Annotated in this window: 53 protein-coding genes and 2 tRNA genes (2 of these 55 running past the window's edge); 10 read left to right on the top strand and 45 right to left on the bottom strand. The window is 68.5% G+C overall.

The features are described 5' to 3' along the window. The 7 genes from ispC to rpsB form a co-directional block, all read right to left on the bottom strand. Nucleotides 1-877: the 5' portion of a 1-deoxy-D-xylulose-5-phosphate reductoisomerase gene (gene ispC, locus DFR41_RS20515; protein WP_043112677.1), read on the bottom strand. 302 nt of this gene lie to the left of the window's left edge; the window shows 877 of its 1,179 coding nt (coding positions 1-877); it begins with the start codon at nt 875-877; the stop codon falls past the left edge of the window. A gap of 19 nt (nt 878-896) precedes the next feature. Continuing rightward, a complete protein-coding gene (locus DFR41_RS20510; protein ID WP_017757627.1) occupies nt 897-1,745 on the bottom strand; it encodes a phosphatidate cytidylyltransferase in 849 nt (282 codons plus the stop codon). Between the two features lie 12 nt (nt 1,746-1,757). Further along, nucleotides 1,758-2,498: a polyprenyl diphosphate synthase gene (gene uppS, locus DFR41_RS20505; RefSeq protein WP_043112674.1), complete on the bottom strand. Its 741-nt coding sequence runs from the start codon at nt 2,496-2,498 to the stop codon at nt 1,758-1,760. Between the two features lie 70 nt (nt 2,499-2,568). After that, entirely contained in the window at nt 2,569-3,129 is a 561-nt protein-coding gene (gene frr / locus DFR41_RS20500; RefSeq protein WP_114804087.1) for a ribosome recycling factor, read from the bottom strand. 15 nt (nt 3,130-3,144) lie between these two features. Then, nucleotides 3,145-3,867 (bottom strand): UMP kinase, encoded by a 723-nt coding sequence (gene pyrH, locus DFR41_RS20495; protein WP_043112667.1) that lies wholly within the window; start codon nt 3,865-3,867, stop codon nt 3,145-3,147. A 107-nt stretch (nt 3,868-3,974) separates the two neighbouring features. After that, nucleotides 3,975-4,898, bottom strand: coding sequence for a translation elongation factor Ts (gene tsf / locus DFR41_RS20490; protein ID WP_043112665.1), 924 nt, complete (start codon nt 4,896-4,898; stop codon nt 3,975-3,977). Between the two features lie 82 nt (nt 4,899-4,980). After that, a complete protein-coding gene (gene rpsB / locus DFR41_RS20485) occupies nt 4,981-5,742 on the bottom strand; it encodes a 30S ribosomal protein S2 (protein ID WP_017759734.1) in 762 nt (253 codons plus the stop codon). Nucleotides 5,743-6,141: 399 nt separating this feature from the next. On the opposite strand from rpsB, the gene DFR41_RS20480 reads away from it, so the two are divergent. Together DFR41_RS20480 and DFR41_RS20475 are read left to right on the top strand one after the other, a co-directional pair. Continuing rightward, nucleotides 6,142-7,398 (top strand): D-amino acid dehydrogenase, encoded by a 1,257-nt coding sequence (locus DFR41_RS20480; protein ID WP_017759733.1) that lies wholly within the window; start codon nt 6,142-6,144, stop codon nt 7,396-7,398. Between the two features lie 28 nt (nt 7,399-7,426). Then, on the top strand, nt 7,427-8,896 hold the full coding sequence (locus DFR41_RS20475; RefSeq protein ID WP_114804086.1) for an NAD(P)H-hydrate dehydratase: 1,470 nt from the start codon (nt 7,427-7,429) through the stop codon (nt 8,894-8,896). Nucleotides 8,897-8,908: 12 nt separating this feature from the next. On the opposite strand, the gene DFR41_RS20470 is transcribed toward DFR41_RS20475, so the two are convergent. Both DFR41_RS20470 and rnr read right to left on the bottom strand, forming a co-directional pair. After that, nucleotides 8,909-9,688, bottom strand: coding sequence for an SDR family oxidoreductase (locus tag DFR41_RS20470; RefSeq protein ID WP_114804148.1), 780 nt, complete (start codon nt 9,686-9,688; stop codon nt 8,909-8,911). An 88-nt stretch (nt 9,689-9,776) separates the two neighbouring features. Next, a complete protein-coding gene (rnr, locus tag DFR41_RS20465; protein ID WP_114804085.1) occupies nt 9,777-12,092 on the bottom strand; it encodes a ribonuclease R in 2,316 nt (771 codons plus the stop codon). A gap of 42 nt (nt 12,093-12,134) precedes the next feature. Between rnr and DFR41_RS20460 the strand changes: the two genes are divergently transcribed. Beyond that, a tRNA-Leu gene (locus tag DFR41_RS20460) sits at nt 12,135-12,219 on the top strand. Nucleotides 12,220-12,424: 205 nt separating this feature from the next. Beyond that, nucleotides 12,425-12,509, top strand: a tRNA-Leu gene (locus DFR41_RS20455). 91 nt (nt 12,510-12,600) lie between these two features. Here the strand turns inward: DFR41_RS20455 and rimO are convergent. Next, complete coding sequence (gene rimO / locus DFR41_RS20450) at nt 12,601-13,989, bottom strand: 30S ribosomal protein S12 methylthiotransferase RimO (protein WP_425326715.1); 1,389 nt, start codon at nt 13,987-13,989, stop codon at nt 12,601-12,603. A gap of 426 nt (nt 13,990-14,415) precedes the next feature. Between rimO and DFR41_RS20445 the strand changes: the two genes are divergently transcribed. Then, nucleotides 14,416-15,060, top strand: a complete 645-nt coding sequence (locus DFR41_RS20445) for an ABC transporter ATP-binding protein (protein WP_231394193.1) — start codon at nt 14,416-14,418, stop codon at nt 15,058-15,060. Next, nucleotides 15,057-15,887 carry an ABC transporter permease gene (locus DFR41_RS20440; RefSeq protein ID WP_017762034.1) on the top strand — a complete coding sequence of 277 codons (831 nt, stop codon included), beginning with the start codon at nt 15,057-15,059 and terminating at the stop codon, nt 15,885-15,887. Before DFR41_RS20445 ends, DFR41_RS20440 begins: the two co-directional genes overlap by 4 nt. 59 nt (nt 15,888-15,946) lie before the next feature. On the opposite strand, the gene DFR41_RS20435 is transcribed toward DFR41_RS20440, so the two are convergent. The 11 genes from DFR41_RS20435 to DFR41_RS20385 form a co-directional block, all read right to left on the bottom strand. Next, nucleotides 15,947-17,275 (bottom strand): ATP-binding protein, encoded by a 1,329-nt coding sequence (locus tag DFR41_RS20435; protein WP_114804084.1) that lies wholly within the window; start codon nt 17,273-17,275, stop codon nt 15,947-15,949. Next, nucleotides 17,272-17,931, bottom strand: coding sequence for a response regulator (locus DFR41_RS20430; RefSeq protein WP_017762036.1), 660 nt, complete (start codon nt 17,929-17,931; stop codon nt 17,272-17,274). Before DFR41_RS20430 ends, DFR41_RS20435 begins: the two co-directional genes overlap by 4 nt. A 9-nt stretch (nt 17,932-17,940) precedes the next feature. Further along, nucleotides 17,941-18,438, bottom strand: coding sequence for a CHRD domain-containing protein (locus DFR41_RS20425; protein WP_081682239.1), 498 nt, complete (start codon nt 18,436-18,438; stop codon nt 17,941-17,943). Nucleotides 18,439-18,500: 62 nt separating this feature from the next. Beyond that, a complete protein-coding gene (locus tag DFR41_RS20420) occupies nt 18,501-19,712 on the bottom strand; it encodes a patatin-like phospholipase family protein (RefSeq protein ID WP_114804147.1) in 1,212 nt (403 codons plus the stop codon). 148 nt (nt 19,713-19,860) lie between these two features. After that, nucleotides 19,861-20,868: a Bug family tripartite tricarboxylate transporter substrate binding protein gene (locus DFR41_RS20415; protein WP_114804083.1), complete on the bottom strand. Its 1,008-nt coding sequence runs from the start codon at nt 20,866-20,868 to the stop codon at nt 19,861-19,863. 47 nt (nt 20,869-20,915) lie between these two features. Then, nucleotides 20,916-22,847, bottom strand: a complete 1,932-nt coding sequence (locus tag DFR41_RS20410) for an acyl-CoA synthetase (RefSeq protein ID WP_114804082.1) — start codon at nt 22,845-22,847, stop codon at nt 20,916-20,918. After that, the gene (locus DFR41_RS20405; RefSeq protein ID WP_114804081.1) at nt 22,847-23,839 is read right to left on the bottom strand and encodes a tripartite tricarboxylate transporter substrate binding protein; all 993 of its coding nucleotides are present in this window, start codon (nt 23,837-23,839) and stop codon (nt 22,847-22,849) included. Before DFR41_RS20405 ends, DFR41_RS20410 begins: the two co-directional genes overlap by 1 nt. Nucleotides 23,840-24,072: 233 nt before the next feature. Continuing rightward, the gene (locus DFR41_RS20400; protein ID WP_017757984.1) at nt 24,073-25,278 is read right to left on the bottom strand and encodes a CaiB/BaiF CoA transferase family protein; all 1,206 of its coding nucleotides are present in this window, start codon (nt 25,276-25,278) and stop codon (nt 24,073-24,075) included. Then, nucleotides 25,275-26,417, bottom strand: coding sequence for an acyl-CoA dehydrogenase family protein (locus DFR41_RS20395; RefSeq protein WP_114804080.1), 1,143 nt, complete (start codon nt 26,415-26,417; stop codon nt 25,275-25,277). The genes DFR41_RS20400 and DFR41_RS20395 overlap by 4 nt, the downstream gene beginning before the upstream one ends. Continuing rightward, entirely contained in the window at nt 26,414-27,610 is a 1,197-nt protein-coding gene (locus DFR41_RS20390) for an acyl-CoA dehydrogenase family protein (RefSeq protein WP_114804079.1), read from the bottom strand. The genes DFR41_RS20395 and DFR41_RS20390 overlap by 4 nt, the downstream gene beginning before the upstream one ends. A gap of 81 nt (nt 27,611-27,691) precedes the next feature. After that, nucleotides 27,692-29,818, bottom strand: a complete 2,127-nt coding sequence (locus DFR41_RS20385; protein WP_114804078.1) for a 3-hydroxyacyl-CoA dehydrogenase NAD-binding domain-containing protein — start codon at nt 29,816-29,818, stop codon at nt 27,692-27,694. Nucleotides 29,819-29,940: 122 nt separating this feature from the next. On the opposite strand from DFR41_RS20385, the gene DFR41_RS20380 reads away from it, so the two are divergent. Further along, nucleotides 29,941-30,843, top strand: a complete 903-nt coding sequence (locus DFR41_RS20380; RefSeq protein WP_114804077.1) for a LysR family transcriptional regulator — start codon at nt 29,941-29,943, stop codon at nt 30,841-30,843. Between the two features lie 22 nt (nt 30,844-30,865). Here the strand turns inward: DFR41_RS20380 and DFR41_RS20375 are convergent, their stop codons facing one another. The 3 genes from DFR41_RS20375 to DFR41_RS20365 all read right to left on the bottom strand — a co-directional run bounded on the left by DFR41_RS20375 (nt 30,866) and on the right by DFR41_RS20365 (nt 33,796). Further along, nucleotides 30,866-31,207: a hypothetical protein gene (locus DFR41_RS20375; RefSeq protein ID WP_043114793.1), complete on the bottom strand. Its 342-nt coding sequence runs from the start codon at nt 31,205-31,207 to the stop codon at nt 30,866-30,868. 20 nt (nt 31,208-31,227) lie between these two features. Further along, nucleotides 31,228-31,989, bottom strand: coding sequence for a 23S rRNA (guanosine(2251)-2'-O)-methyltransferase RlmB (gene rlmB / locus DFR41_RS20370; RefSeq protein ID WP_043114789.1), 762 nt, complete (start codon nt 31,987-31,989; stop codon nt 31,228-31,230). A gap of 160 nt (nt 31,990-32,149) precedes the next feature. Continuing rightward, nucleotides 32,150-33,796 (bottom strand): FAD-dependent monooxygenase, encoded by a 1,647-nt coding sequence (locus tag DFR41_RS20365; protein WP_017760935.1) that lies wholly within the window; start codon nt 33,794-33,796, stop codon nt 32,150-32,152. Between the two features lie 99 nt (nt 33,797-33,895). Between DFR41_RS20365 and DFR41_RS20360 the strand changes: the two genes are divergently transcribed. Next, nucleotides 33,896-34,795, top strand: a complete 900-nt coding sequence (locus DFR41_RS20360) for a LysR family transcriptional regulator (protein WP_114804076.1) — start codon at nt 33,896-33,898, stop codon at nt 34,793-34,795. Between the two features lie 168 nt (nt 34,796-34,963). Further along, a complete protein-coding gene (locus DFR41_RS20355; RefSeq protein ID WP_114804075.1) occupies nt 34,964-35,935 on the top strand; it encodes a tripartite tricarboxylate transporter substrate binding protein in 972 nt (323 codons plus the stop codon). 107 nt (nt 35,936-36,042) lie between these two features. Here DFR41_RS20355 and fghA read toward each other — a convergent pair whose 3' ends face one another. From fghA to DFR41_RS20335, 4 genes are all read right to left on the bottom strand, one after another. After that, nucleotides 36,043-36,879 (bottom strand): S-formylglutathione hydrolase, encoded by an 837-nt coding sequence (gene fghA / locus DFR41_RS20350; RefSeq protein WP_114804074.1) that lies wholly within the window; start codon nt 36,877-36,879, stop codon nt 36,043-36,045. A gap of 13 nt (nt 36,880-36,892) precedes the next feature. Then, a complete protein-coding gene (locus DFR41_RS20345; protein WP_114804073.1) occupies nt 36,893-38,005 on the bottom strand; it encodes an S-(hydroxymethyl)glutathione dehydrogenase/class III alcohol dehydrogenase in 1,113 nt (370 codons plus the stop codon). Nucleotides 38,006-38,051: 46 nt separating this feature from the next. Continuing rightward, nucleotides 38,052-38,327 carry a metal/formaldehyde-sensitive transcriptional repressor gene (locus DFR41_RS20340; RefSeq protein WP_017760930.1) on the bottom strand — a complete coding sequence of 92 codons (276 nt, stop codon included), beginning with the start codon at nt 38,325-38,327 and terminating at the stop codon, nt 38,052-38,054. An 88-nt stretch (nt 38,328-38,415) separates the two neighbouring features. Then, entirely contained in the window at nt 38,416-39,126 is a 711-nt protein-coding gene (locus tag DFR41_RS20335; RefSeq protein ID WP_017760929.1) for an ABC transporter ATP-binding protein, read from the bottom strand. Between the two features lie 21 nt (nt 39,127-39,147). Between DFR41_RS20335 and DFR41_RS20330 the strand changes: the two genes are divergently transcribed. Continuing rightward, nucleotides 39,148-39,801 (top strand): arylesterase, encoded by a 654-nt coding sequence (locus DFR41_RS20330; protein ID WP_043114795.1) that lies wholly within the window; start codon nt 39,148-39,150, stop codon nt 39,799-39,801. 28 nt (nt 39,802-39,829) lie between these two features. Here the strand turns inward: DFR41_RS20330 and DFR41_RS20325 are convergent, their stop codons facing one another. The 17 genes from DFR41_RS20325 to pilW form a co-directional block, all read right to left on the bottom strand. Beyond that, on the bottom strand, nt 39,830-40,033 hold the full coding sequence (locus DFR41_RS20325; protein WP_043114791.1) for a hypothetical protein: 204 nt from the start codon (nt 40,031-40,033) through the stop codon (nt 39,830-39,832). Nucleotides 40,034-40,164: 131 nt separating this feature from the next. Continuing rightward, nucleotides 40,165-41,358: a PLP-dependent transferase gene (locus DFR41_RS20320; RefSeq protein ID WP_114804072.1), complete on the bottom strand. Its 1,194-nt coding sequence runs from the start codon at nt 41,356-41,358 to the stop codon at nt 40,165-40,167. Nucleotides 41,359-41,379: 21 nt separating this feature from the next. Next, nucleotides 41,380-41,904, bottom strand: coding sequence for a phosphoribosyltransferase (locus DFR41_RS20315; RefSeq protein WP_017760720.1), 525 nt, complete (start codon nt 41,902-41,904; stop codon nt 41,380-41,382). A 22-nt stretch (nt 41,905-41,926) separates the two neighbouring features. Further along, on the bottom strand, nt 41,927-43,258 hold the full coding sequence (locus tag DFR41_RS20310) for an adenylosuccinate synthase (RefSeq protein WP_043114796.1): 1,332 nt from the start codon (nt 43,256-43,258) through the stop codon (nt 41,927-41,929). Between the two features lie 15 nt (nt 43,259-43,273). Beyond that, nucleotides 43,274-44,434, bottom strand: a complete 1,161-nt coding sequence (locus DFR41_RS20305) for an ATP phosphoribosyltransferase regulatory subunit (RefSeq protein WP_017760718.1) — start codon at nt 44,432-44,434, stop codon at nt 43,274-43,276. A 119-nt stretch (nt 44,435-44,553) separates the two neighbouring features. Then, nucleotides 44,554-44,742 (bottom strand): DUF2065 domain-containing protein, encoded by a 189-nt coding sequence (locus DFR41_RS20300; RefSeq protein WP_017760717.1) that lies wholly within the window; start codon nt 44,740-44,742, stop codon nt 44,554-44,556. After that, on the bottom strand, nt 44,742-45,641 hold the full coding sequence (hflC, locus tag DFR41_RS20295; protein WP_017760716.1) for a protease modulator HflC: 900 nt from the start codon (nt 45,639-45,641) through the stop codon (nt 44,742-44,744). Before hflC ends, DFR41_RS20300 begins: the two co-directional genes overlap by 1 nt. 19 nt (nt 45,642-45,660) lie before the next feature. Beyond that, a complete protein-coding gene (hflK, locus tag DFR41_RS20290) occupies nt 45,661-46,992 on the bottom strand; it encodes an FtsH protease activity modulator HflK (RefSeq protein WP_017760715.1) in 1,332 nt (443 codons plus the stop codon). Between the two features lie 76 nt (nt 46,993-47,068). Next, complete coding sequence (hflX, locus tag DFR41_RS20285; protein ID WP_052383652.1) at nt 47,069-48,253, bottom strand: GTPase HflX; 1,185 nt, start codon at nt 48,251-48,253, stop codon at nt 47,069-47,071. Nucleotides 48,254-48,293: 40 nt separating this feature from the next. Beyond that, the gene (gene hfq, locus DFR41_RS20280) at nt 48,294-48,536 is read right to left on the bottom strand and encodes an RNA chaperone Hfq (RefSeq protein WP_017760713.1); all 243 of its coding nucleotides are present in this window, start codon (nt 48,534-48,536) and stop codon (nt 48,294-48,296) included. A gap of 134 nt (nt 48,537-48,670) precedes the next feature. Further along, on the bottom strand, nt 48,671-50,020 hold the full coding sequence (der, locus tag DFR41_RS20275) for a ribosome biogenesis GTPase Der (RefSeq protein WP_017760712.1): 1,350 nt from the start codon (nt 50,018-50,020) through the stop codon (nt 48,671-48,673). A 62-nt stretch (nt 50,021-50,082) separates the two neighbouring features. Then, nucleotides 50,083-51,231: an outer membrane protein assembly factor BamB gene (gene bamB, locus DFR41_RS20270; protein WP_114804071.1), complete on the bottom strand. Its 1,149-nt coding sequence runs from the start codon at nt 51,229-51,231 to the stop codon at nt 50,083-50,085. A gap of 13 nt (nt 51,232-51,244) precedes the next feature. After that, nucleotides 51,245-51,913, bottom strand: coding sequence for a YfgM family protein (locus DFR41_RS20265; protein WP_017761747.1), 669 nt, complete (start codon nt 51,911-51,913; stop codon nt 51,245-51,247). A gap of 8 nt (nt 51,914-51,921) precedes the next feature. Next, the gene (hisS, locus tag DFR41_RS20260) at nt 51,922-53,220 is read right to left on the bottom strand and encodes a histidine--tRNA ligase (RefSeq protein ID WP_017761748.1); all 1,299 of its coding nucleotides are present in this window, start codon (nt 53,218-53,220) and stop codon (nt 51,922-51,924) included. Nucleotides 53,221-53,235: 15 nt separating this feature from the next. Next, nucleotides 53,236-54,531, bottom strand: coding sequence for a flavodoxin-dependent (E)-4-hydroxy-3-methylbut-2-enyl-diphosphate synthase (ispG, locus tag DFR41_RS20255; RefSeq protein ID WP_114804070.1), 1,296 nt, complete (start codon nt 54,529-54,531; stop codon nt 53,236-53,238). 61 nt (nt 54,532-54,592) lie between these two features. Next, nucleotides 54,593-55,543, bottom strand: coding sequence for a helix-turn-helix domain-containing protein (locus DFR41_RS20250; RefSeq protein ID WP_170159431.1), 951 nt, complete (start codon nt 55,541-55,543; stop codon nt 54,593-54,595). After that, on the bottom strand, nt 55,518-55,893 hold the final stretch of the coding sequence (gene pilW, locus DFR41_RS20245; protein WP_114804069.1) for a type IV pilus biogenesis/stability protein PilW. Its footprint extends 476 nt past the window's final position; 376 of the gene's 852 nt are visible here — the last part of the coding sequence; its start codon lies off the right edge, out of view — the gene reads right to left on this strand; the stop codon is at nt 55,518-55,520. The genes DFR41_RS20250 and pilW overlap by 26 nt, the downstream gene beginning before the upstream one ends.

The raw sequence follows: 55,893 nt of genomic DNA, 5'->3' as shown, positions 1-55,893 counted from the left end.
AGTCGAGCCGCTGCGAACCGCTCTCCACCCGTTCGGGCCAGGCCAGACCGCAGGCGATCGGCACGCGCATGTCGGGCGTCCCCAGTTGCGCGAGCACGGAGCCGTCGATGAACTCCACCATGGAGTGGATGACGCTCTGCGGATGGAGCGTCACCTCGATGCGCGACGGGGGCAGCCCGAACAGATGCCGGGCCTCGATCACCTCCAGCGCCTTGTTCATCATGGTGGCGGAATCCACCGAGATCTTGCGACCCATCACCCAGTTGGGATGCGCGCAAGCCTGGTCCGGCGTCACGTCCGAGAGAGTGGACGGGTCGCGCCCACGGAAGGGACCGCCCGACGCGGTGAGGATCAGCCGCTCGACCCGTTGAGGCCAACTGGCCGGGTCTTCGGGCAGGCACTGGAAGATGGCGGAATGTTCGCTGTCGATCGGCAGCAGGGTCGCACCACCGCGGCGGACCGTCTCCATGAACAGCGCGCCACCCACCACCAGCGCCTCCTTGTTGGCCAGAAGCAGCCGCTTGCCGGCCGCCGCGGCGGCAAGGCACGACGCCAGGCCGGCCGCGCCCACGATGGCTGCCATCACGGCATCGACGTCGGGATGGGCCGCCACCTCGTCCAGCGCCTGCGGGCCGCTCAGGACGCGGGTGGACAGTTGGGCGGCCTCCAGGCGCGAGGCCAGGCCGCGCGCCGCCCGCTCGTCGGCCATGACGGCGAACCGGGGCTGGAAACGCAGGCACTGTGCGGCTAGTTCATCGACGCGGGTGGCGGCCGTCAGGGCGAAGACCTCGTAGCGGTCCGGATGGCGGGCGATCACGTCCAGGGTGCTGGTGCCCACGGAGCCCGTCGCCCCGAGGATGGTCACGCGTTGTCTCACCGGAATCCCTTGAAGAAGATCAGGCCAGTGACGACAGCATCATCGCCAGTGGCAGTGTCGGAAGCAGCGCATCGATGCGGTCGAGCACGCCACCGTGGCCCGGCAACAGTCCGCTGCTGTCCTTGGCGCCGGCGCTGCGCTTGATGAGCGACTCGACCAGGTCGCCCACCACGCTCATCGCGGCAAGGAACACAACGCCCAGCAGCAGCAGCCACCAGCCGCGTGCAGCCAGGTGCGTGTACAGGCTGGGGACCACGGCAGCGGCCGCCCGGTCCGCCCAGACCCAGCACACTGCCAGCACGATCACGCCAACCACGCCGCCCCACACGCCTTCCCAGCTCTTGCCAGGGCTGATGGCTGGCGCCAGCTTGCGATGGGTGAAGCGAAGGCCGAAGGCGCGGCCCGCGAAGTACGCGAACACGTCGGCCACCCAGACCAGGACGAGAATCGACAGCAGGAAATTGATGCCGATGGTGCGCGCCTGCACCGCCGCCAGCCAGGCCGCCCACAGCGCCAGCAGCCCGCCAACGACACGGACGGCCTTTGGAATGTGCGGCCAGCCCGGCACCGCCAGTTTCAGCAGTGCGGCGCCACCCAGCACCCAGGCTGCGCCGGCCACCGTCCACAGCAAAGGCAACGGCTTCGACAGCAGCCCCAGCCACCACGACAACGCGCACAGCAGCACCATCTCGCCACCCAGCAGCAAGGCGATGCCCTGGCGGTAACCGTTGAGACGGCCCCATTCCCAACCTGCTGCGGCCACCAGCACCAGCATGACGCCGGCGAAAGGCTCGGGCGATGGGTAGAAGAGCGCCGGCAGCAGAACGGCCAGCAGGACGAGGGCGGTGATGATGCGCTGCTTCAGCATGGAGACCGTCGCTCAGGCCACCTGGCTTTGCAGCGGCTGCGGTTGGTGGCCCGCCACCAACTGCTCAGAGGTCTTGCCGAAGCGACGCTCGCGGCCACGGAAGGCCTCGATCGCCAGATCGAGCGCGGCCTCGTCGAACTCCGGCCACAGGCAGTCTGTGAAGTACAGCTCGGAATAGGCGCTCTGCCAGAGCAGAAAGTTGGAGAAGCGCTGCTCGCCCCCGGTGCGGATCACAAGGTCCGGATCAGGGCTGTGCGCCAGCGCCATGGCCCGGCCGAGGCTTTCCTCGGTGATGGGATGACCATGCCGGGCCAACTGGGCCGCCGCCTGGGCGATGTCCCAACGGCCGCCATAGTTGAAGCAGATGTTCAGCACCAAACGCGTGTTCTGCGCAGTGTCCGCCTCGGCCTTGGACAAGCCCGACACAAGCCGGGCCGACAAGGCGGTGCGATCACCCACGAAATGCAGTTGCACCCCGTCCGCAGCCAACCGTGGCACCTCGCGCTGCAACACCAGCAGCAGCAGGTCCATCAGGCCGGAGACTTCGTCCTTGGGCCGGTTCCAGTTCTCCGAGGAAAACGCAAAGACAGTCAGCACCTCGATGCCGCGGTCGGAGCAGGCTCGGACGCAGCGGCGCAGTGATTCGACGCCTTGACGGTGGCCGGCCACCCGAGGAAGGAACCGGCGCGTCGCCCAGCGGCCGTTGCCGTCCATCACGATGGCGACATGGCGCGGCACACGTTGGGCAGTCATGGACGGGTCGGCTCCTGGCTCCGGCGTTCCGGAAAAGACACGGGGAATGGGCGACGCGACAGGGCGGGCCTCAGACGGCCAGGATGTCGGCTTCCTTGGCCGCCACCAGCTTGTCGATCTCCGCGATGTAGCGGTCGGTCATTTTCTGGATCTCGGCCTCGGCGCGCTTCTGGTCGTCTTCCGACGCCGCCTTGTCCTTGACCAGCTTCTTGACCGACTCGTTGGCATCGCGGCGCAGGTTGCGCGTGGCCACCTTGGCGTTCTCGCCCTCGTGGCGCGCCAGCTTGGTCATCTCCTTGCGGCGCTCCTCGCTCATCGGCGGCATCGGCACGCGGATCAGCTCACCCATGCTGGCGGGATTGAGGCCCAGATCGCTTTCGCGGATGGCCTTCTCGATCTTGGCGCCCATGTTCTTTTCCCAGGGCTGGACGCTGATGGTGCGCGCGTCGAGCAGGGCCACATTGGCCACCTGCGACAGCGGCACCTGCGAGCCGTAATACTCGACATGGATGCTGTCCAGCAAGGCCGGATTGGCGCGGCCCGTACGGATCTTGGCGAGATGGCCCTGCAGCGCGGTCAGCGTCTGCTTCATCTTGGCTTCGGTCCCGGTGCGGATATCGGCAATGGTCATGATTTGTTCTCGTTGTCAGACATGCACCAAGGTGCCTTCGTCCTCACCCAGCACCACGCGCTTGAGGGCACCGGCCTTGAAGATGGAGAACACCTTGATGGGCAGTTTCTGATCGCGGCACAGCGCGAAGGCGGTCGCGTCCATGATGCCGAGGTTCTGGGAAATGGCCTCGTCGAAGGACAGCGATGAATAGCGCTGGGCCGACGGATCCTTCTTGGGATCGGCGCTGTACACGCCGTCGACTTTGGTGGCCTTGAGCACCAATTCGGCGCCCACTTCGGCACCCCGCAATGCGGCGGCGGTGTCGGTCGTGAAGAAGGGGTTACCGGTGCCGGCGGCGAACACGACCACCTTGCCCTCTTCGAGGTACTGAAGCGCCTTGGGCCGCACGTACGGCTCCACCACCTGGTCGATGGCGATGGCCGACATGACGCGCGCGGTCAGGCCCTGCTTGTTCATGGCGTCGGCCAGGGCCAGCGAGTTCATCACCGTGGCCAGCATGCCCATATAGTCGGCCGTCGCGCGGTCCATGCCCACGGCACCGCCCGCGACGCCGCGGAAGATGTTGCCGCCGCCGATGACCACCGCCACCTCGACGCCCAGACGCACCACTTCAGCCACTTCCTCGACCATGCGCACGATGGTCGCCCGATTGATGCCGAAGGCGTCGTCGCCCATCAGCGCCTCGCCCGACAGCTTGAGAAGAATACGCTTATGGGCGGGAGAGGCGTCTTGCATAGGCAATGGAACAGAATGTTGAAGCGGGAGGGAGTGTACGTGGTGAGGCGCAAGAAAAAAGCGGTGGCACGCCCCGTTACAGGGCCCGCCACCGCCTGCGCGGACGATCAGGCGCCGGCCTTGGCGGCAGCCACCTGTGCAGCGACTTCGGCCGCGAAGTCGTCGACCTTCTTCTCGATGCCTTCGCCGACGACGTACAGGGTGAAGCCCTTCACGGTCGTGGCCTTCTCCTTGAGCATCTGCTCGACGGTCTGCTTGTCGTTCTTGACGAAGGCCTGGTTGAACAGCGAGACCTCCTTGAGGTACTTCTGCACGCCGCCTTCGATGCGCTTGGCCACGATGTCGTCGGGCTGGGGCTTCTTGCCTGCAGCTTCGGCGGCCTTGCGGTCCTCTTCAGCCTTGCCGGCGGCCACGGCGCGTTCCTTCTCGATCAGCTCGGCGGGCACGTCGTTGGCGGACAGCGCCACGGGCTTCATGGCGGCCACGTGCATGGCCACATCCTTGGCAGCCGTGTCGTCACCTTCGTACTCGACGACCACGCCGATGCGCGTGCCGTGCAGGTAGGAAGCCAACTTGGCGCCGGTGTCGAAGCGCTTGAAGCGGCGGATCGACATGTTCTCGCCGATCTTGCCGATCAGGCCCTTGCGCACGTCTTCCAGCGTGGGGCCGAAGCCGTCCTGGCTGTATTCCAGGGCGCCCAGCGCGGCCACATCGGCCGGGTTGTGCTTCGCGACCAGCTGTGCTGCGGCCTGCGCCATGGCGATGAAGCTGTCGTTCTTGCTCACGAAGTCGGTTTCGCTGTTGACTTCGACCAGCGCACCGACGGTGCCTTCGATGCTCGCAGCGACCACGCCTTCGGCGGTGATGCGGGCGGCGGCCTTGCCGGCCTTGCTGCCCAGCTTGACGCGCAGCAGCTCTTCGGCCTTTTCCATGTTGCCTTCAGCCTCGGTCAGGGCCTTCTTGCATTCCATCATGGGGGCATCGGTCTTGGCGCGCAGCTCGGCGACCATGCTTGCGGTAATTGCTGCCATGTCTTAACTCCGTAGATCGTTTTCAGTAGCCAGAGGAACGAAAAAGGGGCCACGAAGCCCCTTCTCCGGACCGCCTTGGAAATCAGGCCGAGGCGGAAGCGTTGTCTTCGACTTCGACGTATTCGTCGCCCTCGCCTTCGGCGACGGCCTTGACCACGTCATTGACTGCATTGTTGCGGCCTTCGATGACAGCATCAGCGATGCCACGGGCGTACAGCGCGACGGCCTTGGAGGAGTCGTCGTTGCCGGGGATCACGTAGTCGATGCCTTCGGGCGAGTGGTTGGAGTCGACCACGCCGATCAGCGGAATGCCCAGCTTGCGGGCTTCGGACACGGCGATCTTGTGGAAGCCCACGTCGATCACGAAGATGGCGTCCGGCAGGGCGTTCATGTCCTGGATGCCGCCGATGTCCTTCTCGAGCTTCTCGATCTCGCGGGTGAAGGTCAGCTGTTCCTTCTTGGACATGCCTTCGAGGCCAGCTTCCTGCTGGGCCTTCATGTCCTTGAGGCGCTTGATGGAGGTCTTGACCGTCTTGAAGTTGGTCAGCATGCCGCCGAGCCAACGGGTTTCGACGAAGGGCATGCCAGCACGGCGGGCTTCGTCGGAGACGATTTCACGGGCCTGGCGCTTGGTGCCGACAAACAGGATGGTGCCGCGGTTGGCAGCCAGCTGCTTGGCGTATTTCTGCGCGTCCTGGAACATCGGCAGCGACTTTTCCAGGTTGATGATGTGGATCTTGTTCCGGTGGCCGAAGATGAACGGAGCCATCTTGGGGTTCCAGAAACGGGTCTGGTGGCCGAAGTGGACGCCGGCTTCCAGCATCTCACGCATGGTGGTGGACATTGCAGTTCTCCAAAGGTTGGGTCTTGAATCCAGCCCGCATATCGCACCGGGCAGCAAGGCCTGGTGGCGAACACCTTGAATGGGCTGGTTCGCGGATGAATTCCGCCGGCAAGCCACACAGCCACATGCTGCCCTGGGCCCAACCCGGCATGCAGAAAGACAGCCGGGACCGACGAAACCGCGGGAGTGTATCACGTGCCCGCCCCTCCTCGACGGCAGCGCCCCGCCAAGCGGCCGCCCGGCCAGGCCTCGCAGATCGACGGACGACGGCAGCGGAATCGCTTCCCCGCAGATCCGGTCAGGCCGGGTCCGCCAACAGCCGGCAACAAACGTTGCCTGAACTATGCTCCGCGCATCGGCTGACCGCGCGCGGCGTGCCCTGCCCTCCTCTTCTCTCCAATGAAAATCGCCATCGTGGGCGCCGGGATCATCGGCGTCACCACTGCCTGGGAACTGGCCTGCGACGGCCACGACGTCGCCGTCTTCGAACGCCGCCAGGCGGCCGCCGAGGAATCGAGCTTCGCCAACGCCGGCGTTGTCGCCCCCGGCTACGTCACACCGTGGGCCGCGCCGGGCATGCGCATGAAGGTGCTGCGCTCGCTGCTGTCGGCCCATGGCGCCATCAAGCTGCGCTGGCCACTGCACCGCCGCGACCTCGCCTTCATGCGCGCCTGGCAGAAGGCCTGCCGGCTCGAGACCTACCTGGCCAACCGCGGCCGCATGCAGCGCCTGGCCTTCTACAGCCGGCAGCGCCTGCACGGGATCGTGGAAGGCCGCGAGCTGGCCTATGAGCGCAGCGATGGCTACCTCGTCCTGCTGCGCGGCGCGCGCGAACAGAAGCTGATCCAGCCCGGCCTGGACGTCCTGCGCGAAGCCGGCGCCGCCTTCGAAGTGGTCGACGCCGATGCCGCCCGCCGCATCGAGCCCGGCCTGGCCGAAGGCACGGCCCTGGCCGGTGCCATCCACCTGCCCCAGGACGAGGTCGGCAACTGCCGGCAGTTCGCGCTGCTGCTCAAGCGCGAAGCCGAGGCCCTGGGGGCCGCGTTCCATTTCGGCTGCGACATCGCGCCGCTGTCGGCTGCGCATCCGCGTTCGCTCAGCCTGGCCTCGGGCTCCGAGTCGGTGGCATTCGATGCCATCGTCGTCTGCGCCGGCCTGGGCGCCGTCCCGCTGCTGGCGCCCCTCGGACTGCAGATCCCTCTCGCACCGGTGTACGGGCACTCGATCAGCGCACCGATACGCGAGCCCTTGAATGCACCGCGCAGCGCCGTGATGGACGAGCGCTTCAAGGTGGCCATCTCGCGGCAAGGCCAGCGGGTGCGCGTGGCGGGCGGCGCCGAACTCGGCGGCGAGCCCGGCCGCATCCATCCAGCGGCGCTGCCGACGCTCTTCAAAGTGCTGCAGGACTGGTTTCCGGGGGGCGTCAATCTGAGCGCAGGCATGCAGCAGTGGAAGGGCGCGCGCCCCATGCTGCCCGACGGGCCGCCGATCATCGGCCCGAGCGGCGTTCCCGGCGTATGGCTGAACCTGGGCCATGGCTCCAGCGGCTGGGCGCTGTCATGCGGCAGCGCACGCGTGCTGGCCGATCTGGTGGCCCGCCGCGAGCCCGAGGTGGACATCGACGGCCTGGGCATGGAGCGCCTGCTGCGGCGCTGAGCCGCGCGGGTTCAGGCATGCTCGCACCATGCACCGCCTGGACCTCACCCTGCCCCATCCGCTGCACGGCATCGCCGCATCACGGCGTATCGAACGAGCCGCTGCCGCCCACCTTCCTGCGCACACGCTCATGCGGCGTGCCGGCGCGGCGACGGCGCGCCTGGCCATGGCCCTGGCCCCGCACGCGCGCTGCATCTGGATCGCCTGCGGCCCCGGCAACAACGGCGGCGACGGCTTCGCGGCGGCCCTCGAACTGGTGCGGCGCGGCCGGCGGGTGACCGTCACCTTCGACGGGGACGCGCAGCGGCTGCCCTCCGACGCGCGCGACGCCTTCGACCGTCTGTGCGCGGCCGGCATCCCCATCGCCCCTGAGGCGCCCGTGCACTTTGACCTGGCCGTCGACGCGCTGCTTGGCCTGGGCGCCTCGCGAGCGCCCGGTGGCCGGATGCGCGATCACCTGCGCCGCATGCAGACCAGGGGCGCGCCCGTACTGGCGGTCGACCTGCCCAGCGGCCTGGACGCGGACACAGGGCAGTCTTCGGTGGATCCGGGCGTTGCAGGTCCGGGCCTGCGCCACTGCCTGAGCCTGCTCACGCTCAAGCCCGGCCTGTTCACGGCGCAGGGCCGCGATGCGGCGGATGTGGTGTGGTTCTACGACCTGGGGGCCGATCGAGCCAGTGTCCCGCCGGATGCTCGACTGCCTGGGCGCCCGGCACATGCCTCGCGCCCGCACGACAGCCACAAGGGCAGCTTCGGCGACGTCGCGGTCATCGGTGGTGCCCCGGGCATGACCGGCGCGGCGTGGCTCGCGGCCACCGCTGCGCTGCATGCGGGCGCAGGCCGTGTGTTCGTGGGCCTGCTGGACGACGAAGCGCCCTCGCCCGCGGCCGACGATGCGCTCATGCGCCGCAACCCTCGGTCACTGGCGCTTGACCGGATGACGGTGGTCTGCGGGTGCGGGGGCGGCACGGCCGTGGACGCGCTCCTGCCCGAGGTGCTCTCCCGCGCGAAGTCGCTGGTGCTCGATGCCGATGGCCTCAACGCACTCGGGCGCCACCCGGGTTGGCGCGAACTGCTGCAGAAACGAGCGCAGGCCCATCGGGCCACCGTGCTCACGCCGCATCCGCTCGAGGCCGCAAGGCTGCTGGAGACCGACACCCAGGCCGTGCAGGCGGATCGTCTGGCCGCGGCAAGCCAGCTTGCGCACGCCTTGGGCTGCACCGTCGTGCTCAAGGGCTCCGGCTCGGTGATCGCAAGCCCCGACGACTGCCCCCGCATCAATCCCACGGGCAACGCACGGCTGGCCACCGGTGGAACCGGCGACGTGTTGGCCGGCATGGTGGGCGCGGCCCTGGCATCCGGCCTCGATCCGCAAAGCGCCGCGACCCAGGCCGTGTGGTGGCACGGAGCGGCCGCGGACGGCTGGCCCGCCGACCGTCCGTTCAGCGCGTCGCAACTGGCGCGCCAAGCCGGCCTCGGACTGGCGCCGCCCGCCTGACGCGCACGCCCGTCAGCCGCGACCGACGAACGGCATCTTGGTGGCCATCACCGTGTGGAAGAGCACATTGGCCTCCAGCGGCAGATTGGCCATGTAGAGCACCGACTGGCCCACGACGTTGACGTCCATCGTCGGCTCGACCGCGATCTCGCCATTGGCCTGCGGCACGCCGCGCTGGAACTTGGCAGCCATCTCGGTGAGCGCGTTGCCCACATCGACCTGGCCCACCGCGATGTCGTACTTGCGGCCATCGAGCGCACCCGTCTTGGTGAGGCCGGCCACTGCATGCTTGGTGGCCGTGTAGGCCATGGAGTTGGGCCGCGGCGTGTGGGCCGAGATGGACCCGTTGTTGATGATGCGCCCACCGCGCGGCGACTGGTCCCGCATGGCGCGGAAGGCGCGTTGTAGGCAATAGAACATGCCGTTGAGGTTGATGTCGACGACGCCCTTCCATTGCTCGGGCGTCCAGTCCTCGAAAGGACCGGGCGGGTTGCTCACGCCGGCATTGTTGAAGAGCAGGTCGACCCGGCCATAGCGCTGCAAGGTGGCGGCAAAAAGCGCATCCACCGAGTCGGGCTGGGTCACATCGGTCGGCACGGCGAAGACACGCTCGCCCGCGCCGGACTCGTCGGTCACGGCCTCCAGCGGCTCGGGGCGGCGACCCGCCAGCACCACGCTCCAGCCGTCCGCCAGCAGGGCCAGGGCGGAGGCACGGCCGATGCCGGAGCCGGCGCCAGTGACGATCGCGATGCGCGGCGCGCGGGCCGCAGGATTGGAACTCTTGTCGGTCATGGAAAGGAACCCGGCCACCGGCCGCATCGCCGGGACGATGCAGGAAGCCGATGGCCTTTCGGGTGGAGTCTCAGGGTGAAGGGAAAACTCAGGGACGCGGCGGACGGCGCTTCTTCTTGATCTTGCCAGCCGCCTTGTTGACGGCCGATTTCAGCGCCTGGATCGGCGAAGCCGGCAGGTTGCCTTCGTGGCGCGACGAATTGGACGCCGCACGCTGGCGCGACTGCCGCTTTTCCGACGCCTTGACCGGCACGCCCTGCGCTGACACGCCCTTGTCGCGCATGGCGCGGGCGGTGAGGTCCTCGCCCTCGCGCACCAGGCGGAAGTCGATCTTGCGGCCATCCAGGTCGACGCGGCTCACCTGCACCCGCACGCGCGTGCCGATGGAATAGCGGATGCCGGTGCGCTCGCCGCGCAGTTCCTGCCGCGCCTCATCGAACTTGAAGTACTCGCCGCCCAGCTCGGTGATGTGCACCAGGCCCTCGACATACATCGCGTCCAGCGTAACGAAGATGCCGAAGGTGGTGGCCGCCGTGACGACGCCACCGAACTCTTCGCCCAGATGCTCGCGCATGTACTTGCACTTGAGCCAGGCTTCGACGTCGCGGCTCGCCTCGTCAGCGCGACGCTCGTTGGCGCTGCAGTGCAGGCCGGCAGCCTGCCAGGCCTGCGTTTCCTTCGTCTGCGCCGCAGGCAGCTTGGCCGGCGCCTGCGTCGGCGCCTTCACGCGCGAGGCGAGCCGCTTGGCCAGCTTGGCATGCGCCTCGCCCGGCGTGGGCAGCACCGGCAGCTGGTAGCGCGCGCCGCCGAGGATCGCCTTGATCACGCGGTGCACCAGCAGGTCCGGATAGCGCCGGATCGGACTGGTGAAGTGCGTGTAGGCGTCATAGGCCAGCCCGAAGTGGCCGCTGTTGATCGGCGTGTAGATCGCCTGCTGCATCGAGCGCAGCAGCATGGTGTGGATCTGCTGCGAATCGGGGCGTCCCTTGGTCGCTTCGGCGATGGCCTGGAACTCGGAGGGATGCGGCTCGTCGGTGATCGACATGCCCACGCCCATGGCCCGCAGGTAGTTGCGCAGGATCTCCTTCTTCTCGGGCGTCGGGCCCTCGTGCACGCGGAACAGGCCCGGGTGCTTGCTCTGCGCGATGAAATCGGCACTGCAGACGTTGGCGGCGAGCATGGCCTCCTCGATCAGCCGGTGGGCCTCGTTGCGCGTGCGCGGCACGATCTTCTCGATGCGGCCGGATTCGTCGCACACGATCTGCGTCTCGGTGGTTTCGAAGTCCACGGCGCCGCGCTTGCTGCGTTGCGCCAGCAGGGCGCGGTACACGTCCGCCAGGTTGAGCAGGTCCTGCACGCGCTCCTTGCGGCGCGCTGCTTCGGGGCCGCGCGTGTTGGCGAGGATGGCCGCCACCTCGGTGTAGGTGAAGCGGGCGTGGCTGTGCATCACGGCCGGATAGAACTGGTAGGCCTCGATCTCGCCTTCGGCCGTGATCACCATGTCGCACACCATGCACAGGCGGTCGACGTCCGGGTTGAGCGAGCACAGGCCGTTCGACAGCTTCTCCGGCAGCATCGGGATCACCCGCCGCGGGAAGTACACGCTGGTGGCGCGGTCGTAGGCGTCGATGTCGATGGGCGAGCCGGTCTTCACATAGGCGCTGACATCGGCAATGGCGACCAGCAGGCGCCAGCCGGTCTTCGCGGTCTTGCCACGGCCCATCTTCATGGGCTCGCAGTACACCGCGTCGTCGAAGTCGCGCGCGTCCTCGCCGTCGATGGTGCACAGGGGAATGTCGCGCAGGTCGATGCGGTGCCGGCGGTCAGTGGGCCGCACCTTGTCGGGCAGCGCCTTGGCCTCGGCCAGGCACGCCTCGGAGAACACATGGGGCACGCCATACTTGCGCACCGCGATCTCGATCTCCATGCCGGGGTCGTCGATCTCGCCCAGCACCTCGGCCACGCGACCCACAGGCTGACCGAACAGGGCTGGCGGCTCGGTGAGCTGCACCACGACCACCTGGCCCGTCTTGGCGGTGCCGGTGGCGCCCTTGGGAATCAGCACATCCTGGCCGTAGCGCTTGTCCTCAGGCGCCACCAGCCAGACGCCTCCTTCGTTCAGCAGCCGCCCGATGATGGGCTGCGCAGGGCGCTCCACGATCTCGACCACCCGCCCTTCCGGGCGCCCCCGCCGGTCGGTGCGCACGATGCGCGCCTTGACCCGGTCCTTGTGGAGCACCGCCCGCATCTCGTTCGGTGGCAGATACACATCGGCTTCCCCGTCGTCGCGCTGCACGTAACCATGGCCATCACGGTGACCTTGCACCGTTCCTTCGAACTCTTCCAACAAGGGGTTGGCAACTGCGGGATTTTTGATATGATCTCCTTCTTTCCTGAAACGCATACAAATTTTGACGTTAACCCCTCTAGGGTACGACAGAAATTGGCCCAGGTGGCGGAATTGGTAGACGCACTAGTTTCAGGTACTAGCGAGTAACATCGTGGAGGTTCGAGTCCTCTCCTGGGCACCAACAAAAAGCCGCCGGCAACCCCGGCGGCTTTTTCATTTGTGAGAGCCATTGCTGCTCCGCAGGCGTCCAGGCTCCCGGCCGACCGCCTGCCGGAATCAGGCAGCAAAGATTTTTCGGCAGTCAGTTGCACAACTCTCCTGATCGCTGATATGATCGCAGGCTTTCCTGAAACGGATATGTTCCTCGCGAAAGCGATGGATATTGAGCCCAGGTGGCGGAATTGGTAGACGCACTAGTTTCAGGTACTAGCGAGTAACATCGTGGAGGTTCGAGTCCTCTCCTGGGCACCAAGACACAGCAAAAAGGCCATCTTCGGATGGCCTTTTTGTTTTTGCGCGTGATGCGTTGGCATGGGACCGGCGAGGCCCCCTCCACTCCCGCTCAAATGGGGAGCGCCACCAGATCGTGCCCCTCTGCGGCGACGATGCGCGCCTTGGTGAACTCGCCCACCTTCATCGTCTTACTGATCTTCTCGGGCGGCAGCAGTCGCACCACGCCGTCGATCTCGGGCGCGTCGGCGTAGCTGCGGCCCACCCCACCCTTGCGCCCCAGGCCTGGCGCCGAATCGACCAGCACCTGCATGGTCGCGCCCACGCGACGCTGCAGACGTTCGGCCGACACGGCCTCGGCCACCTCCATGAAGCGCGAACGACGTGCCTCGCGCTCGGCCTCGGGCAGCATGCCAGGCAGTTCGTTGGCGGCGGCGCCATCCACGGGGCTGTAGGCGAAGCAGCCGGCACGGTCGATCCCGGCGGCGCGCACGAAGTCCAGCAGGTGCTCGAACTCCTCCTCCGTCTCACCCGGGAAACCGGCGATGAACGTGCTGCGGATGACCAGTTCCGGGCACATCTCGCGCCAGCGCGCGATGCGCTCCAGATTCTTCTCGCCGCTGGCCGGACGCTTCATGCGCCGCAGCACGTCGGGATGGCTGTGCTGCAGCGGCACATCCAGGTAAGGCAGAACGCGACCTTGAGCCATCAGCGGAATGACCTCGTCCACGCTCGGATACGGGTAGACGTAATGCAGGCGCACCCAGGCGCCATACGGCTCGGCGATATCCCCCAGCGCAGCGACCAGGTCGAGCATGCGCGTTCGCACCGGCTTGCCGTCCCAGAAGCCGGTGCGGTACTTGATGTCCACGCCATAGGCGGAGGTGTCCTGGCTGATGACCAGCAACTCCTTGACGCCGCCTTCGAACAGCGCCTTGGCCTCCTTGAGGACATCGCCGATGGGCCGCGACACCAGATCGCCGCGCATTGACGGGATGATGCAGAAGGTGCAGCGGTGGTTGCAGCCTTCGCTGATCTTCAGGTACGCGTAGTGGCGGGGCGTGAGCTTGATGCCGGCGGGCGGAATCAAATCGATGAAGGGGTCGTGCGGCTTGGGCAGGTTGGCGTGGACCGCATCCATGACCTCCTGCGTGGCATGCGGGCCCGTCACCGCCAGCACAGCAGGATGCAGCTCGCGCACCAGGTTGCCGCCGCCGTCGCCGCTCTTGGCGCCCAGGCAGCCGGTGACGATCACACGGCCGTTCTCGGCCAGCGCCTCGCCGATGGTGTCCAGGCTTTCCTTGACCGCATCGTCGATGAAGCCGCAGGTATTGACGATCACCAGATCGGCGCCCTGGAAGGTCTTGGAGGTCTGGTAGCCCTCGGCGCTGAGCTGGGTGAGGATCAGCTCGGAATCGGTCAGCGCCTTGGGGCAGCCGAGAGAGATGAAGCCCACGCTGGGTGCGCGCTTCGGCTCGTCGGTCATCGTTGGGGTGTTCATGGTCAGGACTGGTATGTGGCTACACGCGTGTTGTCGGGCCCGCGCCGAGCCAAGGGAACGGGCACAGAGCGCCATGCGGCCTACTCGGCGCGCTGGGTTGCAGCGCACGGCCCACAGCGGGCCGAGGGCGGACGCATCAAGATGAAGCCCTGTCGGCCCGCCATCAGTGGCACTTCAGATCGGGCACGCCGGGGTATTTGGGGCCACCATCGAGTCTGGCTGATGCGGCTCGCGCTCTGGCTTTGGCGGAAGGCCCGAGCGACTCCCGGATCGAGCCCATCGGGGCCACGGCCCAAAGGGCCCGGATTGTAGATGCCGGAATCCCATTGCAGCGTCATGGCCAGAAGCACTCCTTACCAGCGCCGATGCCCTCAGCAGTCCGACACCGAGGTCCCGGGGTCCTGGCCTGAGCCGCCTTACCATGGCGTGCATCTCGAAGCGAGCGCGCAGCGGATGCAGACAATCCCACCCCGGCTAGTGGTCCGAAATCTTCAATCGCCACGCTCTGGCCCCCACGCATTCCAGCTCGAGCGCGGCGAATGTGTCGCGATCAGGGGGCGCTCCGGCTCCGGCAAATCGGTCCTGCTGCGTCTGATCGCCGACCTCGATCCCTCGAACGGCGGCACCGTCGAGCTGGACGGCCAGCCACGGGAGCAGTTCAGCGGGCCCCAATGGCGCCGTCGAGTGATCTACCAGTCGGCGGAGCCGGCCTGGTGGGCACCCACGGTGGGTGACCATTTCGACGCCGCTCAGCGCTTGCGTATCGCGACGATGGTCGAGGCACTGGGCCTGCCGCAGACATCGCTCGACGCCGAGGTTCTCCGCTTGTCCACCGGCGAACGGCAGCGATTGGCGCTCCTGCGCTCACTGGCCCGTGACCCTGCCGTGCTGCTGCTGGACGAGCCCACGGCCGCACTGGATTCCGAATCGACGCAGGCCTATGAGGACCTGCTGCATGGGCAATGCACGCAGGGGCTGGCGATCCTCTGGGTGACACACTCGGACGAGCAGGCCCACCGGGTGGCAGCGCGCTCGCTGGTGGTCGACGGCGGTCGCGTGTCAGCGTCATGAACGTCATCCACCTCCATTTCACCGACATCGCCCTTGCTGCGCTGCTTGCGCTTGTCAATGCGGCCCTGTCGCTGCTGCTTCAGCTACGCGTGCACCGGCAGATGCTCTGGGCCGCCATGCGCATGGCGGTGCAGCTGCTGCTGGTGGGCTGGGTGTTGAGGCTCGTGTTCCAGACGCAATCCCCACTGGCGACCGCGCTGGTCGCCTTCGTCATGGTCGCCGCCGCTGCACGCGAGGTGGCGGCCAGGCCAAGCTGGCGGCTGTCGAACGGAGGCAACTTCGGTATCGCCGCCGCCACGGTGGCAATATCCAGCGCGGCCACCGTGGTGCTGGCGTTGCTCACCGCGATCCGGCCGAACCCCTGGCATGACCCGCGCTATGCGATCCCGCTCCTGGGCATCGTGCTGGGAAGCGTGCTCAATGCAGCCAGCCTGGGACTGGACACCTTCTTCGACGGCATCGCCCTGCACCGGCCCGGTGTCGAGGCCCAGCTGGCGCTCGGCCTGCCCATGAAGACGGCATTGCAGGAGCTGGTTCGCACGTCCGTCCGACGCGGGATCATTCCGATCATCAACCAGATGTCGGCCGCCGGCATCATCACCCTGCCCGGCATCATGACCGGACAGCTGCTTGCAGGAATGGATCCCATCGACGCGGCGAAGTACCAGATCGTTCTTCTTCTGCTGCTCACGGGGGCGGGCGGACTGGCGTGCGTCGGCGCTGTCTTCATGGCAGCCCGACTGATCTCGGATGACCGGCAACGACTGCGCCTCGACCGGCTCAGCCCCGCCAAGCCCGCTCGACCGGATGCGACCGGAAAGGGCTGAACTCTTCGTTCACGGAGGTCAGAGACGGGCAACTCGTGCCTGCGGCGTGGCGGCCTCGATCAGCCTCGAAACTGCACCCGCACGCGCAGCCCGCCCAGCGTGGCCGAGCGGTCCAGCGCCAGCTCCGCGCCATGGAGTTGCGCGACCGAGCGAACGATGGCCAGCCCCAATCCGCTGCCCGACGCACCGGCGTCCGGGGCACGATAGAAACGGTCCCAGACCCGCTCCCGGTCCGACTCGGCCAGGCCGGGTCCCGAGTCCTCGACCATCAGCGCCGCGCCGCCGTCCTCGTTCTGTTGCACGGTCACGTCCACGCGCCCGCCTTCAGGCGTGTACTTGACGGCGTTGTCCACCAGGTTGCGCAGCAGGATGCGCAGCGCGTCCACATGGCCCGCCACGCTGACGGCGTCGGCGCGCGCCAGACCCAGGTCGATGCGGCGGGATTCGGCGACGGGCAACGCATCTGCGATCGCCTCGCGAGCCAGCGCTGCCAGGTCCACCGGCACGGCCTCGCCGCCGGCCGCGGCATGGGCCTCGTTGCGTGCCAGCGTCAGCAACTGCTCCACCAGCCGCGTCGCCCGGTCGATGCCGGCGGCCAGGCGCTGCACAGCCTGCTCATGCGCCGCCGGATCGCTGGCGCGGCGCAACAACTGCACCTGCAGCTTGAGCGCCGCCAGCGGCGAGCGCAGCTCGTGCGCGGCATCGGCCACGAAATGCTTCTGCGCGTCGAAGGCCCGCCGCACGCGCTCGAAGAGCAGGTTGAGTTCGGCGACCAGCGGACGCACTTCCTCGGGCAGGCCTTCCTCGCCCACGGGCGACAGGTCGTCGGGCTGCCGCGAGGCCACCTGGCTGCGCACCCGCGAGACCGGCGCCAGGGAGCCGCTCACCACCCACCACACGACCAGCATCAGCAGCGGCGCCATCAGCGCCACGGGGGCGACGGTGCGCAAGGCGAGGCTGCCGGCCATCTGCCGCCGCGCTGCCATGTCCTGCGCCACCTGAATGACCAGGCCGCGCGTCTGCATCGACAGCACGCGGTAGGTGGTGCCGCGCGCATTCACCTCGGCGAAGCCCAGCACGGCCAGTTGCGGCAGCAGCGCCTCGTCGGCGGATTCGAAGATGCGCTGGCCGTCCTGCGTCCACACCTGCACGACGAAGTCGAAGTTCTGCTCCGAGGGACCGAGACCACTCACGGCAGCGCTGGGTGGCAGGCCGGAGCGCAGCGACAGCGCCATCTGCTGCATGTGGTAGTCGAAGATGGCATCGGCCTCGCGCAGCACGGTGCGATAGGTCACGGCGGCCTGGATGCCACCGGCCAGCACGATGGCCGCCAGCAGAAAGGCCAGCAGCCGGGCCCGAAGCGAGCGCATCAGCCGCGGGCGATTCATTCCTTCGGGACCATGTAGCCCACGCCGCGTACGTTGCGGATCAGGTCCGCGCCCAGCTTCTTGCGCAGGCCGTGGATGTAGACCTCGACCGCATTGCTGCTGATCTCGTCCTTCCAGCTGTAGAGCTTCTCTTCGAGCTGAGGCCGCGAGAGGATGAGGCCAGGCCGCGCGATCAGCGCCTCCAGCACTGCCCATTCGCGGGCCGAGAGCACCATCGGCTTGCCGTCGACCGTGGCCTCGTGCGTGGCGGGGTTCAGGCTCACGCCCTTGTGCTCGTACACCGGCTCGGCCCGGCCGGCGGCGCGGCGCAGCAGCGCACGGATGCGGGCCAGCAGCTCGTCCAGGTCGTAGGGCTTGAGCACGTAGTCGTCGGCACCAGCGTCCAGCCCTTCGACGCGCTGCTGCACGGCGTCGCGCGCGGTGGTGATGAGCACCGGCATGCGCTGCTTGCGGGCGCGCAGGCCGCGCAGCACTTCCAGGCCGTCGCGGCGCGGCACGCCCAGGTCCAGCAGCACCAGGTCGTAGTCCTGCGTGCGCAGGGCCGACTCGGCGGCCTCGCCGTCCTTGACCCAGTCGACGGCATAGTGCTCGGCGCGCAGCAGGTCGAGCACGGCCTCGCCGATCATGAGGTCGTCTTCCAGCAGGAGCAGTCGCATGGCCCGGGCTCAGCGGCGCTCGATGAGCTGGCCGCGCAGCTCGCCGTCGGGATAGCGCGTCGTGTGCAGGTTCACGTACCAGCGGCCGGCCAGCAGTTCGGCCTGTTGCGAGGGCGTGAGATTGGCCCGGCCTTCGGGCGCGCGATTGGGCGAGGCGTCGATGGTGATGACCGGCGGCGCGTTCATGCCGATCAGCGCCGGCCCGTGGAAATGCGCCGCAGTCACCGGACCGCTCAGGTTGCTGTAGGCCAGACGCCAGCGCAGCAGTCCGGTGCTCTTGTCGAGCACCGCATCGAGCGTGCCGGTGCCCATGCTGGCGGCAGGCGGCACCTGGTTGCGGCCGTCCAGGCGAGTGCTGAAGGCCGCCAGTTGCGGCTCGCGCGGCGGCTGGGGCCGGGGCGCCGGCGTCGGCACGTCCAGCGGCACCGAGGTGCAGCCAGCCAGCACGGCGGCCAACAGGCCCAAGCCCAGGATGCGACGGGAAGGAAGATGCGAGTTAACAGGCATGCGGGCGACCTTATCACTGCGATGCGGCGGGGCCAACCAGGAACGGCGGTACGTCGGCGGCCTCAAGCGGAAGGTGCCGTGTCCACCCCGGTGCCGGGCCGGCGCACGCGCGCATGGTCGGGCCGGGCCAGGTCGTAGGTGGTGACGCCGCCGCCCTGCACCTGCCGCTGCAGCCATTCCGGATGCGCGAGCGAGTGGCGCATGTCGCGAAGGCCATCGGCCCAGTGCGCATCTATCGCCAGGCGGGAGAACTCGTAGTCCTTGGCGTCCTGCTCCCATTCGGCGGGCCGGTGGATGAGGTGCACCACGTCGATGGGCTCGCTGCGCAGGTGCTGGCAGAGCGCGCGCAGTCCCGGCTCTTCCAGCATCTGGGGCGGCAGGCGCTCCAGCAGGCCGGCCAACGCCTGCTGGAGGTTGACGTTGGCGCCCAGCACGTCGGTGTTGAGCCGGGTGCGGCTGGAGTACTGGATGTCCTTCTGACGGGCGGTGACCTCGGCCAGTGTCGTGGGCATGGGTCCGACGGCGCTGAACAGATCCACCTGCAGCACGAGCAGGCGGCGGTTGCGTTCATGCTCGTCCAGCACGTACTGCAGCGGGGTGTTGGAGACGATGCCACCATCCCAATAGTCCTCGCCGTCGATGTGCACCGGCGGAAAGCCCGGCGGCAAGGCGCCGCTGGCCATGATGTGCTCGGGCCCGATACGCACGCGACGGTTGTCGAAGTACACCGAGTTGCCGTTGCGCACGTTGACCGCCCCCACCGACACGCGAATGCCGTCGTCGTTGAGGCGGTCGAAGTCCACCAGCCGCTCCAGCGTGGACTTGAGCGCGGACGTGTCGTAGTAGCTCAGGACCGGCGCCGCGCCGCCGAGAAGCAGCGTCGGGTCGACGCGCGGCGAGAAGAATCCGGGAATGCCCATCGCGACGGCCGCGTTGGCGCTGAACTGCGCGAGCAGCCGGCGCTCCCCTGCCCAGATGGGCAGTTGCTGGCCCGGTGCCGACGAGACCAGCTGCCAGAACTCGCGCAGCCGCTCGACACGCCGCTCGGGCGGGTTGCCCGCGATCAGCGCCGCATTGATGGCGCCGATGGAAACGCCCGCCACCCAGTCGAGTGCGTGGTGCTCGCTGGACAGGCCTTCGTACACACCGGCCTGGTAGGCGCCGAGTGCGCCGCCGCCCTGCAGCACGAGGGCGCGCACGGTGCGGCTGTCGCTGGCCGCTTCGGCCGGGGTGGGTGGAACGGAAGACGGGGTCGGGATTCGTCGGGAAGCCATGGCCGCATTGGACACCACGCCCTTGACTGCCAGCCGACCTGGGCAGATCGGCCCCCGTGGATGGAAGGCGCATGCCGTCCGCCGGCCGCACTGCGCCCTGGCGCCCTGGCGCCCTGGCGCCCTCGCGCCCTCGCGCCCTCGCGCCCGCTCAGTCCAGGCTGGCGCCCGACTCCTTCACCAGCGCCTCCCAGGCCGGCGCGTCGCGCTTGTAGGCGGTGGCAAAAGCCTCCGGCGTGGACGCGGCCACCGAGAACCCCATGGCCACGATGCGCGCCCGGATGTCGGGCTGTTCGCACAGCAGCTGCACCTCGCGCGACATGCGCTGCACGATCTCCGGCGGCGTGCGCGCCGGAGCCGCCATGCCGACGAAGCCGACGATGCGGTAGGCGTCCTCGCGCATGCCCTGCTCGGCCAGCGTGGGCAGCTGCGGCAGGATATCCATGCGCTGCTCGCCCGTCACACCGATCAGGCGCAGCCGGCCGGTGTCGGCATGCGGCTTGGCGCCCAGCGCGCTGGCGAAGGCCATCTGGATCTGGCCGCCGATCAGGTCCTGCAGCATCAAGGCCTCACCCTTGTAGGCCACGTGCGCCATGTCGGCGTTCTGGCTGCGGCTCATGAAGGCGCCGCCCAGGTGCGCGTACGAGCCGATGCCCCAGGAGCCATACGAGACCTTGCTGCGGTTGGCCCGCACGTAGGCCAGCAGCTCCTGCGCGTTCTTCGCCGGCACGCTCGGGTGCACGGCCAGCACCACGGGTGCCACGGCCACTTGCGAGACCAGGGCCAGGTCCTTCTGCGGGTTGTACGGCAGCTTGCTGTAGAGGAACTGGTTAATCAGCAGCGAAGTGCTCAGCGCCACGGTGAAGGTGCTGCCGTCCGGCGCGGCCTTGGCCACCATGTCGGTGCCCAGGATGCCGCCGGCCCCGCCGCGGTTGTCGACCACGATGGGCTGGCCCAGCTTCGGCGCGAGCTTCTCCGACAGCAGGCGCGCCACGATGTCGGTGGCGCCGCCGGCGTTGAAGGGCACGACGAAACGGATCGGCTTGTCGGGCCAGCCGGACTGGGCGTGTGCCAGCGGCAGCAGGCCGACAGCGCCAGCCGCGGCCGTGGCGCGCAGCAGGCGGCGGCGGGTCAGGCCGAGGGGATGGGTCGAGGTCATGGTCTTGTCTCCTTTTCTTGCTTCCACTTGAAATCGTCGGGCGATGCTCAGCCGTCCCGCAGGTGCACCTTCACGGGCAAAGGGTCCAGGGCGGCCTGCAACGCTGCACGCGCGTCGTCGGTCCAGCCGGCGCCGAGGTGCACGGCCACGTCGGCGGCGCCCTCGGGCTCGATGCGCGCGGCGCCTGCGCCTTCGCCCTGCCCCGCCACGGTCTGCCGCACCACCGTCACCGCGGCCATCTGCCGCAGTTCGGGCTTGTAGATCTTGCCCACGTTGGTGGTGGGCAGGGCCGGCAGCACCGCCACCCACTTCGGCCGCGCCGGCGGCTCGTCCACGCGGGCGCTGGCGAAGGCCAGCAGCTCGGCCTCCGTGGCCTCGGCGCCCGGCCGCAGCGTGGCAAAGAGCACCGGCAGCTCGCCCGCATAGGCATCGGGGGCACCCACGGCGGCGCAGGTCTGCACGGCGGGATGCGCGCCCAGGGCGTCTTCCAGCATGCCGGGGTCGATGTTGTGGCCGCCGCGGATGATCAGGTCCTTGGCGCGGCCGGCCAGGTGCAGCAGGCCCTGCTCGTCCAGCCGGCCGAGATCGCCCGTGGCCAGCCAGCCATCGGGCGTGAAGGCCTTGGCCGTGTCCCGCGGGTCCAGGTAGCCCGGAAAGACGTTGGGCGACTTGAACAGCACCATGCCCGTCTCGCCGGGCGCCACCTCGCGCGCGCTGGCGCCGCCCTGCGCGTCGAGCGCCACGATGCGCACCTGCGCATGCGGCGGCACGAAGCCCACGCAACCGGCCGGCGCATACACGCCGCGCGGCGTGACGCTGCTGATGCCGGCCATCTCGGTCATGCCGAAGCTCTCGTGCACATGCAGGCCGAACAGCCGCTCGAAGCGCGCGCCCAACTCAGCCGGCAGCGGCGCCGCGCCGGTACGGCAATAGGTGATGGAGGAAATGTCGGCGCCTTCCAGCGGCACATTGGCGAGCGCCGCCAACATGGTGGGCACGGCCGCAAGCACGGTGGGCCGGTAGCGCTCGACGAGCTTCCAGTAGTTGCGCACCACCTCGCGGTTGCGCATCAGCAGCGTGGTCGGGATGACGATCTCGGCACCGGCCGAAAGCGACGCCAGCGCGCCCGGCAGCACGCCTGCCACATGGAACAGCGGGAAGCCGGCGATGCCGACGTCGGCACTGTTCGTGCCCTGCGTGACGACGCTCGCCCAGGCGGTGAAGATCTGGTTGCCGTGCGTGTGTCGGGCGAGCTTGGGCGCGCCCGTGGTGCCGCCGGTGTGGAAGCAGGCCGCCACGTCCTCGGCGGCGATCACGCGGCCGCTCACCAGAAGGTCGTCGGGCTGGGCTGCCAGAACCTCCTGGAAGTGCAGCGCCCCGGGCGGCAGCGCGGGCGCATCCGCGGGCGCCTCATCATGCGGCGCCACGCGCAGCACATGCCGCAGGGTGGGCACGCGCGCCTGCAGCCGCAGGGCCTTGTCCCAATAGTCCGCATCTTCCGGCGCGCCGTAGGCGATCAGCGCCTTCGCGCCAGTGGCCTGCAGCAGCGCCGCCAGCTTGTCCTCGGTCAGCAGCGGATTGAGCGGCTGCACGATGCAGGCCGCCTGACCACCCCAGTGGGCCAGGTGGTATTCCAGGCAGCCGGGCAGCAGCACAGCGACGGTGTCCGTGGGGCCCAGGCCCAGCGCATACAGCGCATTGGCCGTCTGGTGCATGCGGGCCAGCAGTTCGGCATAGGTCCAGCGCACCGGCGGCGTGTCGGGGTTGCCGTCGCGCAGGAAGGTGAGCGCCGTCTTGTCGCCAAAGGCCAGCGCCGCGTTGCGGATCAGCTCGTAGGTGCTGCGCGCAGGCAGCGACTCGGCCAGCGGGGTGGCCGCCAGTCGCTCGATGTCGGCCCGGCTGCGCACGGGAAACGGCGCGGCCAGCGGCGGATGCCGTGGCGGCCAGGCCTGGGCGGAAGACGCGGCGGCGGCAGCCATCAGTTCACCGCCACCTGCTTGTCACGGATCACCTTGCCCCATTTGTCGAAGTCGGTGCGCATGCGGCTGGCCATCTGGGCCGGCGGCTGCCAAGCGGCGATGGCGCCAGCCTGGATCAGGCGCTTCTGGATGTCGGGCTCCGCCAGGATCGCCTTGACCTCGCGGCTCACGCGGTCGATGACCGGCTGGGGCGTGCCGGCCGGCGCCAGCAGGCCACCCCAGGACACGGCGTCGAAGCCCTTGAAGCCCTGCTCGGCCACCGTCTTCACCTCGGGCAGTTGCGCGATGCGCTGCGGCGAGCCGACGGCAATGGCGCGCAGTTTTCCCGCCTGGATGTGCGGCAGGGCCGCGACCAGGTCGGCATACATCACGGGCACCTGGCCACCCAGCAGGTCGGTCACGGCCGGCGTGCCGCCCTTGTAGGCGATGTGCTGCATGTCGAAGCCGCCCAGGTCCTTGAGCATCTCGGTCGTCAGGTGGCCGAAGCTGCCCGGGCCCGAGCTGGTGTAGTTGAGCTTGCCGCCCTCGGCCTTGGCCTTGGCGATGAGGTCGGGCAGCGTCTTCACGTCGGGCAGCACGGCGGGGTTGACCACCATCACGATGGGCAGGTCGTACACCGTGGCGACGGGCGCGAAGTCCTTGGCCGTGTCGTAGCCGGCGCTCTTATACAGGTGCGGCGCCAGCAGCGTGGGCGTGGCCAGCATCATGAGCGTGTAGCCGTCCGGCGCGCTCTTGGCGACGAACTGCGCGGCGATGGTGCCGGAGGCGCCGGCGCGGTTCTCCACCACCACCGGCTGCTTCAGGCGCTCGGCCAGCTTCTGGCCGACCAGACGCGAAGCCGTGTCGGTGGGGCCGCCCGGCGGGAAGGGCACGATCAGCTTGATGGGCTTGTCGGGCCAGGCCTGGGCGGCGGCCGGCAGTGCGGCCAGGCCGAGGGCGCCGGCCGCGGCGGCGAGAAGAAGGCGGCGGGCGTTGTGGGCTCGCTGGGTCATGGTGATGTCTCCAGGTCCTCGTGGGACCGTGTCGTCAAAAAAAGAAAGCCGACTGCCCGAGATGCAGATCGGTTCACCCGTTCGCTCTGAGCTTGCCTGTCCTAAGCCCGCCGAAGGGTCGAAGGGCTTTGACACGCGCGTGCCCGGCTTCGACAAGCTCAGCCCGAACGGACCTGGGTTCATTGGCCCGCATCGGACAGACGCCCGCTTGGGAGGCTGCCGCAGCAAAGCATTCAGAGCGCGCCGGACTGCCGCAGCGCCGCAACGCGGCTCGCGTCCAGGCCGAGCAACTCACTCAGTACATCCTCGGTGTGCTGAGCCAGGCCGGGCGGCGCGCGGCGCACCGGCACGCGGGCGCCATCGAGGCGGTAGGGCGGCGCGAGCACGGGCACTGGAACGTCCGGCGCATCAGCCTCGGCGTACTGCGTGAGCAGCCCCGCATCGGCGGTGCGCTGGGACTGCAGCGCCTCCAGCAGGCCCAGCACCTCGCCGCAGGGAATGCCCGCGGCGCGCATGCGTTCGAGCAGCAGCGCGCGCGGGCGCTTGGCCAACTCGGCGCGCAACTCGGGCAGCAGCGTGTAGCGGTTGCGCGAGCGCGCGAGGTTGGTGGCATAGCGCTCGTCGGTCGCCATCTCGGGCCGCTCGATGACGTCGGTGCAGAAGCGCTGGAACTGCGTGTTGTTGCCCACGGTGATCACCACCGGGCCGTCTTGCGCATCGAACACACCATAGGGCACGATGGACGGATGCGCATTGCCGTACTTGGGCGGGTCGCCGCCCTGCAGCAGCGCCTCCATGCCGTAGTAGGCGGTGATCATCAGGCCGCAGTCGTACAGCGCCATCTCCACATGGCGTCCCTGGCCGGTGCGCTGGCGGTCGAACAGCGCGGCCAGGATGGCCTGCGCCGAATACATGCCGGTGAACATGTCCACCGCCGCCACGCCGAACTTGAGCGGGCCCTGCCCTTCCTCGCCGTTCAGCGCCATCAAGCCGGCCTCGCCCTGCACCACCAGGTCGTAGCCGGGGCGCGCCTTCTCGGCGCCGCCGCGCTCGTAACCGGTGATCGAGCAGTACACCAGGCCGGGGTTGATCGCGCGCAGCGCCTCGTAGCCCAGGCCCATCTTCTCGATGCCGCCGAACTTGAAGTTCTGGATCAACACGTCGCACTTGGCGGCCAGCTCGCGCGCGAGCTGCTGGCCCTCGGCCGTGCCGAGATCGATGCCGATGGAGCGCTTGTTGCGGTTGGCGCTGTTGAAGTAGCTGGTGTTGCGCGCGCCCACGCGCAGGCCCCAGTCGCGCGTGTCGTCGCCGCGGCCGGGATGCTCCACCTTGATGACCTCGGCCCCCAGGTCGCCCAGGGCCTGGGCGCACATGGGGCCGGCCAGCACGCGCGAGAGATCCAGCACGCGCACGCCTTCGAGCGGCAGGCGCATCGTCATGCCGGCACCTCCGCGCTCAGCGCCATGTAGCGCGCCAGGTGGTGGTCCTCGTCGCCGAACTGATGGTCGATCATGACCAGGCGCTTGGCATAGTGCGACAGCGGCAGCTCCCAGGTCATGCCGATGCCGCCATGCAGCTGGATGCTCTCTTCGGCCACCTTGGTGCCGATGCGGCCGATGCTGTACTTGGCGGCCGAGAGCGCCCTCTCGCGCGCCAGGCGGTCGTCACCGTCGATGGCCGCTGCCGCGTTGATGACGGCGGAGCGCGCCTGCTCCACCTCCAGCAGCAGGTCGGCCATGCGGTGCTGCAGCGCCTGGAAGCTGCCGATCGGCACGCCGAACTGCTTGCGGGTGCGCAGGTACTCCAGCGTGTCTCGCTTGGCGATTTCCATGGCGCCCAGGGCCTCGGCGCATAGGGCCAGCACGCCCCAGCCGACCGCGCGCTCCAAAATGCCCGCGCCCTCGCCTTCCGCACCCAGCAGTGCATCGGCGGGCAACTGCACGCCGTCGAGCGTCAGCTCGGCCACGCGGCCGCCGTCGATGCGCGGGCAGTCGCGACGCAGCAGGCCGGGCGCGTCGCCGGACACCAGGAAGAGCGAGATGCCTTGTGCATCGTCGATGGCACGGCCGGTGCGGGCCGAGACCAGCAGCAGGTCGGCCTGCGCGCCGAGCGCCACCACGGCCTTGGCACCGTCGAGCCGCCAGCCCTCGCCCTGCCGCACGGCGCGCGTCGCCACACGGTGGACTTCGTAATGCGAGCCGGGTTCGTCATGCGCCAGTGCGGCGAGGGTGCCGCCATCCACCAGACCGGCCACACGGGCCTGCTGCGCCTCGCTGCCCGCGGCGGCCAGGGCCTGGCCCACCACCAGCGCGCCCAGGAAGGGCTCGACCACCAGGCCCTTGCCCAGGCTCTCGAACACCACGGCCACGTCGAAACCGCCGCCTCCGAAGCCGCCCACAGCCTCGGGCAGCAGCGCGCCGATGGCGCCGATCTCGGCCATCTGCGCCCAGTGCGCGCGGCTGAAGCCCTCGTCGCTCTTCGCGATGCGATCGCGGGCTTCGAAGCCGTACTGGTCGGCGATGAAGCGGTCCAGGGAGTCCGCCAGCATGCGGCGGTCTTCGGTGTGTTCGAAGTTCATAGGCCGAGGATCATCTTGGAGATGATGTTCTTCTGGATCTCGTTGGAGCCGCCGAAGATCGACAGCTTGCGGTTGTTGAAGTACTGGGCGGCCAGCGGCGCGGCCTCCTCGGGGCCGACGGCGGGCTCGTCCCAGCCTGCGTACAGCGCGGCCTCGATGAAGGGTTGCGCATAGGGGCCCATGGCGCGGCGCGCCAGCGACGAAATCTCCTGCCGGATCTCGGTGCCGCGGATCTTGAGCATGGAGCTTTCCGCTCCCGGCACGCCACCGCCGGCCACGGCGGCGATCACGCGCAGGTTGGTGGTCTTCATGTTCTCCAGGTCGATCTCCACCTTGGCCAAGCGGGCGGAGAAGAGCGGGTCCTGCGACAGCGGCCGGCCGTTGCGCTGCACCTTGGCGGCGATGCGCTTGAGCTTCTCGAGCGCGGCCACCGAGAAGCCCACGCCCGCGATGTTGGTGCGCTCGTAGGTCAGCAGGTACTTGGCATAGGTCCAGCCCTTGTCCTGCTCGCCCACGAGGTTGGCGGCCGGCACACGCACATCGGTGAAGAAGACTTCGTTGACCTCGTGCTCGCCGTCCAGCGTGATGATGGGCCGCACCTCCACGCCGGGCGAATCCATGTCCACCAGCAGGAAGCTGATGCCCGACTGGGCCTTGGCCTCGCGGTTGGTGCGCACCAGGCAGAAGATCATGTTGGCGTAGTGGCCCAGCGTGGTCCAGGTCTTCTGGCCGTTGACCACGTAATGGTCGCCGTCCAGCACGGCCGTGGTCTTGACCGAGGCCAGGTCCGAGCCGGAGCCGGGTTCGGAATAGCCCTGGCACCACCAGTCCTCGCCGCTGAGGATGCGCGGCAGCCAGTGCTGCTTCTGCGCCTCGCTGCCGTACTTGATCAGCACCGGCCCGAGCATGTTGACGCCGAAGGGCACGATGCGCGGCGCGCCAGCCAGGGCGCATTCGTTCTCGAAGATGAACTTCTGCACCGCGCCCCAGCCTGGACCACCGTACTGCTTCGGCCAGTGGTTGGCCAGCCAGCCGCGCTCGTTGAGGACGCCGTGCCACTCGATCATGTCCTCGCGCGTCAGGCGCAGGCCGCGCTTGACCTTGTCGGCGATACGCGCGGGCAATTTGTCGCACAGGAACTGCAGCACCTCGCTGCGGAAGGCCTCTTCCTCGGCCGTGAAATTCAGGTCCATGGGTGGTCCTTGGGGTGAGCACCGCCCTGCGCCTACCGGCGCATCAGCGGTGTCGGGGATCGATGAACGGAGAAAGGCGGCTCAGCGCGCCTGGTTCAGACTCGAAAAGTCGCGGCCCTCGGCCACCAGTTTCTCCAGCAGCGGCGCCGGCTTCCAGAAGAGCGGGTCTTCCTTGGCAAAGGTCCGGATGTCGTCGAGCACCTTCGGCAGGCCAACCATGTCGGCGTACTTCATCGGACCGCCGCGAAAGCGCGGAAAGCCATAGCCGTACAGGAAGGTCACGTCCACGTCCAGCGGCCGCAGCGCGATGCCCTCCTCGACCACCTTGGCGCCCTCGTTGACCATGGCGGCCATGTAGCGGCGCATGATCTCCTCGGGCGTGAACTTCCGCGGCGTGATGCCCTTCTTCTGCCGCTCGGCGTCGACGATGGCCAGCACTTCCGGGTCGGGCTGGCCGGTGCGGGCACCCTCGGGGTACAGGTAGAAGCCGCGGCCAGTCTTCTGGCCGAACCAGCCGCGTTCGCACACGCGGTCGGCCACTTCCACATAGCGGGCCTTGGGGTCGCGCGTGGCAGCGCGGCGCTTGCGCGTGGCCCAGCCGATGTCGCCGCCCGCCAGGTCGGTCACCTGGAAGGGGCCCATCGGGTAGCCGAAGCCGCGCACCGCCTCGTCGATCTCGTAGGGGCTGGCGCCGTCTTCCATGATGTAGTCGGCGGCCTGCTTGTAGACGGCCAGGATGCGGTTGCCGATGAAGCCGTCGCACACGCCGGCGCGCACCGGCACTTTCTTCATCTTCTTGGCCAGCGCGAAGGCGGTGGAGACCACGTCGGCGCTGACCTTGGCCGGCACCACGATCTCCAGCAGCTTCATGATGTTGGCCGGGCTGAAGAAGTGCAGGCCGATGACGTCCTGCGGCCGCGAGACGCTGGCGGCGATGGCGTCGATGTCCAGGTACGAGGTGTTGGTGGCCAGCACGGCGCCGGGCTTGCAGACGCGGTCCAGTTCCTTGAAGACGGCCTTCTTGACCTCGATGTCCTCGAACACGGCCTCGATGACCAGGTCCACATCGGCGAAGGCTGCGTAGTCGGTGCTGCCGCTGAAGCGGGCCATGACGGCCGTCTTGGCCTCGGGCGTCATGCGGCCCTTCTTGATCAGGCCGTCGTAGACCTTCTCGACGTTGGCCTGGCCGCGGGCGATGGACCCATCGTCGCGCTCGACCATCACCACCGGCAGGCCGGCGTCCAGCGCCGACACGGCGATGCCCGCGCCCATGGTGCCGCCGCCGACAATGCCCACCTTGTCCAGCTTGCGCGGCTGCGCGGCCTGGGCCTCGGGCACCTTGACCACTTCACGCTCGGCGAAGAAGGCATGGATCAGGCCGGCGCGCTGCGGGCTGTCGATGCAGGCCATGAAGGCCTGGCGCTCCAGCGTCATGGCTTCGTCGAAGGGCTTGTCGAGCGCGATCTGAACGGCCTCGACGATCTTGTGCGGCGAGAACAGGTTCTTCGACTTCTTGGCCGTGTCGGCGCGGGCCGCGTCGATGGCGGCCTGGGCCGCAATGCGATCTGCCAGGCCCTGCGCATCGCGGGTGCGGCGCACCGAGGCGTCGGCGGCCAGCAGGGCCTGCGCGTAAGCCAGGCCTGCAGCCACGGCGTCGTCACCGTCGGCCAGGCGGTCCACCAGACCCAGGGACAGGGCTTCCTTGGCCTTCACATGGCGGCCGCTGAGCATCAGCTCCAGGGCGGCTTCAGCGCCAATGAGGCGAGGCGCCCGCACCGTGCCGCCGGCACCGGGCATCAGGCCCAGTTGCACCTCGGGCAGGCCCAGCTTGGCATCGGCCAGGGCCACACGGTAGTGGGCGGCCATGGCGACTTCCAGGCCGCCGCCCAGGGCTGCGCCGCGCAGGGCGGCGACCACCGGCTTGCTGCAGGCCTCGATGCGGTTGCAGACCTCCGGCAGCGAGGGTGGCTGCGGCGTCTGGCCGAACTCGCGGATGTCGGCCCCGGCGATGAAGTTGGCGCCCTGGCCCACGATCAGCACCGCCTTCACGCGCGGCTCGGCGTCCGCGGCCTCGATGGCGGCCAACAGACCGCGCCGCACCGCGGCCGAGAGCGCGTTGACGGGCGGGTTGTCGACGGTGATCTGCAGGATCTCGCCCTGGATCTGGTGGCGGACGGCGTCGGCGGGCGTGGCGGGGATCGATGTCATGAGGCAGCTGTCTCCGGGAAAGGCACAAGCCGGCATTGCGCCGGCACCTGCGCATTCTTGTCCCGCTCGCCCTGGATGACAATCCGCCGCTTGCTTGACAGACTGTCAAATGGGATTTGACGATGGACCTGAACATGCTCTCCCTGCTGGTGGAGATCATCGAAGCCGGCAACCTGAGCGAGGCCGCCCGGCGCCTGCGCATGAGCCGCGCCAACGTGAGCTACCGGCTGGCCCAGTTCGAACGCACGCTGGGCCAGCAACTGCTGCGCCGCACCACCCGCCGCATCGAGCCCACCGAGATCGGCCAGCGGCTCTACGAGCACGGCCGCGCCATCCGCGACGAACTGCTGGCGGCCCGCGAATCGGTGCAGATGCTGGGCCAGAGCCTGCAGGGCCGCATCCGGCTGTCAGTGCCCAGCGGCTACGGCCAGCAGGTGATGGCCGCCTGGCTGATCGACTTCAAGCGGCAGTACCCCGGCATCGTGCTGGACGTGGTGTTCGAGAACCGGGTGGAAGACCTGCTGCAGGGCGAGGTGGACATCGCCGTGCGCGTGATGTCCGAGCCGCCGCAGAACTTGGTGGCGCGCGACCTGGGCCGAGTGCGCTACGTGGCCTGCGCCTCGCCCGCCTATGCGCAGGCCCATGGCCTGCCGCAGTCGCTGGAAGCGCTGCGCCAGTCACCGCTGATCACGGCCATGGTGATCGGCCGCCAGCTGCGGGTGGCAGCCTACCTGGGCGCCGAGCGGCACGAGGTGCTGCTGGAGCCGACGCTGATCTCGGAGAACTTCGAATTCCTGCGCCAGGCCATCGAGGCCGGCCTGGGCGTGGGCATCGTGCCCGACTACGTGGTGCGCAACGCCGTGGACCGCGGCGAGGTGCTGACCACGCTGGACGAATGGCGCCTGTCCATCTTCGGCAACCACATGTACATGCTCTACATGCCCAACCGCCACCACACCCGGGCGACGACGGTGTTCATCGACTTCCTGCTCGAACGCGTGAAGGGGACGGGCCGGCGCCGATGAACCGGCCCGTCAGGTCCACGAATCAGAGCCCTTCGGGCCGCATGGGAATGTCGCCCATGGCTTCGTCGTTGCGCACGTCGCCGGCCACCTTGAGCGTGTCGATGGACAGGCCGTCGCCCCGGCCGGCGAAGCCCTGGGCGATGCCCTCGAGCGCCGAAGCCAGTGGCTGGTTGCCGTCTTCACGCGCATTCATGCTGATGTTGAGCACGCGGGCTGCCATCTGGCGGTAGCTGACGACACCGTTGCGCTCCAGCAGCGCCACCAGGTCGAGGTACAGCGCCAGGTTGAGGTCGAACGCCAGCTTGGCGGACGGCTCGAAACCGGCACCACCCGGCAGGTTGTCGTTGTCGTTGTTGTCGTTCATGGCTTCTTGCTCTTTCTTCATCAGGATGCGGCCGCCGCTTGGCGCTGGCGCATGGCCTCGTACAGGCAGACGCCGCTGGCCACGGACACGTTCAGGCTCTCGACCGCGCCAGACATGGGAATGCTCACCAGCTCATCGCAGGTCTTGCGGGTGAGCTGGCGCATGCCGGCGCCCTCGGCGCCCAGCACCAGGGCCGTCGGGCGGCGCATGTCGCATTGGTAGAGGGTGCCGGGCGCGTCGTCGCTGGTGCCCACCACCCAGATGTCGCGCTCCTTCAGTTCGTTGAGCGTGCGCGCCAGGTTGGTCACCATGAAGTAGGGCACCGTCTCGGCGGCACCGCTGGCCACCTTGGCCACCGTGGCATTGATGCCGGCGGCATGGTCCTTGGGCGCGATCACGGCCTGGGCACCGGCACCGTCGGCCACGCGAAGGCAGGCGCCCAGGTTGTGCGGATCGGTCACGCCGTCCAGCACCAGCAGCAGCGGCACGGTGCCCGCGGCGTCGAGCTGATCAAGCAGCTCGTCGAGGGAATGGGTCTGGGCGACAGGCTCGACGCGGGCGGCAACGCCCTGGTGCCCATGGCCGCCGGTCAGGCGGGCCAGCCGCACGCCGTCGGCTTCGATGAGACGTACGCCGCTTTCCTGGGCGCGGGCGATGAACTGCTTCATGCGGGCATCGCGCCGCGTGGGATCGAACAGCACCTCGAGGACGGAACCCGGCGAGGTCTTCAGCCGCACGCCCACGGCGTGGAAGCCGAAGATCACTTTGGGGGAGGAAGACATATCGCGCGGGATTATCGGCGGGCACCGGCTGCCCGCCCTCCTCCGCATGCCCGGGCCTTGTCGGCCGGCGCCGCATGGCCCTGACGGCCGAGGGCGCGGCCTCCGTGCCTTGCGCAGTGCGCGCCACGCCACGCCGCCGCACGGCGGCTGCGCGCGTCGCTCAGGCGGCGATGGCCCTGCTGCTGCCCTTGACCGTGTCCATCACCTGCTGCGCCTGTGCGGGGCTGGCGAGGCCATCGCCCGCCCAGGCCACGAACTGGTCCGGCCGAACCAGCACGAGCGCGGCGCCATAACGCTGGCGTTCGCCGTCCGCGGTGTCGCGCACCACGCTCAGGGGCACCTTCACCGCCGCCGCCGCCTCGACCAGGGCCGCCACGTCTGCATCGCTGGCGCCGAAGGCCAGCAGCGTGTAGCCCTCGCCCAGCGCCTCGAACACATTGCGGCCGTCGCCCAGGCCGGCCGGCGCCAGGTGATGGCCCGCGCGGGCCAGGAAGCTGTGGCTGCCCACCGCGCTGCTTGGACCGGCCTGGGCACTGGGGGCGTGTAGCACGAGCGGAGATCCTTCGTAATGGGGCTCGAAGGACTGCACCTCGCCCACCGCGCCGCTGCTGCGCGCGTTCCACGCCTGCTCGAAGGCAGCCGGGTCGCGGGCCGGATCGTGGGCACGCAGGAAGTCGCGGTCGATCTCGATGGAGCGGGCGATGAAGTCGCGCGAGGTGGAGGCGAACACCGGCCGCCGCTCCGCATCGTAGGAATCGAGCAGCGCCTCGCCGCCCCAGCCCTGCAGCGTGGCAGCGAGCTTCCAGCCCAGGTTGCGCGCATCCTCGAAGCCGGTGTTGACGCCATAGCCGCCATAGGGCGGATGGCTGTGGGCCGCGTCGCCGGCGATGAACACCGGGCCGGCGCGGTAGCGGTCGGCGATGGCGAAGCGCAGGTCCCAGAAGCCGATGTGCTGGAAATCCACCTCGAACTCGGCGCCGACCGCCTCGTGCAGGTAGCGCTTGAAGTCGAAGTTGTCACGGGTGGTGCCGGGCGGCACCGGCGCGTGGAAGAACCAGGTGCTGCCCAGGTCGACGCGGCCGAAGAACTTCCAGTAGCCGTCCAGCTCGGGCTGCAGCACGTTGTAGTAGGACTTGCCGGGGTAGCGCGAGAGCAGCTGGTGCAGGCCTTCGGAGCGGAAGACCAGCAGCACCATCATGCGGTCGTGGTCCGACAGCGTCTGCGTGATGCCGGCCTGGGCGCGCACCCTGGAGCGGCTGCCATCGCAGCCCACCAGGTAGCGGCCTTCGATGACGCGACGGCCCTCGCCGCCCGTCTCGGTCACCTCGGCGTACACGGTGTCGTTGTCCACGCGCACGTCCTCGGCCGTCCAGCCGTAGAGCACGCGCACGGCGGGCAGTTGGGCGGCGCGGGCGCGCAGCACCGCCTCGGTGGCGTACTGCGGCAGGCGTTCGTTGGCGGTGAAGTAGTAGGGCCGCACCAGTTCGCGCTGCAGCCAGTCGTAGTGGTAGGGGCTCAGCAGCGTGCCGTGCGCCGTCAGACCGCCGATGCCGTATTCGGGCGGAATGGTGCGGGCGGCACGCAGGGCGGCTTCGGCGCCCCAGAAATGGAAATGCTCCATCGTGCGCTGCGTCAGGTTCTGGCCCTTGGGGATGGGCTGCGGCTCGCGGTGGCGCTCCACCAGCGTGCAGTGGATGCCGCGCTGGCCCAGCTCGATGGCCAGGCCGATGCCCACCGGGCCGCCGCCGACGATGACGACCTGCGTCTTTTCGTGCGGAATGCCGGTGCTTGCGTTGTCTGCGGTCATGGTGTGCGGTCTCGATGTCGTGTAGGCGATGGCGGTATTGGGCCGCAGCCCTAGGCATCAGGCAAGTTTAGGTATGACATGCACTCATAAAATCGGCATATGAACCTGACCATGCGGCAGATCCGCGCCTTCCTGAGCGTCGCCCAGGCCGGCAGCTTCACCCGAGCGGCCGAGCGGGTGCACATGACCCAGGCCGGCCTCAGCATCCTGGTGCGCGAGGTCGAGAAGCAGCTGGGTGCACGGCTGTTCGACCGCACCACGCGCGCCGTGCAGCTGACCGAGGCAGGCCGGCGCTTCGCCGCCGTGGCGGAGAACGTGCTGCAGCAGCTGGACGATGCCGGCACCGAGGTCGGCGCCCTGGGCCAGCGCACGCGGCAGCAGCTGCGCATCGCAGCGACACCACTGGTGTCCTCGCACCTGTTGCCGCAGATGCTCGCGCGCTTCAGCCAGGCCCAGCCCGAGGTGCGCATCCAGCTCATGGACAGCGACCTGCAGGGCGTGCAGTCGCTGGTGGAGTCGGGCGCGGCCGACATCGGCCTGGGCTTCTTCTTCAAGGTGAGCGCGGGTCTGGTGCGGCGGCAGATCGCCGAATTCGCGCTGATGAAGGTCTCGCCCGCCGACGAGGCACCCGCCGCCCTGGGCCGCAGCACCTGGACCTCCCTGCGCGGCACGCGGCTGATCACCCTGCCGACGGAGAACCCGATCCAGCGCAGCATCGACACCCACCTTCACCGCCTGGGCATCGTGCCCGAAGAGACGCAGCCGGTGAGCTTCATCGCCACGATGATTTCCATGGTGGAGGCCGGCTTCGGCAGCGCCGTCATCCCCACCTTCGCCGTCGCCGCCTGCCGGCGCCACCGCGTGGCCATGGAGGTGCTGGGCAGCCCGCAGCTCAAGCTGGGCTTCTACCGCGTGTCACGACGCGGCGCGGCGCAGACAGCAGCGATGCAGGCCTTCGACGAAGTGCTGGTCGAGCTGCTGCCGACGATGTCGCGCTGAAGCCGCCGCGCGTGCCGCCGCATTCATTGCGGCAGCTAATCAATGCATGTGATTCCTGAATTTCACTTCATGGCCGACCGCTGGCCCAATAACACGGGTGCCCAGCCGCCGCCTTGCGCTGGCGCAACCTGAGATTCGAACGCCGCGAGCTGCGGCAGGAGTGGAGACATGAAGACGACGAAGTGGATGCGCTGGCTGCCCCTGGTGGCCGCCGCGATGACGGCCGCCGCCCCCGCCTGGGCCTGGCCCGACCGGCCCATCACGCTGGTGGTGCCCTACACGCCAGGCACGGGCATCGACATCGTGGCCCGCCAGCTGTCGGCCCGCCTGCCCAAGACCCTGGGCCAGCCGGTGGTGGTGGACAACGTGCCCGGCGCCAGCGGCAACATCGGCAGCGAGCGCGTGGCCCGCGCCGCGCCCGATGGCTACACGCTGCTGGTGCAGGTCAACACCCTGGTGATGAACAAGAGCCTGTACAAGTCGCTGCCCTACGACCCCGTCAACGACTTCGCGCCCGTGGCCCTCACATCGTGGGGCACGCTGCTGCTGGTGACCAACCCGCAGGTGCAGAGGGCGCACACGGCCGCCGAACTGGTCGCCCAGGCCAAGGCCAAGCCTGGCCAGCTCACCTACGGCACGCCCGGCGTGGGCACGCCGCACCATCTGTCGATGGCGCTGCTGACGCAGACCTCGGGCGTCGACATGCTGCATGTGCCCTACAAGGGCACGGCCGGTGCCGTGACCGACCTGCTGGGCGGCCGGCTCGACGCCATGTTCCTGCCGGTGCATGTGGCCCTTCCGCACATCAAGGCCGGCAAGCTGCAGGCCCTGGCCGTCGGCAGCGACAAGCGCGTGCCGCAACTGCCGCAGACGCCCACGCTGGCCGAGGCCGGCCTCAAGATGGGCAGCGTGGACATGTGGTACGGTGTGCTAGCGCCTAAGGGCACGCCGCAGCCGGTCATCGAGCGCCTCAACCGCGAGATCGCCGACGTGCTCAAGCAGCCCGAGGTGGCAACCATCTTCGAGGCGCAGGGCATGGTGCCGGCGCATTCGACGCCCGCCGAGTTCGGCAAGCTGATCGCCAAGGACGCGACGCGCTGGGCCGAGGTGGTGCGCACCGGGAACATCACTGCCGAGTAGGCGCGGGTGGAACTGCGGGCAGCGCTGTGGCACGGCAGCCGCCTCACGCAGCCGCCTGACGCAGAGGCTCGCCGAACGGCGCCATCCGCCAGCCCGCAGGCGCCCGATCAGTCGTCCTTGAGCGCCTTGGCGTGGTGTGCCACGTGGTCGCCGATGAAGCTGGCGACGAAGTAGTAGCTGTGGTCGTAGCCCGGCTGCAGGCGCAGCGTGAGCGGATGGCCCGCAGCGTCGCAAGCCTTCTGCAGCAGCTCGGGCTTCAGTTGCCCGGCCAGGAATTCATCGCCCTCGCCCTGGTCCACCAGCAGAGGCAGGCGCTCGGTGGCGGTGCCGATCAGCTCGACCGCGTCATGGGCTGCCCATTCGCCACGGTCCTCGCCCAGGTAAGCCGCGAAGGCCTTCTGGCCCCAGGGCACCTGTGTCGGCGCCACGATGGGCGAAAAGGCCGACACGCTCGCATAGCGGCCCGGATGGCGCAGCGCCAGCGTCAGCGCGCCATGGCCGCCCATCGAATGGCCAAAGATGCCGCGCCGCGCGGTGGTGGCGAAGTGCTGCTCCACCAACGCAGGCAGCTCCTGCACCACATAGTCCTCCATGCGGAAATGCGGCGCCCAGGGCGCCTGCGTGGCATTGAGGTAGAAGCCCGCGCCCTGCCCCAGGTCGTAGGCCGGGTCGTTGGCGATCACCTCGCCGCGCGGGCTGGTGTCGGGCGCCACCAGGATCAGCCCGTGCTGCGCCGCATGCTGCTGCGCGCCCGCCTTGGTGATGAAGTTCTGCTCGCTGCAGGTCAGGCCCGACAGCCAGTACAGCACCGGGCAGGCCTCGCCGGCCAGCGCTGCCGGTGGCAGGTAGACGCCCAGCTTCATCTCGCAGCCCAGCACTTTAGAAGCGTGCTTCCACACCTCCTGGCGGCCGCCGAAGCTGGCATGTTGTTCGACGCGTTCCATTGGGGTCGCGCGCTCAGGCGTAGTGCACGACGGAGCGGATCGACTTGCCTTCGTGCATCAGATCGAAGGCCTCGTTGATGTCCGTGAGCGGCATGGTGTGCGTGACGAAGGGCTCCAGCTGGATGCGGCCCGCCATCGCGTCCTCCACCATGCCCGGCAGCTGCGAGCGGCCCTTGACGCCGCCGAAGGCCGTGCCCAGCCACTTGCGGCCGGTGACCAGCTGGAAGGGCCGGGTCGAGATCTCCTGCCCCGCGCCCGCCACGCCGATGATCACCGACTGGCCCCAGCCGCGGTGCGCGCATTCCAGCGCAGCACGCATCACGTTGACGTTGCCGATGCACTCGAAGCTGTGGTCCACGCCCCAGGTCGTCATCTCGACGATCACCTGCTGGATCGGCTTGTCGAAGTCCTTGGGGTTGATGCAGTCGGTGGCGCCAAAGGTCCTGGCCAGTTCGAACTTGGAGGGGTTGGTGTCGATGGCGATGATGCGGCCGGCCTTGGCCAGCTTGGCGCCCTGGATCACCGCCAGGCCGATGCCGCCCAGGCCGAAGACGGCGACCGAATCGCCTTCCTGCACCTTGGCCGTGTTCTTGACGGCGCCCAGGCCCGTGGTCACGCCGCAGCCCAGCAGACACACCTGCTCGGGGTTGGCATCGGGGCTGATCTTGGCCAGCGACACCTCGGCCACCACGGTGTACTCGCTGAAGGTCGAGCAGCCCATGTAGTGGTAGACCGGCTGGCCGTTGTAGCTGAAGCGGGTAGTGCCGTCGGGCATCACGCCCTTACCCTGGGTGGCGCGCACGGCCACGCACAGGTTGGTCTTGCCGCTCTTGCAGAACAGGCACTCGCCGCATTCGGCGGTGTAGAGCGGAATGACGTGGTCGCCCGGCTTGACGCTGGTCACGCCCTCGCCCACCTCGACCACGATGCCCGCGCCTTCATGGCCCAGCACGGCCGGGAACAGGCCTTCCGGATCGTCGCCGCTCAGCGTGAACGCGTCGGTGTGGCAGACGCCCGTGTGGGTGATCTTGACCAGCACCTCGCCCTTCTTCGGCGGGGCCACGTCGAGCTCGACGATCTGCAGGGGTTCTCCGGCCTTGAAGGCAACGGCGGCGCGGGATTTCATGGTCGGTTCTCCTGATGAATGGATGGGTAGGGAAACGAAGGAGGCGTCAGCGCAGGTAGCTGCGCACGATGCGCATCACCTGCTCGATCTCTGCCTGGGCATCGGCCGGCTTTTCGCCGGCGGCGCCGAAGGTTTCGCGAAGGTGGCTGTCGAGCACCTCGGCCATCAGGCCCGTGGCGGCGCCCCGCAGCGCCGACAGCTGCTGCAGCAGCGCGCCGCAGTCGGTGCCGGCCTCCACCGCGCGCTCCAGCGCCTCGGTCTGGCCCCGGATGCGGCGCAGGCGGGTGATGACGCGCTTCTTCTCTTCGGCGGAATGGGGCAAGGGCGCTCCTTCGATACTCCCTGGGAGTATAGGAGCGGGACGGGGTGGCGTCGAGCGGTAGCGCGCTGAATGCCCGCCGGCGGCGCGCTCAGGCGGCCATCGGCGCGGGCGTCGATTCGTCCTGCGCGACCCGGCCGGCGGCGATGGTGATGCGCCGCTCGCAGCGTTGCGCAATGGCGCGGTCGTGCGTCACCAGCAGCAGCGTCGTGCCCAGCTCGCGGTTGAGGTCGAACATCAGTTGCATCACCTGCTCGCCGGTGGCGAAATCCAGGCTGCCCGTGGGCTCGTCGGCCAGCAGCAGCCGGGGCTGCACGACGAAGGCGCGGGCCAACGCCACCCGCTGCTGCTCACCGCCGGACAGCAGCTTGGGATAGTGGCGCAGGCGCTGCCCCAGTCCGACGCGACCCAGCATCTCGGTGGCGGCGGCGCGGGCATCGCTGCGACCGGCCAGTTCGAGCGGCAGCATCACGTTCTCAAGCGCCGTCAGGTTGCCCAGCAACTGGAAGCTCTGGAACACGAAGCCGACCTGGCGTGCACGCAGGGCCGCGCGGTCGTCCTCGTCCACCACGAAGAGGTCCTCGCCCGCCAGCCTGACCGTGCCGCGGGTGGGAACGTCCAGCCCCGCGATGATCGACAGCAACGTACTCTTGCCGGAGCCCGACGCGCCCACGATGGCGGCGGTCTCCCGCGCGCCGAGGGTGAAATGGATGTCTTGCAGAATGTCCAGCGTGCCTGTGGAATCGGCGACGGACTTGTAGACGTGTTCGACGGCGACGATGGCTTCCACGGTGTTGGACATGAATTGGAAAGGACTCGCGTGCTGATTCGACGTCACTTTATCCTGCGCACCGCGCTGGCCCTGTCGGCGGCGGGCCCGTGGGGTCTTTCGGCCCTGGCGCAGCCGGCGCCAGCCAAGACACCCGTGATCCTGGTGGTCGGCGATTCACTGTCGGCCGAGTACGGCCTCAAGCGCGGCGAAGGCTGGGTGGCGCTGATGGAGAAGCGGCTCGCCGAGCAGAAGATCGCCGCCAAGGTCATCAACGCCAGCATCAGCGGCGACACGACCTCCGGCGGCCGGGCGAGATTGCCCGCCCTGCTGGCCCAGCACAAGCCCACGCACGTCATCCTGGAACTGGGCGCCAACGACGCCCTGCGGGGCCTGCCGCTGGCGTCGACCGAGGACAACCTGATGCAGATGGCCAAGGCCAGCCAGGCGGCCGGTGCCAAGGTGCTGGTGGTGGGGATACAGGTGCCGCCCAACTACGGGACGGACTACACGCGCCGCTTCGGTGAGATCTTCGGCCGCGTGGGAAAGGCGACCCAGTCCGACGTGGTGCCCTTCCTGCTGAAGAACGTGGCGGACGGGCCGGACGCGGCTTCGATGTTCCAGGCGGACCGAATTCATCCGCTGGCCATCGCGCATCCGCGCATTCTCGAGAACGTCTGGCCCGCCATGCGCAAGATACTGCGCTGAAGGGGGCGGGCCTGGGTGACGGGGGAGCTCAGCCGTCCTTGGTGGGTGTCTCGGGCACCGTCGGCGCATCGTGCTCCAGCGACGCGACGTCCGTCTCGGGGTCGCCGGGTGCAAGGCCCGGGCTGCTCGGGGGAATCTTGCGCTCCGCCTTGGCCCGCAGCTTCTCTTCCTTCTTCTGCTTCTTGGCCAGTTCCCGCTGTCTTTTCTCGTAACCGTAATTGGGTGTGGCCACGCGCACGCCTCCTTGTCGATGCCGCCGCCCCGGGGCTCGGGGCAGCCTCCGCCCCAATGTAAGCGATATCGCAGGACGTGCCTACGGCGCGCCGGGCGCGGGCGAGTCCGGCGCGGAAGCCGAGGCCGCGCTCAGAGCCGGGCGAGCGCCTGCGCCAGGTCGGCCTGCAGGTCCTCCACTCGCTCCAGCCCCACCGAGAAGCGCACCAGCGTGCCCTTGTGCGGCCAGCGGCTGACCGACGGATCGCGCATCAGGCCGATGTCGTAGGGCACGACAAGGCTGATGGGTCCGCCCCACGAGTAGCCCAGCTTGAACAGCTTCAGGCTGTCGCAGAAGCGGTCGATGGCCTCGACGGCAAAACGGCCGTCGAAGACCACCGAGAAGAGTCCGGCCGCCAGGTCGCTGGCGCCGCACAGCGTCTGCCAGTGCGCATGGCCGGGCGAGCCAGGCAGCGCAGGATGCAGCACCTGCGCGATCTCTTCGCGTTCGCCCAGCCAAGTCGCCAGCGTCCGTGCTGCGCGGTCGTGCGCGGCATAGCGCAGGTTCACGCTGGGCAGCGCCCGCAGCAGCGTCTCGGCATCGTTGGCACCGACACCGATGCCCAAGCGCATGTGCGTGAGTTTGAGTTTGAGGTGCAGGGCCTCGTCACGCGTGACCACGCTGCCCATCAGCACATCGCCGCCGCCGCTCGGGTACTTGGTGAGCGCGTGGACGGAGATGTCCACACCCTGCCCGTCGCCCACGAGGTCGAAGGGATTGAAGGCCAGGCCGGCGCCCCAGGTGTTGTCCAGCGCGCTGACCACGCCGCGCGCGCGGCACGCGGCCACCAGCGAAGGCAGGTCGGGAAACTCCATCGTGACCGAGCCCGGGGCCTCGATCCACACCAGCCGCGTGCGCTCCGAGAGCTTCGCAGCCAGATCGGCCGGGTCCATCGCGTCATAAAGGCGGTGCGTGATGCCGTAGTTGGCCAGTTCGCCCGTGGCCAGGGCCTTGTTGGGGCCGTAGGCGTTGTCGGGGATCAGCACCTCATCGCCACGACCGAGCAGCGACAACGCCACCAGCGAGATGGCGGCCAGCCCACTGGGCGCCAGCAGGCACTGGCTGCCGCCTTCGAGGGCGGCCAGCCGTTCTTCGAGCAGGAAGGTGGTGGGGGTGCCGTGCAGGCCGTAGGTGTAGCCTGCCTTGCTCTTCCAGTCGCGCGCGCGCATGGCAGCGACGCTGGGGAAGAAGACCGTCGAGGCCTTGAAGATGCCCGGCTGTGGGGCCTCGAAACTCGACGGAGGAAGGTAAGGGTGATGGATCAGGTCGGTGGCAGATGCGCTCATGCCACCGATGCTAGCCCCTCTTCAGACGGACCACTTCTTGAGCAGCTTCTCCGGTCGCATCGTGTCGTAGCCCTCGAAGGGCTGGTGGATCCAGGGATTGGTCTCCAGGTACTCCACCGAGTAGTCGGGCGTGAACACCGACAGCTGCTTGGTCCAGAGCACCGCGCTGCGCAGCTCGGTGATGGGGGCGTACTTGGTGCGCAGCAGTTCCACCACGGCCTGCAGCGTGTGGCCGGAATCGGCCAGGTCGTCCACCAGCAGCACGCGGCCGGCGATCTCGCCCTTGGGTGTGGTGATGTAGTGGGCGATGTCCAGGTGGCCCTGGATGGTGCCGCCCTCGGAGCGGTACGAGCTGGTGGACATGATGGCCAGCGGCTTGTCGAAGATGCGCGACAGCACATCGCCGGGCCGCATGCCGCCGCGGGCCAGGCACAGGATGTTGTCGAACTCCCAGCCGGACTGGTGGATCTTGAGCGCGAGCTTCTCGATGAGGTTGTGGTACTCGTCGTAGCTGACGTACAGGTGCTTTCCGTCTTCGGTCAACATGGGTCGTGGGCTCCGGGCGGGTTCAATCGGCGAGGTAGGGGTGGCGCATCATGATCGTGTGGTCACGATCCGGGCTGGTCGAGATCATGGCGATGGGCACGCCCGTCACCTGCTCGATGCGCTGCAGGTACAGCCGGGCATTGACCGGCAGCTTGTCGTACTGCGTCACGCCCACGGTGCTGTCCGACCAGCCTTCCATCGTCTCGTAGACCGGCACGCAACGCTCGATCTCGTCGGCACCCAGCGGCAGGATGTCGATGTGCTCGCCGTCCAGTTCATAGCCGGTGCACAGCTTGAGTTCCTCAATGCCGTCCAGCACGTCCAGCTTGGTGATGCACAGGCCCGACAGGCCATTGACCTGGGCCGAGCGCTTGAGCAGCGCGGCGTCGAACCAGCCGCAGCGGCGCGAGCGGCCGGTGGTCACGCCCTTCTCGGCGCCCACGGTCGAGAGGTGGTAGCCCACGGTGCCAGGCTTCTCCCAGTCCAACTCGGTGGGGAACGGGCCGCCGCCCACGCGGGTGCAGTAGGCCTTGGTGATGCCGAGCACGTAGTGCAGCATGCCCGGGCCGACGCCCGAGCCCGCCGCAGCGTTGCCGGCCACGCAGTTGCTCGAGGTGACGTACGGATAGGTGCCGTGGTCCACGTCCAGCAGCGTGCCCTGCGCGCCTTCGAACAGCAGGTTGGCGCCGTTGCGGTGGGCCTCGTTCAGTTCTCGCGACACGTCGGCGATCATGGGCTTGAGCACCTCGGCATGCTTCATCGCCTCGCTGTAGACAGCATCGAAGTCGATGGGCTCGGCACCCAGCACCTGCGTCAGCACATGGTTGTGCAGGTCGAGCAGCACGCGCAGCTTCTGCGCGAAGCGCTCGGGGTGCTTCAAGTCCTGCACGCGCAGCGCGCGCCGGGCGATCTTGTCTTCGTAGGCCGGGCCGATGCCGCGGCCGGTGGTCCCGATCTTCTCGATGCCGCCCTTTTCGCGATAAGCCTCGCGCGCCACGTCCAGCGCGGCGTGGAAGGGCAGGATCAGCGGGCAGGCCTCGGACACGCGCAGGCGCGAACGCACCTCCACCCCCGCCTTCTCCAGCCCTTCGATCTCTTCGAACAGCTTGGCGCACGACAGCACCACGCCGTTGCCGATGTAGCAGGTCACGCCCGGCCGCATGATGCCGCTTGGGATGAGGTGAAGCGCCGTCTTGACGCCGTTGATGACCAGCGTGTGGCCCGCGTTGTGGCCGCCCTGGAAGCGCACCACGCCTTGTGCGCTTTCCGTCAGCCAATCGACCAGCTTGCCCTTGCCCTCGTCGCCCCACTGGGTGCCGACGACGACCACGTTACGTCCGGTTGTCACGCTCATGAATGTTCTCGTTGATCAGATGGCTTGCACTTCCCACCGGCCACCGACGCAGTTCAGCGTACGGTCGCAGTGGAATTCGTCGATTTCGCTCTCATGGCCCGGCAACACGCAGACCACCGTCTCGCCACCGGCGCGCAGCGCCGCGATGGCACTGCGCAGGCCGGCGTCGGTGTCGCTCCAGGGTGCACGGATGGCCGCGCGTAGCGGTGGCCGCGGCACCACAGCCACCAGGCTGCGCACATCCAGGCTGAAGCCCACGGCTGGCCGGTTGCGGCCGAAGACCGCACCCACCTCGTCATAACGGCCGCCCCGCGCCAGCGAGTCGTTGGCGCCGTCAGCGTAGATCGCAAACCGGGCACCGCTGTAGTAGGCATAGCCCTGAAGGTCGGCCAGGTCGAAGCTCACGCGGGTGGTCCCCAGTTCGGCCAATTGGGCCGACAGCCAGCGCAGGCCCGACACGGCCGACAGGGCGTCAGGGAAGGCGGCCAGGACGCGCTCGGCTTCGTCCAGCACCTGGCGATCACCATACAGTTCGGGCAGGACCCGCAGCGCGTCGCGCACAGGCGCCGGGAATCCGCGTGTGAGTTCGGCCAGCGTGCTCGCGTCCTTGGCGGCCAGGGCCGCGTGCACGCGCTCCAGGATGTCGCGGGGCGCCTGGGCGCCGGCCAGCAAGGCACGCACGACGCGCACGTCCGCCAGATCCACGAGCGCATCGCGCACATCCGCCGCACGCAGCGTGGCAAGGGCGAGTTCGAGTGCTTCGAGGTCTGCCTCGCGGCCGGCGTGGCCGTAGATCTCGGCACCGAACTGCAGCGGCTCGCGGGTGGCATTGGGACCATCGGGCCGCGCATGCAGCACGGGCCCGCAGTAGCACAAGCGTGCCACGCCCTGGCGATTGAGCAGGTGCGCATCGATGCGGGCGACCTGCGGCGTGGTGTCGGCACGCAGGCCCATGCTGCGGCCGGAGAGCTGGTCGACGAGCTTGAAGGTCTGCAGGTCCAGCGCCTCGCCGGTGCCCGAGAGCAGCGATTCCAGATGCTCGATGAGCGGCGGCATCACCAGCTCGTAGCCGTAGCTGCGGGCGGTGTCGAGGAGTTGTCGTCGGAGTTCTTCGATGTGGCGCGCCTCGGAAGGCAGCACATCGGCAATGTGATCCGGGAGGACCCAGGCGGACATGGCGTGTAGGCCGTGGTTAAAACGGGATTCTAACGGCCCTCGACAACGCCCCGGAGACGGCCGCGGCGGGCCGTCGCCTCAAGGACGCACGTGGAAGGCCTTCGGCAAGACGAAGGCGTTCACCTCGCCAGCCAGAAGAACAGCAGGCCGACGGCCACGCTGCACAGGGCGAAGAAGCGCAACTGGCCGTCGCGCAGCTGGAGCAGCTGGCTGAACGCACGGCGCCATCCACCCGGCGAGAGCAGCGGAAACAGCCCCTCGATCACCAGCACGAGCGCCAGCGCCTGCCAGAGGCTGTCGCCGCTCATCAGCGCTGGTTCGACGTCGTGCTGCCGCTGCTGCGCATCGCGCGGAAGAAGTCGGTGGAAGCCGGATCCACCACCAGCACGTCGCTCTTCTTGTTGAAGCTCTGCTTGTAGGCTTCGAGGCTGCGGTAGAACTGCGCGAACTGCGGATCGCGCCCGAACGCATCGGCATAGGCGGAAGCCGCCTGTGCATCGCCCTCGCCCTTGATCTTCTGGGCGTCGCGGTAGGCGTTGGCCACCGTGACCTCGCGCTGACGGTCAGCGTCGGCGCGGATCTTTTCGCCCTCGGCCTGGCCGGTCGAACGCAGCTCGTTGGCCACGCGCTTGCGTTCGGCCTCCATGCGGCGATAGACCGACTCGGTGATCGCCTCGACGTAGTCGATGCGCGTCACCCGCACGTCGACGATGTCGATGCCCCAGGCATTGCCGCCCTGCACCACGCTCAACACCTCGCGACGGACGTCGTTCATCACGTCCTCACGACGCGCAGAGATCAGGTCGCGCACGGTACGTTTGTTGATGTTCTCCTGGAAGGCATTGCGCACCACGCGGTTGAGCTGCACGGCACCCGCGCTCTCGTCCAGCCCCACATTGCGGATGTAGGCCGACGGGTCGACGATTCGCCAGCGCACGTACCAGTCGATCACCACTCGCTGCTTCTCGGCCGTCAGCATGGGCTCGGTGTCCATGCTGGAGAGCGTCAACAGGCGCTTGTCGATGTACGACACGTTCTGCACCGGCGGCGGCAGCTTGAACTTGAGGCCCGGCTCGGTGATGACTTCCTTGATCTGGCCCAACTGATAGACGACGCCGAACTGGCGCTGGTCGACCACGAAAAGCATGGAGCTGGCGAGCACCAGCAGGATGAGCAGCGAAGCGCCGATGAATCCGATTCTGTTCATGTTCTTGTTCTCCCCGGTTTCAGCGGACGTCGCGTTCGCGCGAACGAGCGTCGCGGGCGCGCGAGTCGCCCGAGGGCGCGACCGGGATGGCCGAGGATTGCGGGGCGGCGGTGCCAGCCACCGCAGGCGGTGCGCCGTCGGCCGGCGCGGCCGTGTTCTGCGATCCGCTCTGCTGCATCAACTTGTCCAGCGGCAGATACAGCAGGTTCGAGCCCTGGCGGCTTTCGACCAGCACCTTGCTGGTGTTGGCATAGATCTGCTGCATGGTGTCGGTGTACATGCGGTCACGCGTGACCTGCGGCGCCTTCTGGTATTCGGCCAGCACCTGGCCGAAGCGTTGCGCATCACCCTGGGCCTGCGCTGCCACACGGGCTTTGTACGCCTCGGCTTCTTCCTTCAGGCGCGAAGCCGTACCCACGGCACGCGGCACCACGTCATTGGCATAGGCCTGGGCTTCGTTCTTCGCGCGCTCGCGTTCCTGGCCGGCTTTGAGCACATCGTCGAACGCTGCCTGCACCTGCTCGGGCGGACGCACGCCGCCCTGCTGCAGGTTGATGCCGACGACTTCCACGCCCACTTTGTAGCGGTCGAGGATGGTCTGCATCAGCTGGCGCACCCGCGGCGAGATCTGGTCGCGCTCCTCGGCGAGGGCAGCGTCCATCTTCATCTTGCCCACGACCTCGCGCACGGCGGTCTCGGCCACCTGCACCACGGTCTCGGACGGGCTCTTGCTTTCGAACAGCCAGGCCCGTGCGTCGGACAGGCGGTACTGCACGGCGAACTTGATCTCGACGATGTTCTCGTCCTCGGTCAGCATGGCCGACTCGCGCAACCCGGTCGAACGCACGATGGCGTCACGACCGACGTCGGCCGAACGGATCTGCGTGACCACCACGATCTCGTGGCGCTGGATCGGATACGGAAGGCGCCAGTTGAAGCCGGCCCCGACGGTCTGCTTGTAGCGGCCGAACTGGGTGATCACCGCCTGCTGGCCTTCGTTGACGATGAAGAAGCCGGTGCCCAGCCAGATCAGCAACGCGACGCCGATGACGGCACCGATGCCGAAGCCCGCATTCTTCATGTCGGGCTTGCCGCCGCCGAAATTGGGCGGACGCGGACCCCCGCCATTGCCGCCGCGCCCACCGAACAGGCCGCCGAGCTTGCGATTGAAGTCGCGCCAGAGTTCGTCGAGATCCGGCGGCCCCTGATTGGGCCCCGGATTCCTCGGACGGGGGTTGGAAGGCGGCACGGGCGGCTCGCCCTCGGGCCGGCTCGTGGACGGGCGGTCGCCCTCGGAGGAGGACGACGCATCGTCGCCCCGACCCCAACGGCCATCGTTCAGGTTGAACATTCCCTGAACCCGTCTCCACACAGGCATTGACTTCATTCGGTGATTAGGTGTGATTGGCGCGGGCTATTGTGCCCAATCAGTGGTCGGCACTCTGCAATTCGGACTGCGACCATGGGGTGATCGCGGCCGCTTCGGCACGCTGGGCCAGCGCCTCGCGCAGCGCGGGCAGGCCTTCGCCCGTGCGGGCACTCACGAAGAGGCGCGGGACGGCCTGGCCGTCCAGTTCCATCTCGTCGGCGAGCTTGAGCGGACGCCGCTCGTGGGGCAATGCATCAAGCTTGTTGAAGACCAGCAGTTGCGGTACGTCGGTCGCGCCGATGTCGGCGAGCACCTGCTGCACTTCTGCGATCTGCTCTGGATGGTGAGGATTGGCCGCATCCACCACGTGCAACAGCAAGTCGGCATCCACCGCCTCCTGCAGCGTGGCCTTGAAAGCATCCACCAGGCCGTGCGGCAGTTCGCGAATGAAGCCGACCGTGTCGGAGATCGACACGCGCCGGCCGACGTCACCGAGGTAGAGGTGGCGGGTGGTGGTGTCCAGCGTGGCAAAGAGCTGGTCGGCCGCATAGGCACGCGCCTTGACCAGCGCGTTGAACAACGAGGACTTGCCGGCGTTCGTGTAGCCGACCAGCGAAATGTTGAAGGTGTCGCGCCGCTCGCGCTGACGACGCTGCGTACCGCGCTGCTTCTGCACCTTGGCGAGGCGCTCGCGCGTTCGCTTGATCGACGAATCGATCATCCGGCGGTCGAGTTCGATCTGCTTTTCGCCCGGGCCGCCGCGCACACCGGCACCGCCGGTCTGGCGCTCCAGGTGGGACCAGCGCCGCACGAGGCGCGTGCTGAGGTATTGCAGGCGGGCCAGCTCGACCTGCAGCTTGCCTTCATGGCTGCGCGCACGCTGCGCGAAGATCTCGAGGATGAGGAAGGTGCGGTCGTAGACGGCGACGCCCAGTTCGCGTTCGAGGTTGCGTTGCTGCGCCGGCGACAAGGCCTGATCGAAGATCACCTCGCTCGCACGGTGCATCAGCGTGAGTTCTCGGATCTCTTCCGCCTTGCCGCTGCCGACGAAGAGTGCGGCATCGGGCGCCTTGCGCTTGCAGCTCAGGCGGGCAACAGGGTCGAGCCCGGCGGTCTGGGCAAGAAGGCCGAGTTCTTCGAGCTCGCCGTCAAAATGGGGAAGGCCAAAGTCGACGCCGACCAGAACGGCCGCGCCTTCTTGGCGAGGAATGGATTCAGACAAATGCAGGGGAGTCTGATGCATGGTGGACGGGTTGACGGTTTGCCAACCCGTCCCATGCCGCTCAGGCGCTGGCGTCGCTCTCGGTGACCGAGAAGTTGACGGCCCGGCCGGGCACGATGGTCGAGATGGCGTGCTTGTAGACCATTTGCGTCACCGTGTTGCGAAGCAGCACGACGTACTGGTCGAAAGACTCGATCTGGCCCTGCAGCTTGATGCCGTTGACCAGGTAGATCGAGACAGGAACATGCTCGCGGCGCAGCGTGTTCAGGAACGGGTCTTGTAGAAGTTGCCCTTTGTTGCTCACGATATTCTCCGTGTTCAGAAGAAGAGTTGTTGGACCGGGCACCTTAACACAGGGTTTCCGCACTGCAGCATTCGCGTGCGAAAGCCGTCGTAAAAAGAGCGGCTACTGCCCGGAGGGGACGCCATGATGACGGATCACGATCCGTCCTTGTCGGCATAGGGGTTATGCGAAGTCTTGAACTCGATGCGCAGCGGCGTGCCGATCAGGTCGAACTCCTTGCGGAAGCGCGTCTCCAGGAATCGGCGATAGCTGTCGCTCACATGTTCCAGCGAATTCCCGTGGATGACGATCACCGGGGGATTCATGCCGCCCTGGTGCGCATAGCGCAGCTTGGGCCGGTACATGCCGCTCTTCTTTGGCGCCTGGAACTGCACCGACTCCAGCAGCACGCGCGTGAGCACGGGCGTCGCCATCTTGCGTGTGGCGGAACGGTGGGCCTGGATGATCGACTGCCACACCGGCCCCACGCCCAGCCGCTTCTTCGCCGAGATGAAATGCAGTGCCGCGAACTTGAGAAACGGCAGCCGGTTCTCGATCTGCCGCTGCAGCTGCTCGCGCTGGTAGCTGTCGACGGCGTCCCACTTGTTGACGGCGATGACGACGGCCCGTCCCGCTTCGAGGATGAAGCCGGCGATGTGCGCGTCCTGGTCGGTGACGCCCTGCGTGGCATCGATCAGCAGCAGCACGACGTTGGCCGACTCGATGGCCTGCAGCGTCTTGACCACCGAGAACTTCTCGATGGCCTCGAACACGCGCCCCTTGCGGCGCAGACCGGCGGTATCGATCAGCTCGAAGCGCTGCCCATTGCGCTCCAGCGGCACCGAGATGGCGTCGCGCGTGGTGCCCGGCATGTCGAAGGCCACCAGTCGCTCTTCGCCCAGCCAGGTGTTGATCAGCGTCGATTTGCCCACATTGGGGCGACCGGCCACCGCCAGACGGATGGGACGCACGCCCTCCCCGTCCTGCGCATCGGCGTCGTCCTCCTCGACGGGCGGCAGCATGTCGAGGGCCAGATCGACCAGCGTGCGCACGCCCTGGCCGTGTGCCGACGAGACGGCATGCACGTCTCCGAGCCCCAATTCGTAGAACTCGGCCAGGCGTCCGCTGTCCTTCATGCCCTCGGCCTTGTTGGCAGCGAGGACGCAGGGCTTGCCGAGCCGGCGCAGTTCGCCGGCGATGTCGTGATCCTGGGCCGACAGGCCCTCGCGCGCGTCCACGACGAAGACGATCACATCGGCCTCGGCCACGGCCTGCCGCGTCTGCTTGGCCATCTCCTGGTAGATGCCGCTGCCGGCATCGGGCTCGAAGCCGCCGGTGTCGATGACGATGAACTCGCGCGGCCCCGCCCGGCCACTGCCGTAGTGCCGGTCACGGGTCAGGCCGGCAAAGTCGGCCACGATGGCGTCGCGCGTGCCCGTCAGGCGGTTGAACAGGGTCGACTTGCCGACGTTGGGGCGCCCTACGAGCGCGAGAACCGGCTTCATGCAAACCTTCGTTCAGAGCGGATCATTGAAAAAACGGCCGGCAGGCGCCGGCCATGCGGGAATCAGTCGGGCCGGTAGCCGAACACGCCGCCGTTGCGGGTGACGATCACGACCGTGTCGGCAGCAACCGTCGGTGCGGCAGCCACGGCAGAACCGTCGGGCACCAGACGGTTGAGCACGGCGCCATCCTGGCGCGAGAGAAAGTGCACGGTGCCCGTGTCCTCGCCGATCACCAGGGTGCGACCCACGGCCAGCGGTGCCGTCAGGTTGCGCAGGCGCAGGCGCTCCATGCTCCAGGCGCGCTGGCCGTCGGCACGACGCCAGGCCTGGACGGTGCCGTTGCTTTCCACGCCGTACACCAGGGTGTCGTCACCAGAGACGCCTTCGGAGCCGACGGCCGGCTGGGTCCACATCAGCGCGCCACGCTGGGCATCCACGCAGCCGACGGCTGCGTAGTAGGCCCGCGCACAGATGCTGTCGCCGACACGGCTGACGGTGCCGGTCAGGTCGACCAGCCGTTCCACATCGTTGGTCCCGCGCGGGGACGCGACGGGCACCTCCCAGCGCGAGTTGCCATTGGCCGGGTTCATGCCCACCAGCCGTGCCCCGATGCCGGTGACGAGCGTGTCTCCGAAAGGCAGCAGCACGCCCGGCTTGCGCAGCACCAGGGAATCAGCGCCAGCCCGGCTCTGCTGCCAGAGCCGACGGCCGCTCTGGCCATCGAAGGCTGCCGTGGTGCGATCGGCCGTCTGCACGAAGATCCGGCGGCCAGCCACCAGCGGCGGCGTGAAGGTCTCGGCGGGAAGGCGCTCCTTCCAGATGACCTTGCCCGCCTCGATCGCGACGAGTTCGTTGTTGCGGGTCACGACCGCAGCGAGCTGGCCGTCGCTGCCCACGCCTGCCGACAGTGGTGCGCCCACCTGGGTGCGCCACAGCTCGCGGCCCTGACGGGCGTCGATGGCCACCACGGTGCCGTCCGACGCTGCCACGGTCACGCGGTCGCCGCTGACCGCCGCACGCAGCGGAAAGCTCACCGCCGGCATCTTGACGCTCCAGGCCTGGCTCACGCCGAGCGTAGCCGGATTCGCCGGCAGTTCCTCCGGCTTCAGCTTGGGCGCGCCAGAGCAGGCGGCCAGCGCTGCCACGAAGAGGCCGGCACAGGTGGCCCGCAGGGCGGAGACAGTGGACGTGGAAAGCTTCGACAGGGTCATGAATCGGATCCGTTCAGGAAGTGGCCTTGGCGGAGAGCGAAGCCGGGTCGACGCCTACGGCGTTGAGCTTGACCTCCACCAGCCTGCGATAAGCCGCGTCCTGGGCCAGGGCGGCCCATGCCTTCTTGTATTCGGCCTGCGCCTCGCTGCGCTTGCCCTGCGCCAGCAGCACATCGCCACGGCGGTCGGCCACCAGGCCCCCGAATTCCTCGGGGAAGCTGCCGTCGAGCTGCTTGAGGGCCTCGTCGTAGGCCTTGGTCTCCATCAACGCCGCAGCCAGGCGCAGGCGCGCGACAGCGCGATAGCCGGGATCGCTGCCCTTGTCCGCCACCCAGATCAGCGCCGCGCGGCTGCCATCGGCCTGGCCCTTGTCGGCCAGCGTCTTGCTGGCCAGCAGGCCCGCCTGCTGGGCATAGACGGTGCCGCCGAAACGGCTGGTCATGTCGTCGAAAGCCCGCTGGACCTTGGCCGGGTCGCCGGCCTGCACCGCACGATCAAGCTCGTCATAGAGCGCGGCGGCCTGCGTGGACTGGCGCTGCTGCCAGTACTGCCAGCCGTTCCAGCCCAGCACTGCCACCGCGGCCAGGATCACGACACCGGTGATCAGATTGCCGTAGAGGTTCCAGAAATGCTTGAGGCGGTCGAGCTGTTCCTGCTCTTCGAGATCGAGATGGGTCGCCATACGGAGGGTCAGTCTTGGGAAGCGCCGGATTGTAGGCTGGGGGCCCAGGCGGCCACGTCGTCGAGCGGACGCGCGATCTGGGCGCCCGTGCCATCGCGCAAGGATTTCACGGTGACCTCGCCACGGGCCAGTTCATCGGCGCCGAAGATGAGCGCAAACCGCGCGCCGCTGGCATCGGCCCGCTTGAACTGGGACTTGAAGCTGCCCTGACCATCGGGCCCGGCCGCATGCATCTGCACCTGCACGCCCTGCGCCCGCAACTGGGTCAAGGTGCGCAACACGACCGGCATGGCCGCGGCGTCGGGCACCACGGCGAACACGTCCGCGGCCGGTGCTGGAAAAGCGGCGCCCTGCTCTTCCAGCAGCGCCAGCACGCGCTCCACGCCCATCGCCCAGCCCACAGCCGGCGCGGGCTTCCCGCCGATCTGCGCGATCAGGTCGTCGTAGCGGCCACCGGCACACACCGTGCCCTGCGCACCCAGGCGGTCGGTCACGAATTCGAAGACCGACAGGTTGTAGTAGTCCAGGCCGCGCACCAGCCGCGGGTTGATGGTGTAGGCGATGCCGTTGGCATCGAGGATGGCGCGCAGGCCATCGAAGTGCGCCAGCGAGGCCTCGCCCAGGAAGTCGAGCAGCTTCGGAGCGGCCTCGACCACCTCCTTCATCGCCGGGTTCTTGGTGTCCAGGATGCGCAGCGGGTTGCTGTGCAGGCGGCGCTTGCCGTCCTCGTCCAGCTTGTCGGCATGCTGCTCGAAGTGGGCGATGAGCTCGGCACGGTGCGCGGCGCGCTCGGCCGGCTGGCCCAGGCTGTTGATCTCCAGCCGCACGTCGGTCAGGCCCAGCGCCTTCCACAGCGAAGCGGCCAGCAGGATCAGTTCGGCATCGACGTCCGGGCCGGCAAAGCCCAGGGCCTCGGCGCCGATCTGGTGGAACTGCCGGTAGCGACCGCGCTGCGGCCGCTCGTGGCGGAACATGGGGCCCGTGTACCAGAGCCGCTTGGGCCCGTCGTAGAGAAAGGAATGCTCGGTCACCGCCCGCACCACGCTGGCGGTGTTCTCCGGGCGCAGGGTCAGGTGCTCGCCGTTGAGGCGGTCCTCGAAGGAGTACATCTCCTTCTCGACGATGTCGGTCACCTCGCCGATGCCGCGCACGAACAGGGCCGTGTGCTCCAGGATCGGGGTGCGGATGTTGCGGTAGGCATGGCGCGCCATCTGTTCGCGCACGATGCCTTCGAGCCATTCCCAGCGCGCCGATTCCGGCGGCAGGATGTCGTTCATGCCTTTGACGGCACTGATCTTTTCAGCCATGGGTGACGGGTTCGATCAGGCGCTAGCGGTGGCGGTGGCCTGGCCGAAGCGCTTCTCGATGTAGTTTTCGACGATCTGGTGGAATTCGGCGGCGATGTTGTCGCCGCGCAGGGTCAGCACCTTCTCGCCGTCGATGAAGACGGGCGCAGCCGGCGCCTCCCCGGTGCCGGGCAGGCTGATGCCGATGTCGGCGTGCTTGCTTTCGCCCGGGCCGTTGACGATGCAGCCCATGACGGCCACCTTCAGCGCCTCGACGCCTGGATAGCGGTTGCGCCAGACGGGCATCTGCATGCGCAGGTAGTCGTCGATCTGCTTGGCCAGTTCCTGGAAGGTGGTGCTGGTGGTACGGCCACAGCCGGGGCAGGCAGTGACGCTGGGCACGAACACGCGCAGGCCCAACGCTTGCAGGATCTCGGCGGCAATCACCACCTCCTGCGTGCGCGCCTCGCCCGGCTGAGGCGTCAGGCTCACGCGGATGGTGTCGCCGATGCCTTCCTGCAGCAGGATCGACAGCGCCGTGGCCGAGGCCACCGTGCCCTTGGTGGCCATGCCGGCCTCGGTCAGGCCCAGGTGCAGGGCGTAATCGCAGCGGCGGGCCAGTTCGCGGTAGACGGAGATCAGGTCCTGTACGCCACTCACCTTGCAGCTGAGGATGATCTGGTCGCCGCTCATGCCCATCGATTCGGCCAGCCGCGCCGAGTCGATGGCCGAGCTGACCAGCGCCTCGTACATAACGGCCTTGGCGTCCCAGGGCTGGGCGCGGCGGCTGTTGGCGTCCATCAGGCCGGCCAGCAGTTCCTGGTCCAGGCTGCCCCAGTTGACGCCGATGCGCACCACCTTGTTCCAGCGCATGGCGGCTTCGATCATCTGGCCGAACTGGCGGTCCTTCTTGTCGCCCTTGCCGACGTTGCCGGGGTTGATGCGGTACTTGGACAGCGCCTCGGCACAGGCTGGAAATTCGGTCAGCAGCCGGTGGCCGTTGTAGTGGAAGTCGCCCACCAGCGGCACGTCCACGCCCATGCGGTCGAGCTGCTCGCGGATGTAGGGCACCTGGGCCGCCGCCTCGGGCGTGTTGACGGTGATGCGGACCATCTCGGAGCCGGCCTGCGCCAGCTCCTTGACCTGGATGGCGGTGCCGATGGCGTCCACCGTGTCGGTGTTGGTCATGGACTGCACGCGTACGGGTGCGTCCCCGCCCACCGTGACCACGCGCGGGCCCCACACCACCCGCGCTTGGCGCGAACGGCGTCCAGCCGGCGCCGCCGCCGAGATGGGCAGGGCAGCGGGGTCGAGGATGCGGTCGAAGCTCATCGTGCGGACTCCTGCGCGAAGGCAGCCCGGAAGCTGGCGCGCGAACGGCGCAGGCCCCGGTTCACGGCGCCTCCGCCTTGACTTCGAAGCGGGCGACGCCACCGCCCCGGGCGATGGGCGTCAGATCGAAAGGCTTGCCGTGCACCAGCACGTCCACCGCGGACGCGCGGCCGATGATCACTGCCAGCGGCAGCTTGCCGGACAGCGCCAGCGTCTCGCCATTGGCCAGCGTACGCTGCTGCAGCAGGCGACCGCCGGCCTCGGACACCGAAACCCAGGCTTCGCCCTTGGCGGTGATCTGGATCGCCTCCGACGACGCGGGCGCGGCCGCTGGAGCAGGAGTGGCGGCCGGCGCTTCGGCGACCGCCGGCTGCGACGCTGCGGTCGCCGGCAAAGGCGCCGCCGGCGCGGCTTGCCCAGTGGCCGCAACCTCGGACGTCCCGCCGGCCGGTGCGTCGGTCGTGGTGGTGGATTCGCCCTGCGCGGATGGCGAGCGCCCGCCCTGCGGGGCCAGGGCTGCCGTCACCTTGTCGATGGCGCTCTGCGGCACCCAGAACAGCAAGGCCGCCGCACCCAGGAGGAGCGCCACCACGGCGATCAGCGGACGCGACAGGCCCTGCGTCGTCCGCCCGAGCCCCGCATTGCGATGCGAGGTGGACTTGATGGCGCCGCCGACGGCACGGTCGGATTCGGCCAGCGAGGCGCGGGGCGCACCCGGCAGCCGCGCCAGCACCGGTGCAGGATCGACGCGCAAGGCGCGGCAGACGCTGGCCGCCAGCGCGCGCGCGAACACGGGATCGGGCAGGAGCGCCAGGTCGTCGGCCTCCAGCGCGGCGAGCTTCTGGACGGGCACCTTCAGCGCCGCGGCGACAACCTCGAGATGGAGGCCGTGCATCTCGCGCGCCTCCCGCAGCAATTGCCCTGCAGTCGGCTGGGCAGGATTGGATGCCGGGGCGCCGCCCTGGACGGCCGCGTCGCTCGCCTGATCAGTCATTGAAATTTCCACGCTCATAGGCCAGCGTCTCGCGCGCCTCCGGGAACCGGCGGCGCAGTTGCATTCCCAGTTGGGAGACCGCCTCCGCATTGCCGAGCCGGCGCTCGATGCGCATGCCGAGCCAGAGCGACTCTGCGTTCGCGGACGGGCCGTTGTTCACGCGCCGGATGTAGAACTGGGCGCGCACATCGTCGCGGCGCTGGTAAAGCAACAGCGCCAGGTTGTAGCCGACGACCGGGTTGGCACTGTCGAGCTCGTAGGCCTGCATCAGCGAGCGCTGCGCCCCTGCGCTGTCGCCGGCCTGCATCTGGCACACGCCCTGGGTCATCCAGGTGCGCGCTGCATCGCGGTAGCCCGGCACGGCCAGG

Source organism: Pseudacidovorax intermedius (genome assembly GCF_003350475.1).
GTDB classification, from domain to species: Bacteria; Pseudomonadota; Gammaproteobacteria; order Burkholderiales; family Burkholderiaceae_C; genus Xenophilus; species Xenophilus intermedius.
The sequence above is the reverse complement of the archived record's forward strand: the minus strand, read 5'-3'. Positions and strand labels throughout refer to the sequence as shown.

Coding starts and splice junctions, on each gene's coding strand:
- DFR41_RS20510 (WP_017757627.1), bottom strand. CDS start 1,745: ATGCTGAAGCAGCGCATCATCACCGCCCTCGTCCTGCTGGCCGTTCTG.
- uppS (WP_043112674.1), bottom strand. CDS start 2,498: ATGACTGCCCAACGTGTGCCGCGCCATGTCGCCATCGTGATGGACGGC.
- frr (WP_114804087.1), bottom strand. CDS start 3,129: ATGACCATTGCCGATATCCGCACCGGGACCGAAGCCAAGATGAAGCAG.
- pyrH (WP_043112667.1), bottom strand. CDS start 3,867: ATGCAAGACGCCTCTCCCGCCCATAAGCGTATTCTTCTCAAGCTGTCG.
- tsf (WP_043112665.1), bottom strand. CDS start 4,898: ATGGCAGCAATTACCGCAAGCATGGTCGCCGAGCTGCGCGCCAAGACC.
- rpsB (WP_017759734.1), bottom strand. CDS start 5,742: ATGTCCACCACCATGCGTGAGATGCTGGAAGCCGGCGTCCACTTCGGC.
- DFR41_RS20480 (WP_017759733.1), top strand. CDS start 6,142: ATGAAAATCGCCATCGTGGGCGCCGGGATCATCGGCGTCACCACTGCC.
- DFR41_RS20475 (WP_114804086.1), top strand. CDS start 7,427: ATGCACCGCCTGGACCTCACCCTGCCCCATCCGCTGCACGGCATCGCC.
- DFR41_RS20470 (WP_114804148.1), bottom strand. CDS start 9,688: ATGACCGACAAGAGTTCCAATCCTGCGGCCCGCGCGCCGCGCATCGCG.
- rnr (WP_114804085.1), bottom strand. CDS start 12,092: ATGCGTTTCAGGAAAGAAGGAGATCATATCAAAAATCCCGCAGTTGCC.
- rimO (WP_425326715.1), bottom strand. CDS start 13,989: ATGAACACCCCAACGATGACCGACGAGCCGAAGCGCGCACCCAGCGTG.
- DFR41_RS20440 (WP_017762034.1), top strand. CDS start 15,057: ATGAACGTCATCCACCTCCATTTCACCGACATCGCCCTTGCTGCGCTG.
- DFR41_RS20435 (WP_114804084.1), bottom strand. CDS start 17,275: ATGAATCGCCCGCGGCTGATGCGCTCGCTTCGGGCCCGGCTGCTGGCC.
- DFR41_RS20430 (WP_017762036.1), bottom strand. CDS start 17,931: ATGCGACTGCTCCTGCTGGAAGACGACCTCATGATCGGCGAGGCCGTG.
- DFR41_RS20425 (WP_081682239.1), bottom strand. CDS start 18,438: ATGCCTGTTAACTCGCATCTTCCTTCCCGTCGCATCCTGGGCTTGGGC.
- DFR41_RS20420 (WP_114804147.1), bottom strand. CDS start 19,712: ATGGCTTCCCGACGAATCCCGACCCCGTCTTCCGTTCCACCCACCCCG.
- DFR41_RS20415 (WP_114804083.1), bottom strand. CDS start 20,868: ATGACCTCGACCCATCCCCTCGGCCTGACCCGCCGCCGCCTGCTGCGC.
- DFR41_RS20410 (WP_114804082.1), bottom strand. CDS start 22,847: ATGGCTGCCGCCGCCGCGTCTTCCGCCCAGGCCTGGCCGCCACGGCAT.
- DFR41_RS20405 (WP_114804081.1), bottom strand. CDS start 23,839: ATGACCCAGCGAGCCCACAACGCCCGCCGCCTTCTTCTCGCCGCCGCG.
- DFR41_RS20400 (WP_017757984.1), bottom strand. CDS start 25,278: ATGACGATGCGCCTGCCGCTCGAAGGCGTGCGCGTGCTGGATCTCTCG.
- DFR41_RS20395 (WP_114804080.1), bottom strand. CDS start 26,417: ATGAACTTCGAACACACCGAAGACCGCCGCATGCTGGCGGACTCCCTG.
- DFR41_RS20390 (WP_114804079.1), bottom strand. CDS start 27,610: ATGGACCTGAATTTCACGGCCGAGGAAGAGGCCTTCCGCAGCGAGGTG.
- DFR41_RS20385 (WP_114804078.1), bottom strand. CDS start 29,818: ATGACATCGATCCCCGCCACGCCCGCCGACGCCGTCCGCCACCAGATC.
- DFR41_RS20380 (WP_114804077.1), top strand. CDS start 29,941: ATGGACCTGAACATGCTCTCCCTGCTGGTGGAGATCATCGAAGCCGGC.
- DFR41_RS20375 (WP_043114793.1), bottom strand. CDS start 31,207: ATGAACGACAACAACGACAACGACAACCTGCCGGGTGGTGCCGGTTTC.
- rlmB (WP_043114789.1), bottom strand. CDS start 31,989: ATGTCTTCCTCCCCCAAAGTGATCTTCGGCTTCCACGCCGTGGGCGTG.
- DFR41_RS20365 (WP_017760935.1), bottom strand. CDS start 33,796: ATGACCGCAGACAACGCAAGCACCGGCATTCCGCACGAAAAGACGCAG.
- DFR41_RS20360 (WP_114804076.1), top strand. CDS start 33,896: ATGAACCTGACCATGCGGCAGATCCGCGCCTTCCTGAGCGTCGCCCAG.
- DFR41_RS20355 (WP_114804075.1), top strand. CDS start 34,964: ATGAAGACGACGAAGTGGATGCGCTGGCTGCCCCTGGTGGCCGCCGCG.
- fghA (WP_114804074.1), bottom strand. CDS start 36,879: ATGGAACGCGTCGAACAACATGCCAGCTTCGGCGGCCGCCAGGAGGTG.
- DFR41_RS20345 (WP_114804073.1), bottom strand. CDS start 38,005: ATGAAATCCCGCGCCGCCGTTGCCTTCAAGGCCGGAGAACCCCTGCAG.
- DFR41_RS20335 (WP_017760929.1), bottom strand. CDS start 39,126: ATGTCCAACACCGTGGAAGCCATCGTCGCCGTCGAACACGTCTACAAG.
- DFR41_RS20320 (WP_114804072.1), bottom strand. CDS start 41,358: ATGAGCGCATCTGCCACCGACCTGATCCATCACCCTTACCTTCCTCCG.
- DFR41_RS20315 (WP_017760720.1), bottom strand. CDS start 41,904: ATGTTGACCGAAGACGGAAAGCACCTGTACGTCAGCTACGACGAGTAC.
- DFR41_RS20310 (WP_043114796.1), bottom strand. CDS start 43,258: ATGAGCGTGACAACCGGACGTAACGTGGTCGTCGTCGGCACCCAGTGG.
- DFR41_RS20305 (WP_017760718.1), bottom strand. CDS start 44,434: ATGTCCGCCTGGGTCCTCCCGGATCACATTGCCGATGTGCTGCCTTCC.
- DFR41_RS20300 (WP_017760717.1), bottom strand. CDS start 44,742: ATGAGCGGCGACAGCCTCTGGCAGGCGCTGGCGCTCGTGCTGGTGATC.
- hflC (WP_017760716.1), bottom strand. CDS start 45,641: ATGAACAGAATCGGATTCATCGGCGCTTCGCTGCTCATCCTGCTGGTG.
- hflK (WP_017760715.1), bottom strand. CDS start 46,992: ATGTTCAACCTGAACGATGGCCGTTGGGGTCGGGGCGACGATGCGTCG.
- hflX (WP_052383652.1), bottom strand. CDS start 48,253: ATGCATCAGACTCCCCTGCATTTGTCTGAATCCATTCCTCGCCAAGAA.
- der (WP_017760712.1), bottom strand. CDS start 50,020: ATGAAGCCGGTTCTCGCGCTCGTAGGGCGCCCCAACGTCGGCAAGTCG.
- bamB (WP_114804071.1), bottom strand. CDS start 51,231: ATGACCCTGTCGAAGCTTTCCACGTCCACTGTCTCCGCCCTGCGGGCC.
- DFR41_RS20265 (WP_017761747.1), bottom strand. CDS start 51,913: ATGGCGACCCATCTCGATCTCGAAGAGCAGGAACAGCTCGACCGCCTC.
- hisS (WP_017761748.1), bottom strand. CDS start 53,220: ATGGCTGAAAAGATCAGTGCCGTCAAAGGCATGAACGACATCCTGCCG.
- ispG (WP_114804070.1), bottom strand. CDS start 54,531: ATGAGCTTCGACCGCATCCTCGACCCCGCTGCCCTGCCCATCTCGGCG.
- DFR41_RS20250 (WP_170159431.1), bottom strand. CDS start 55,543: ATGAGCGTGGAAATTTCAATGACTGATCAGGCGAGCGACGCGGCCGTC.